At 41.8% G+C, this 57,671-nt stretch carries 70 protein-coding genes and 7 pseudogenes (2 of these 77 only partly in view); 3 read left to right on the forward strand and 74 right to left on the reverse strand.

Going from position 1 to position 57,671, the window contains the following annotated elements; genetic code table 4:
• Window positions 1-359: 359 nt before the first annotated feature.
• The 33 genes and pseudogenes from CSH31_RS00005 to CSH31_RS04505 all read right to left on the reverse strand — a co-directional run bounded on the left by CSH31_RS00005 (window position 360) and on the right by CSH31_RS04505 (window position 17,407).
• A pseudogene (locus tag CSH31_RS00005) lies at window positions 360-588 on the reverse strand (cold shock domain-containing protein).
• A 147-nt stretch (window positions 589-735) separates the two neighbouring features.
• On the reverse strand, window positions 736-888 hold the full coding sequence (locus CSH31_RS04230) for a hypothetical protein (RefSeq protein ID WP_161565582.1): 153 nt from the start codon (window positions 886-888) through the stop codon (window positions 736-738).
• Window positions 889-1,923: 1,035 nt separating this feature from the next.
• Window positions 1,924-2,175 (reverse strand): hypothetical protein, encoded by a 252-nt coding sequence (locus CSH31_RS00020; RefSeq protein WP_128008358.1) that lies wholly within the window; start codon window positions 2,173-2,175, stop codon window positions 1,924-1,926.
• A gap of 3 nt (window positions 2,176-2,178) precedes the next feature.
• Window positions 2,179-2,319 carry a hypothetical protein gene (locus CSH31_RS04235; RefSeq protein WP_161565583.1) on the reverse strand — a complete coding sequence of 47 codons (141 nt, stop codon included), beginning with the start codon at window positions 2,317-2,319 and terminating at the stop codon, window positions 2,179-2,181.
• A 100-nt stretch (window positions 2,320-2,419) separates the two neighbouring features.
• Complete coding sequence (locus CSH31_RS00025; protein ID WP_201736467.1) at window positions 2,420-2,650, reverse strand: Nif3-like dinuclear metal center hexameric protein; 231 nt, start codon at window positions 2,648-2,650, stop codon at window positions 2,420-2,422.
• A 7-nt stretch (window positions 2,651-2,657) separates the two neighbouring features.
• Window positions 2,658-3,026: pseudogene (locus CSH31_RS00030) on the reverse strand (Nif3-like dinuclear metal center hexameric protein); the annotation flags it as partial.
• A 52-nt stretch (window positions 3,027-3,078) separates the two neighbouring features.
• Entirely contained in the window at window positions 3,079-3,822 is a 744-nt protein-coding gene (locus tag CSH31_RS04490; protein WP_236630670.1) for a sigma-70 family RNA polymerase sigma factor, read from the reverse strand.
• Window positions 3,823-3,892: 70 nt separating this feature from the next.
• Window positions 3,893-4,300 carry a hypothetical protein gene (locus CSH31_RS04495; RefSeq protein WP_236630671.1) on the reverse strand — a complete coding sequence of 136 codons (408 nt, stop codon included), beginning with the start codon at window positions 4,298-4,300 and terminating at the stop codon, window positions 3,893-3,895.
• A 1-nt stretch (window position 4,301) separates the two neighbouring features.
• Window positions 4,302-4,640 carry a hypothetical protein gene (locus CSH31_RS00040; RefSeq protein WP_128008361.1) on the reverse strand — a complete coding sequence of 113 codons (339 nt, stop codon included), beginning with the start codon at window positions 4,638-4,640 and terminating at the stop codon, window positions 4,302-4,304.
• Between the two features lie 52 nt (window positions 4,641-4,692).
• The gene (locus CSH31_RS00045; RefSeq protein WP_128008362.1) at window positions 4,693-5,124 is read right to left on the reverse strand and encodes a hypothetical protein; all 432 of its coding nucleotides are present in this window, start codon (window positions 5,122-5,124) and stop codon (window positions 4,693-4,695) included.
• Window positions 5,045-5,623, reverse strand: coding sequence for a toprim domain-containing protein (locus CSH31_RS00050; RefSeq protein WP_128008363.1), 579 nt, complete (start codon window positions 5,621-5,623; stop codon window positions 5,045-5,047). The genes CSH31_RS00045 and CSH31_RS00050 overlap by 80 nt, the downstream gene beginning before the upstream one ends.
• Window positions 5,624-5,685: 62 nt before the next feature.
• Window positions 5,686-5,982 carry a CHC2 zinc finger domain-containing protein gene (locus CSH31_RS00055; RefSeq protein ID WP_128008364.1) on the reverse strand — a complete coding sequence of 99 codons (297 nt, stop codon included), beginning with the start codon at window positions 5,980-5,982 and terminating at the stop codon, window positions 5,686-5,688.
• 42 nt (window positions 5,983-6,024) lie between these two features.
• Window positions 6,025-7,368, reverse strand: a complete 1,344-nt coding sequence (locus tag CSH31_RS00060; RefSeq protein WP_161565585.1) for a lipoprotein 17-related variable surface protein — start codon at window positions 7,366-7,368, stop codon at window positions 6,025-6,027.
• On the reverse strand, window positions 7,313-8,029 hold the full coding sequence (locus CSH31_RS00065; RefSeq protein ID WP_128008366.1) for a leucine-rich repeat domain-containing protein: 717 nt from the start codon (window positions 8,027-8,029) through the stop codon (window positions 7,313-7,315). The genes CSH31_RS00060 and CSH31_RS00065 overlap by 56 nt, the downstream gene beginning before the upstream one ends.
• Window positions 8,030-8,031: 2 nt before the next feature.
• Window positions 8,032-9,393: pseudogene (locus CSH31_RS00070) on the reverse strand (glycine--tRNA ligase).
• Between the two features lie 94 nt (window positions 9,394-9,487).
• Window positions 9,488-10,279: a GTPase Era gene (gene era, locus CSH31_RS00075; RefSeq protein ID WP_161565586.1), complete on the reverse strand. Its 792-nt coding sequence runs from the start codon at window positions 10,277-10,279 to the stop codon at window positions 9,488-9,490.
• Window positions 10,280-10,390: 111 nt separating this feature from the next.
• A complete protein-coding gene (locus CSH31_RS00080; protein ID WP_127942494.1) occupies window positions 10,391-10,762 on the reverse strand; it encodes a diacylglycerol kinase in 372 nt (123 codons plus the stop codon).
• 43 nt (window positions 10,763-10,805) lie between these two features.
• Window positions 10,806-11,216, reverse strand: coding sequence for an rRNA maturation RNAse YbeY (locus tag CSH31_RS00085; protein WP_128008368.1), 411 nt, complete (start codon window positions 11,214-11,216; stop codon window positions 10,806-10,808).
• Between the two features lie 7 nt (window positions 11,217-11,223).
• Window positions 11,224-11,388: a hypothetical protein gene (locus CSH31_RS04240; RefSeq protein WP_161565587.1), complete on the reverse strand. Its 165-nt coding sequence runs from the start codon at window positions 11,386-11,388 to the stop codon at window positions 11,224-11,226.
• Window positions 11,389-11,573: 185 nt separating this feature from the next.
• Window positions 11,574-12,098: an ATP-binding cassette domain-containing protein gene (locus CSH31_RS00090; protein WP_128008369.1), complete on the reverse strand. Its 525-nt coding sequence runs from the start codon at window positions 12,096-12,098 to the stop codon at window positions 11,574-11,576.
• Between the two features lie 13 nt (window positions 12,099-12,111).
• Window positions 12,112-12,414, reverse strand: coding sequence for a hypothetical protein (locus CSH31_RS00095; RefSeq protein WP_161565588.1), 303 nt, complete (start codon window positions 12,412-12,414; stop codon window positions 12,112-12,114).
• The gene (locus CSH31_RS00100) at window positions 12,359-12,871 is read right to left on the reverse strand and encodes a hypothetical protein (RefSeq protein WP_128008371.1); all 513 of its coding nucleotides are present in this window, start codon (window positions 12,869-12,871) and stop codon (window positions 12,359-12,361) included. The genes CSH31_RS00095 and CSH31_RS00100 overlap by 56 nt, the downstream gene beginning before the upstream one ends.
• Window positions 12,859-13,326, reverse strand: a complete 468-nt coding sequence (locus CSH31_RS04795; RefSeq protein WP_128008372.1) for a hypothetical protein — start codon at window positions 13,324-13,326, stop codon at window positions 12,859-12,861. The genes CSH31_RS00100 and CSH31_RS04795 overlap by 13 nt, the downstream gene beginning before the upstream one ends.
• Entirely contained in the window at window positions 13,307-13,603 is a 297-nt protein-coding gene (locus CSH31_RS04800; RefSeq protein WP_128008373.1) for a cysteine peptidase family C39 domain-containing protein, read from the reverse strand. The genes CSH31_RS04795 and CSH31_RS04800 overlap by 20 nt, the downstream gene beginning before the upstream one ends.
• 23 nt (window positions 13,604-13,626) lie before the next feature.
• Window positions 13,627-14,028: a hypothetical protein gene (locus CSH31_RS00115; protein WP_127942502.1), complete on the reverse strand. Its 402-nt coding sequence runs from the start codon at window positions 14,026-14,028 to the stop codon at window positions 13,627-13,629.
• A gap of 29 nt (window positions 14,029-14,057) precedes the next feature.
• Entirely contained in the window at window positions 14,058-14,462 is a 405-nt protein-coding gene (locus tag CSH31_RS00120) for a hypothetical protein (RefSeq protein WP_128008374.1), read from the reverse strand.
• Window positions 14,462-14,962, reverse strand: a complete 501-nt coding sequence (locus tag CSH31_RS00125; protein ID WP_128008375.1) for a hypothetical protein — start codon at window positions 14,960-14,962, stop codon at window positions 14,462-14,464. The genes CSH31_RS00120 and CSH31_RS00125 overlap by 1 nt, the downstream gene beginning before the upstream one ends.
• A gap of 40 nt (window positions 14,963-15,002) precedes the next feature.
• Window positions 15,003-15,137, reverse strand: a complete 135-nt coding sequence (locus tag CSH31_RS04805) for a hypothetical protein (protein WP_345775146.1) — start codon at window positions 15,135-15,137, stop codon at window positions 15,003-15,005.
• Complete coding sequence (locus CSH31_RS00130) at window positions 15,094-15,573, reverse strand: SMC-Scp complex subunit ScpB (RefSeq protein WP_345775147.1); 480 nt, start codon at window positions 15,571-15,573, stop codon at window positions 15,094-15,096. Before CSH31_RS00130 ends, CSH31_RS04805 begins: the two co-directional genes overlap by 44 nt.
• Window positions 15,566-15,985, reverse strand: coding sequence for a segregation/condensation protein A (locus tag CSH31_RS00135; protein ID WP_128008376.1), 420 nt, complete (start codon window positions 15,983-15,985; stop codon window positions 15,566-15,568). The genes CSH31_RS00130 and CSH31_RS00135 overlap by 8 nt, the downstream gene beginning before the upstream one ends.
• Window positions 15,986-16,037: 52 nt before the next feature.
• Complete coding sequence (locus CSH31_RS00140; RefSeq protein ID WP_128008377.1) at window positions 16,038-16,304, reverse strand: segregation/condensation protein A; 267 nt, start codon at window positions 16,302-16,304, stop codon at window positions 16,038-16,040.
• Complete coding sequence (locus CSH31_RS00145) at window positions 16,304-17,092, reverse strand: lysophospholipid acyltransferase family protein (protein WP_128008378.1); 789 nt, start codon at window positions 17,090-17,092, stop codon at window positions 16,304-16,306. The genes CSH31_RS00140 and CSH31_RS00145 overlap by 1 nt, the downstream gene beginning before the upstream one ends.
• 171 nt (window positions 17,093-17,263) lie before the next feature.
• Window positions 17,264-17,407 (reverse strand): 4'-phosphopantetheinyl transferase superfamily protein, encoded by a 144-nt coding sequence (locus CSH31_RS04505; RefSeq protein WP_236630672.1) that lies wholly within the window; start codon window positions 17,405-17,407, stop codon window positions 17,264-17,266.
• Between the two features lie 32 nt (window positions 17,408-17,439).
• Here CSH31_RS04505 and CSH31_RS00155 point away from each other — a divergent pair, with 32 nt between their 5' ends.
• From CSH31_RS00155 to thrS, 3 genes and pseudogenes are all read left to right on the forward strand, one after another.
• Window positions 17,440-18,180 carry a ribonuclease HIII gene (locus tag CSH31_RS00155; protein WP_128008379.1) on the forward strand — a complete coding sequence of 247 codons (741 nt, stop codon included), beginning with the start codon at window positions 17,440-17,442 and terminating at the stop codon, window positions 18,178-18,180.
• The gene (locus CSH31_RS00160; protein ID WP_128008380.1) at window positions 18,170-18,685 is read left to right on the forward strand and encodes a tRNA (cytidine(34)-2'-O)-methyltransferase; all 516 of its coding nucleotides are present in this window, start codon (window positions 18,170-18,172) and stop codon (window positions 18,683-18,685) included. The genes CSH31_RS00155 and CSH31_RS00160 overlap by 11 nt, the downstream gene beginning before the upstream one ends.
• A 35-nt stretch (window positions 18,686-18,720) precedes the next feature.
• Window positions 18,721-20,449, forward strand: a pseudogene (gene thrS / locus CSH31_RS00165) (threonine--tRNA ligase).
• On the opposite strand, the gene arcC reads toward thrS, so the two are convergent.
• Window positions 20,446-21,378 (reverse strand): carbamate kinase, encoded by a 933-nt coding sequence (gene arcC, locus CSH31_RS00170; RefSeq protein WP_127942518.1) that lies wholly within the window; start codon window positions 21,376-21,378, stop codon window positions 20,446-20,448. The pseudogene thrS and the gene arcC overlap by 4 nt on opposite strands.
• The gene (locus CSH31_RS00175) at window positions 21,378-22,898 is read right to left on the reverse strand and encodes a YfcC family protein (RefSeq protein ID WP_128008381.1); all 1,521 of its coding nucleotides are present in this window, start codon (window positions 22,896-22,898) and stop codon (window positions 21,378-21,380) included. Before CSH31_RS00175 ends, arcC begins: the two co-directional genes overlap by 1 nt.
• Window positions 22,899-22,900: 2 nt before the next feature.
• Window positions 22,901-23,909 (reverse strand): annotated as a pseudogene (gene argF, locus CSH31_RS00180) (ornithine carbamoyltransferase).
• Window positions 23,902-25,179 (reverse strand): arginine deiminase, encoded by a 1,278-nt coding sequence (locus tag CSH31_RS00185; RefSeq protein WP_127942524.1) that lies wholly within the window; start codon window positions 25,177-25,179, stop codon window positions 23,902-23,904. Before CSH31_RS00185 ends, argF begins: the two are co-directional and overlap by 8 nt.
• 62 nt (window positions 25,180-25,241) lie before the next feature.
• Window positions 25,242-25,619, reverse strand: a complete 378-nt coding sequence (locus CSH31_RS00190) for a hypothetical protein (RefSeq protein WP_127942525.1) — start codon at window positions 25,617-25,619, stop codon at window positions 25,242-25,244.
• Window positions 25,612-27,840, reverse strand: coding sequence for an ATP-binding cassette domain-containing protein (locus CSH31_RS00195; RefSeq protein WP_161565589.1), 2,229 nt, complete (start codon window positions 27,838-27,840; stop codon window positions 25,612-25,614). The genes CSH31_RS00190 and CSH31_RS00195 overlap by 8 nt, the downstream gene beginning before the upstream one ends.
• A gap of 43 nt (window positions 27,841-27,883) precedes the next feature.
• A complete protein-coding gene (locus tag CSH31_RS00200) occupies window positions 27,884-28,372 on the reverse strand; it encodes an ATP-binding cassette domain-containing protein (RefSeq protein ID WP_128008383.1) in 489 nt (162 codons plus the stop codon).
• The gene (locus tag CSH31_RS00205; RefSeq protein WP_128008384.1) at window positions 28,362-29,525 is read right to left on the reverse strand and encodes an ABC transporter ATP-binding protein; all 1,164 of its coding nucleotides are present in this window, start codon (window positions 29,523-29,525) and stop codon (window positions 28,362-28,364) included. The genes CSH31_RS00200 and CSH31_RS00205 overlap by 11 nt, the downstream gene beginning before the upstream one ends.
• Window positions 29,526-29,527: 2 nt before the next feature.
• Entirely contained in the window at window positions 29,528-30,697 is a 1,170-nt protein-coding gene (locus CSH31_RS00210) for an ABC transporter permease (protein ID WP_128008385.1), read from the reverse strand.
• Window positions 30,697-31,425 carry an ABC transporter permease gene (locus CSH31_RS00215; RefSeq protein ID WP_161565590.1) on the reverse strand — a complete coding sequence of 243 codons (729 nt, stop codon included), beginning with the start codon at window positions 31,423-31,425 and terminating at the stop codon, window positions 30,697-30,699. The genes CSH31_RS00210 and CSH31_RS00215 overlap by 1 nt, the downstream gene beginning before the upstream one ends.
• Window positions 31,376-31,747 carry a hypothetical protein gene (locus CSH31_RS04245; RefSeq protein ID WP_161565591.1) on the reverse strand — a complete coding sequence of 124 codons (372 nt, stop codon included), beginning with the start codon at window positions 31,745-31,747 and terminating at the stop codon, window positions 31,376-31,378. The genes CSH31_RS00215 and CSH31_RS04245 overlap by 50 nt, the downstream gene beginning before the upstream one ends.
• The gene (locus tag CSH31_RS00220) at window positions 31,747-32,469 is read right to left on the reverse strand and encodes a hypothetical protein (protein WP_128008387.1); all 723 of its coding nucleotides are present in this window, start codon (window positions 32,467-32,469) and stop codon (window positions 31,747-31,749) included. Before CSH31_RS00220 ends, CSH31_RS04245 begins: the two co-directional genes overlap by 1 nt.
• Window positions 32,470-32,486: 17 nt before the next feature.
• Window positions 32,487-34,514 (reverse strand): OppA family ABC transporter substrate-binding lipoprotein, encoded by a 2,028-nt coding sequence (locus CSH31_RS00225; protein ID WP_128008388.1) that lies wholly within the window; start codon window positions 34,512-34,514, stop codon window positions 32,487-32,489.
• A 112-nt stretch (window positions 34,515-34,626) separates the two neighbouring features.
• Window positions 34,627-35,134: pseudogene (locus CSH31_RS00230) on the reverse strand (adenine phosphoribosyltransferase).
• Between the two features lie 77 nt (window positions 35,135-35,211).
• Window positions 35,212-35,739 carry a GTPase gene (locus CSH31_RS00235; RefSeq protein WP_128008389.1) on the reverse strand — a complete coding sequence of 176 codons (528 nt, stop codon included), beginning with the start codon at window positions 35,737-35,739 and terminating at the stop codon, window positions 35,212-35,214.
• A 10-nt stretch (window positions 35,740-35,749) separates the two neighbouring features.
• The gene (locus CSH31_RS00240) at window positions 35,750-35,944 is read right to left on the reverse strand and encodes a hypothetical protein (protein WP_128008390.1); all 195 of its coding nucleotides are present in this window, start codon (window positions 35,942-35,944) and stop codon (window positions 35,750-35,752) included.
• On the reverse strand, window positions 35,944-36,591 hold the full coding sequence (locus CSH31_RS00245; protein ID WP_236630673.1) for an energy-coupling factor transporter transmembrane component T: 648 nt from the start codon (window positions 36,589-36,591) through the stop codon (window positions 35,944-35,946). Before CSH31_RS00245 ends, CSH31_RS00240 begins: the two co-directional genes overlap by 1 nt.
• Window positions 36,573-37,640 carry an ATP-binding cassette domain-containing protein gene (locus CSH31_RS00250; RefSeq protein WP_236630674.1) on the reverse strand — a complete coding sequence of 356 codons (1,068 nt, stop codon included), beginning with the start codon at window positions 37,638-37,640 and terminating at the stop codon, window positions 36,573-36,575. The genes CSH31_RS00245 and CSH31_RS00250 overlap by 19 nt, the downstream gene beginning before the upstream one ends.
• Window positions 37,631-38,433 (reverse strand): annotated as a pseudogene (locus CSH31_RS00255) (energy-coupling factor transporter ATPase). The gene CSH31_RS00250 and the pseudogene CSH31_RS00255 overlap by 10 nt, the downstream one beginning before the upstream one ends.
• Window positions 38,434-38,646: 213 nt before the next feature.
• On the reverse strand, window positions 38,647-39,018 hold the full coding sequence (locus CSH31_RS00260) for a phosphoribosyltransferase family protein (RefSeq protein ID WP_345775148.1): 372 nt from the start codon (window positions 39,016-39,018) through the stop codon (window positions 38,647-38,649).
• Window positions 39,019-39,349: 331 nt separating this feature from the next.
• Window positions 39,350-39,559: a hypothetical protein gene (locus CSH31_RS00265; RefSeq protein ID WP_128008391.1), complete on the reverse strand. Its 210-nt coding sequence runs from the start codon at window positions 39,557-39,559 to the stop codon at window positions 39,350-39,352.
• An 85-nt stretch (window positions 39,560-39,644) separates the two neighbouring features.
• A complete protein-coding gene (locus CSH31_RS00270; protein WP_128008392.1) occupies window positions 39,645-40,181 on the reverse strand; it encodes a hypothetical protein in 537 nt (178 codons plus the stop codon).
• 45 nt (window positions 40,182-40,226) lie between these two features.
• Window positions 40,227-41,063, reverse strand: coding sequence for a hypothetical protein (locus CSH31_RS00275; RefSeq protein ID WP_128008393.1), 837 nt, complete (start codon window positions 41,061-41,063; stop codon window positions 40,227-40,229).
• Window positions 41,053-43,332, reverse strand: coding sequence for a lipoprotein 17-related variable surface protein (locus CSH31_RS00280; protein ID WP_161565592.1), 2,280 nt, complete (start codon window positions 43,330-43,332; stop codon window positions 41,053-41,055). Before CSH31_RS00280 ends, CSH31_RS00275 begins: the two co-directional genes overlap by 11 nt.
• Window positions 43,333-43,369: 37 nt before the next feature.
• Window positions 43,370-43,534 carry a hypothetical protein gene (locus CSH31_RS04250; RefSeq protein WP_161565593.1) on the reverse strand — a complete coding sequence of 55 codons (165 nt, stop codon included), beginning with the start codon at window positions 43,532-43,534 and terminating at the stop codon, window positions 43,370-43,372.
• A 185-nt stretch (window positions 43,535-43,719) separates the two neighbouring features.
• Window positions 43,720-44,403: a lipoprotein 17-related variable surface protein gene (locus CSH31_RS00285; protein ID WP_161565594.1), complete on the reverse strand. Its 684-nt coding sequence runs from the start codon at window positions 44,401-44,403 to the stop codon at window positions 43,720-43,722.
• Between the two features lie 29 nt (window positions 44,404-44,432).
• Window positions 44,433-45,770 (reverse strand): lipoprotein 17-related variable surface protein, encoded by a 1,338-nt coding sequence (locus tag CSH31_RS00290; RefSeq protein WP_128008396.1) that lies wholly within the window; start codon window positions 45,768-45,770, stop codon window positions 44,433-44,435.
• Window positions 45,692-46,300 (reverse strand): lipoprotein 17-related variable surface protein, encoded by a 609-nt coding sequence (locus tag CSH31_RS00295; protein ID WP_161565595.1) that lies wholly within the window; start codon window positions 46,298-46,300, stop codon window positions 45,692-45,694. Before CSH31_RS00295 ends, CSH31_RS00290 begins: the two co-directional genes overlap by 79 nt.
• Before the next feature lie 134 nt (window positions 46,301-46,434).
• Window positions 46,435-46,743, reverse strand: coding sequence for a hypothetical protein (locus CSH31_RS00300; RefSeq protein ID WP_161565596.1), 309 nt, complete (start codon window positions 46,741-46,743; stop codon window positions 46,435-46,437).
• A gap of 419 nt (window positions 46,744-47,162) precedes the next feature.
• Window positions 47,163-47,324 carry a hypothetical protein gene (locus CSH31_RS04255; RefSeq protein WP_161565597.1) on the reverse strand — a complete coding sequence of 54 codons (162 nt, stop codon included), beginning with the start codon at window positions 47,322-47,324 and terminating at the stop codon, window positions 47,163-47,165.
• Between the two features lie 62 nt (window positions 47,325-47,386).
• Window positions 47,387-47,722, reverse strand: a complete 336-nt coding sequence (locus CSH31_RS00305; RefSeq protein ID WP_128008399.1) for a hypothetical protein — start codon at window positions 47,720-47,722, stop codon at window positions 47,387-47,389.
• Window positions 47,723-47,898: 176 nt separating this feature from the next.
• Entirely contained in the window at window positions 47,899-49,281 is a 1,383-nt protein-coding gene (locus CSH31_RS00310; RefSeq protein WP_161565598.1) for a lipoprotein 17-related variable surface protein, read from the reverse strand.
• On the reverse strand, window positions 49,241-49,561 hold the full coding sequence (locus CSH31_RS04260; protein WP_161565599.1) for a lipoprotein 17-related variable surface protein: 321 nt from the start codon (window positions 49,559-49,561) through the stop codon (window positions 49,241-49,243). Before CSH31_RS04260 ends, CSH31_RS00310 begins: the two co-directional genes overlap by 41 nt.
• A gap of 16 nt (window positions 49,562-49,577) precedes the next feature.
• Window positions 49,578-50,225 carry a lipoprotein 17-related variable surface protein gene (locus CSH31_RS00315; RefSeq protein WP_128008401.1) on the reverse strand — a complete coding sequence of 216 codons (648 nt, stop codon included), beginning with the start codon at window positions 50,223-50,225 and terminating at the stop codon, window positions 49,578-49,580.
• Window positions 50,213-50,386 carry a hypothetical protein gene (locus tag CSH31_RS04265; RefSeq protein ID WP_161565600.1) on the reverse strand — a complete coding sequence of 58 codons (174 nt, stop codon included), beginning with the start codon at window positions 50,384-50,386 and terminating at the stop codon, window positions 50,213-50,215. Before CSH31_RS04265 ends, CSH31_RS00315 begins: the two co-directional genes overlap by 13 nt.
• 71 nt (window positions 50,387-50,457) lie before the next feature.
• The gene (locus CSH31_RS00320) at window positions 50,458-51,435 is read right to left on the reverse strand and encodes a lipoprotein 17-related variable surface protein (protein ID WP_128008402.1); all 978 of its coding nucleotides are present in this window, start codon (window positions 51,433-51,435) and stop codon (window positions 50,458-50,460) included.
• 276 nt (window positions 51,436-51,711) lie between these two features.
• Window positions 51,712-52,062, reverse strand: a complete 351-nt coding sequence (locus CSH31_RS00325; protein ID WP_128008403.1) for a hypothetical protein — start codon at window positions 52,060-52,062, stop codon at window positions 51,712-51,714.
• The gene (locus tag CSH31_RS00330; protein WP_128008404.1) at window positions 52,023-52,961 is read right to left on the reverse strand and encodes a hypothetical protein; all 939 of its coding nucleotides are present in this window, start codon (window positions 52,959-52,961) and stop codon (window positions 52,023-52,025) included. Before CSH31_RS00330 ends, CSH31_RS00325 begins: the two co-directional genes overlap by 40 nt.
• Complete coding sequence (locus tag CSH31_RS00335) at window positions 52,928-57,082, reverse strand: lipoprotein 17-related variable surface protein (protein ID WP_128008405.1); 4,155 nt, start codon at window positions 57,080-57,082, stop codon at window positions 52,928-52,930. Before CSH31_RS00335 ends, CSH31_RS00330 begins: the two co-directional genes overlap by 34 nt.
• Window positions 57,075-57,671, reverse strand: partial view of a lipoprotein 17-related variable surface protein gene (locus CSH31_RS00340; protein WP_161565601.1) — the 3' portion only. The gene runs 6 nt beyond the window's last position; the window shows 597 of its 603 coding nt (coding positions 7-603); its start codon lies off the right edge, out of view; its stop codon occupies window positions 57,075-57,077. Before CSH31_RS00340 ends, CSH31_RS00335 begins: the two co-directional genes overlap by 8 nt.
• Window positions 57,628-57,671, reverse strand: the end of a protein-coding gene (locus CSH31_RS00345) for a hypothetical protein (RefSeq protein ID WP_148668986.1). The gene runs 397 nt beyond the window's last position; 44 of the gene's 441 nt are visible here — the last part of the coding sequence; the start codon falls outside the window, past its right edge — the gene reads right to left on this strand; it ends in the stop codon at window positions 57,628-57,630. Before CSH31_RS00345 ends, CSH31_RS00340 begins: the two co-directional genes overlap by 50 nt.

Raw genomic sequence — 57,671 nt, forward strand, 5'->3', positions numbered from 1 at the left:
ACTTCCGTCGGATTTAGCAAAGACGAAAAGACCTTACTCTCCAATTGATCTGTACCTTTGAAAAAATACTTTGTTTACCCGAAAATTTGACCACGATTCAAATTGAGAAATTTGATGATAAACGCCGAACATTAGAAGGTAAAATTACCTCTAAGTTGGGCGACAAACAAATCAAATTTGGATTTAAAATGTCTCTTCACAAGAAATTGTGATTGTTGAAAGACTGGATTACATTTCCGACGACGAGATCTTTTCGGTTAAATTTTGCAGTTAGAACTCCCTAAATAGTTAGGTTTTAATCTGCTTAAGTAAAAACCTGCCAATTGCCTGGCAGGTTTTTTAGTTGTTGCTTGGACTAATTAACCAAGTACTCTAACATTTTTGGCGCGTTCTTTGCCATCAATTGTTTCAATGTCAAATTCCACACGTTGGTCTTTGGCTAGTTTACGAAATCCATCGCCATCAATCGCGCTGAAGTGACAAAACAAATCTTGTTCGCGCCCTTCAACTCCGATAAAAACCAAATCCTTTTTTGTCGTGGAAAAATTTAACAGTGCTTGCATATTCAAATTGAGTTCCTCTCTGTATACTAACTTCAGAGAAAATCAATATACAGACTAATTTATAAAGATTTTTGCCGAAAAAACGCGTTTTTTCTTGTCTAACTAGCGTTTTTAAAACGAGCGAATCGTAAAAGTTTTTTAAATTCACTCCGAATGGTGGTTAGCGCCGCTTTTAAACCTTCTGGTTGCTTTTTTGGTTCATAAAGTAGACTTTGGTGTTCATAAAACTCGGTTCACCAATCGCCTGGAAATAACTCTTGCTCTGAATCTGGTAGGAGGCTAGGTTTTTAAGCGCCGCGGCTTTGTTATAACGGTTGAGAAACACTTTGGCAATTTTTAGGCTTAACCGGGTTTGCCCGACTCGATTTACCAGCCGCTAGTCCGACTAAAGCAATTGTGTCGTTAGTTAAACCAAGTAGTTTTAAAGTTTTCTGGTCAAGAGCCGGCTGTCGAGCCAATGTAAAAAAACCCCAAACCCCGTAACCCCAATCAATTAGAACGTCGTGAATTTGACCGGCCACAATTCCCGCGTCCAGCACATTCGACTAAATTCATAAAAAACGTTCGTAAGCCGGCGTTTGACCGTGATTTGCTTGATAATTGGTTTTGCCGCGTGCATCTAACACAACTAACAAAATTAAACCGCCTGGCAAAGATGTTTTTGCCGCGTGACTTGACAAATTTTTTGAATCAGTTCCTGACCGCTCAACGATTTAGAAACACTAAAACTGTTGACTGTTAAAAGAGGTCGGTTGCGTTGTTAATCCACTCTGAGTTAGTTTTCAATTTCGCTGGCTGAAAGGTTTATAAGTCTTGGAAGTGTCGGACCGATGTGCGCTGAATTAATTAATTTTGACTAAGATTACTCACTAGTCTAGTTCCTCCTTTTAGCAAAGCTATTTCGCGCTGGTAAAGCGCGGCTTGTTATCACAAAGGGTTTCTAAAAATCATCACCGCTTTGCGAAAAGGATGCCAAACGATCGCTTGCAAAACTTTCAGACCAATTTGACCTGTGACCCAATAGGTGAGTGCCGGTCTTTCCGCGAACCGAGTCCGTTTTTAGAATCATTGATGTGAAAAACCGCGATTTTATCGATTAAATTTTCAGTTTTTGAGTCAGCCTAACCAACTGGTCCACGTTTGAATGTTAACGCCGCTGTCCCAAACGTGACAAGTGTCAAAACAAATCCCTAACCGCGGATTGTCTACTAAAGCCAAAATTTGGCCGAGCTTTTCCAAACTGGTCCCTAACTCGGTGCCTTTGCCAGCCATCGTTTCCAGCAAAATGGTTACTTTTCCGAGTTTGCCAAACTTGCCCCAGCGTTTTAACTAGTTGGGCGGTGCCACTTCGGGACCAACTTTACCGTAAGCACCCGGGTGCAAAAACTAAGTACCTGGCACCAAAAGAGTTCATTCGTTTAATTTCAGCAATTAAGGTAGTCACGAGCAAACTCCCATTTTCTGGGTTGGGCTGGGTTAAGATGTAAGGAGCGTGAATGACTAAGTTTTCGGGCGGAATTAACTTTTCTCACTGACTTTGGTAATCTTGGTTTTGGTAAAGGGTAGGGCTAACACGCCGAGCGTTTTGGGTGGTCCAAGGTGAAACATGCAAGCGTTAGCTCCCGTAACTAAGCGCCTCGCGAACTGCGCCAACTAAGTAGTGGGGCTTAGCAAAACTGACGTGGCATCCGATCGTAGGCTGAGGGATTTTTTGGACATAAGTTAATTTTTTGATAATGCTGACGTGCTCCTGCACGTTAATCTTTTGCCTCAGACAAACTAGTCTGGGAACTTTTGACTTAGTAAAGCACTAATGTGATCGCTAAAAACGTTTTCAATGCTGTGACTAAGGCTGACTAAACGGATGTTTGTGTTTCGCACACTAGTCAAGTTGATCACTTGACGTCGGAGGTCAAAATTGTTCGGGCTCCTTGTTGGTGAGCCAGCAGAATGTCGCGCACATCGCTCGCGCCTGGTAAAATCGCGATTTTGTGCTCGTCCGAACGGGTGTTTTTGGGCACGGCAAAGTTGGATCGGAAAATTTCGATTCCCAATTTACGTTTAATCAATTCGAAAATTTGGTACATCGATAAGTTAGTAGTAAAAATTGCCCCGGCGCGGTTGTTGCCAATTGCTCTCACGTTTGAAAACGAAAGCGTTTCAACCACTTGCTCGCTCATGCCGTGCCAAATTAAGTTCGTAGTTAGTGTGAGCAACTAAAAGTCCAATCCCCGTGTTAACTAGCCGTTTGTGAACAAGGTGTTTATAAGGGGCTTTTTGCCACTCTAGATCGAGCGAAACTTCGTAAAGAAACGGGTGGTGAACGATGATTAAGTCACACTGCTCACGGACGGCTTGATCCATCACTTCCGGCGTTAGATCTAGCGCAGTAATCACCTTTTCCACCGGTTTGTGGGGACTGCCGTAAATAAGCCCGACCCGATCGCCTGACAAAGCTTTGCGGTAGGGAAAAGTTGGCCGATGAACTTGACCACGTGATTAATTTTGAGCATACTTACATGTTACGGTAAAACTCGCGGAGTTTTCGGTGGTTTTGTGGCTGGCGTAAACGTCTAATCACTTTCGATTCAATTTGGCGAATGCGCTCCTTGGTAACGTCAAATTTTTCACCTAATTCTTCAAACGAGTGGGGACGGTTTTTTTGTTTGTTTTGGTCGTAGCCAATTCCGTAGCGCAGCATGATAATTTCTTTTTCTCTTTCGTCGTGAATGTAGTGGCTAATTGTTTCAAAAAGCAGTTTTTGGAGTTCCTCGCGGGAGGAGTAATCAATCGGTGAAATTGACGACTCATCTTGCACAAAGTCTGAGAAAGAAGAGTCATCCTCTTTACCAATCGGTTTGTCGAGTGAAATTGGGTCGATGTTGATTTTACGGATGTAGCGAACTTTTTCGGCATCAAAGTCACCGCCTGCTCGTGCGGCAATCTCTTCGTCTGTCGCGCTGCGACCTAGCTCTTGGTAAATGTCTCGCTCAATTTTAATAATTTTGTTAATCGTCTCCACCATGTGAACTGGCACGCGAATAATTCGTGCTTGGTCAGCGACTGCCCGGGTAATTGCTTGACGAACTCACCAAGTCGCGTAAGTGGAAAACTTGTAACCTTTGCGGTATTCAAACTTGCTAACCGCTTTAATTAACCCGGAGTTACCTTCGGAAATAAGGTCAATAAAAGACAACCCGCGGTTTTTGTACTTTTTAGCGTTATTTACCACTAGACGTAAGTTACGTTTGATTAGCATGTCGCGCGCTTTTTTACCAATTCGTCCGCCTTGCTCAATTTTTTAGTCAGTTCAATTTCCTGGTCGTGAGTTAGAGTTTTCCGTACTTACCTATCCAGCGCATGTACCACTTAACTATGTCGTCGGTTTCAGTCAGTTTATTAACCAGTTCTAAATCGCCAATTTCCTGGGTTTGTTCAATGTCATCGAGCGAAATTTCTTTCGTTTCGTCGTAGTTAACTAACCCGATTTCCTGGGTAAAATCTTGACTCTTAAAATCATCAAAGTCGTGGGGGTCAATTTCGTCAAGCAAAAGGTCAAGTTCGATTAACGTTTCAAGCAAATCGTTAGTAGCTTCATCGTTGAGAGCGATACCCTTTTTTTCCAAGTATTTGTAGACTTGGTCCTGAGTTAGGTGAACTTGTCTGGTAGTTTTTTTAACTTTAACTAGGTCTTGAACGATCGTCTTAAACTGGGGTGGTACAAAAACTTTTGCCATCTTAATTGTTCGTTCCTTTTTTGAGTTTGATCTGCTCTTTGAGCAGTTTGATTGCTACGTCAGGATCTTGGGTAATGTCAAGCGAACGTTGGATTTGCCGTTGCAAACGGCGCTGGTTAATCCATTTTACGCGGTCAATGTAGGCTTGAAACTCGTCCGGTGTTTTAGCGATTATACCACTTTTACTAATAATTTCTTGGCATTTTTGCTTGACTTTGACCGGAACTGTCGGTTTTTGGGCGAAATTGACAATGTAGCTGGCAATTAAATTAAGGTCAGGGTTACTTAGAACTAATTTGCTCTGGACAAAAGCGTCAACCAGGCGGGCGTTTTTGAGCATCGAGCGAACGATAATTTCCTCAAGTTTGGTTGAGCGATTTGGGGCTCGCTAGCTAAAACGACTGCTTGCTTTTTAGATGGCGGGTTTTGCCCGCTCATCCGAAAAGCATCATCTGGGTCAAAACCTCTAAACTAAGGTCAAATTCACGCGCCATTTTTTTGAGGTAAAACTCCCACTCAAGACGGTTAGCAAGTTTTAAAAACGGCGCCATTTGTTTGACAAAAATTTCAATTTCACGCGGAGTTTGGGCGTTTTGGGGACAAGTTTTTTGGTAAACAAATTCGAGTCAAGGAACTTTCTGGCTGACAATTTGTTTCAGACTTTCTCCTTGGTCAGTTTGAAAAATTTGGTCGGATCTTGACCTACTCCCAGCGGAACAATTTCCACGGGCAAACTTTTTTGGACTAGTTCAGCGATAACTTTTTGAATCGCGTTCAGCCCGCCGGGTCGCCGTCCAAAATCAATGTGACGCCCACTTGCCCAAGCGCACTTGCTTGGAAGCTAGAAAAATTAGTCCCCATCAAAGCTACCACGTTGTGGTAACCGATTTTTTCTAACGCGATTACGTCCAAAAAACCTTCAACGAGCACTGCTTCGCCCGACTTACGAATCGCATCTTCGGCGCGGTGAAAATTGAAGAGTAACTTGCTTTTTTCAAAAACGGGACTTTGGCTTGAGTTAAGGTACTTGGGTTCGGTGGCCTTGTCTAGCGCTCGAGCAGAAAAACCGACCACTTTACCGCCGTTGTTAGTAAGAGTAAAAGTGATTCGGTCGGCAAAAATGCATTTTTGTTCCCGGTTAAAGATACCGCACAAATTGAGTGTTTCTGGTTCATGCTGGCGAGCGATTAGGTAGGTGTAGAGTTTGTCCGAATCACTGGGAGCATATCCGATTTGGTGCTGTTCAATTTGGGCGGATTGAATTTGCCGACCGTTTAAATATTCCCGGGCTTGACGACCCTGGGCAGTTTCTAACGCGTTCATAAAAAAATCTCTCGCGTCAGACAGAGCACTAAAGATTTTTTCTTCCTCGGGTGAGTAGTTTTCTAACGCGCGAACGGTTTGTAATCGATCCAGCCTCGGCCGCTAACTTTTCAAGCGCCACGCGAAAAAGTGACTTTGTGGTAAGCGCTGTAAAAACTAATCACGTCTCCGCCTTTGCCACAACTAAAACACTTAAAGATTTGTTTTGGACTAGAAACAATCAGCGATGGTCTTGAATCATCGTGGAAAGGACAAAGAGCAACGTAGTTGTTGCCCTTTTTAACTAAATTTAACTCTTGCCCAACGATTTGGGTAATGTCAAGCTCTTGACGGATTTTATCTATAACCGAATTTGACACCCGTCTTTACCCCCGGTTAACTTGATCATTAACCTTTAAATTCTACCACCATTTATCGTAGGGGATTCCGGTTGTTTTCGCGTCGTTAGGCACCTCAGCGAAAGCGAACTTGGTGTAACTTTTGTGAGTCAGTTTGACATTTTTAATTTGACCAGCCCGATCTCCGTAATCAGCGTCGTCTTTAGTGAAGTAGTTATCAACCATCAAACGCCCTATTTTCCAAAATTCTTCACCTAGTTCCAGTAAGTCGGAGGGAGTTTTGTCAATTTGGTTAGTTAGCAGTTCTCCGCTCAACTCTTTGATGATGTCATCAACATCTTTTTCGCTGGAAATGCGTCTTCCTTCAGTGGTTTGGTAGCCAGTGATTAACACTTTGGCGCTTTGGCTGTACTCACCATAACTCACTTTTGCATTCGTCTCAATTTCACCTTTTTGGTCGTCTACCCGGATTAGTTCAAATTCAACTTTGATTTCTGAATCAAGCTCGGGAACTCGTGCGTCCAGTTCATTGCTAATTCCCAGCTGAACTTTGCTTTTGTAGTTGTTTTTAATCCCGGCAATCCCTACTTCCGAAGGCAAAGTAGTTTTTAGCGTTGTTTGGTAAGGTTTTTCGGTAATCTTTTTTAAAGTCTCGTCAACCAATTTTTTAGCGTCAACTTGCTCCTGATCACCTTCAGGATTTTCGACCTGCTTTTGGTCAGTTGTGCCTACCTCGGCGTACTGAGGTGTTTTTCTAAATCCGCTAATTGTAAATTCGCGAACTAAGTTATATCCGTTAGTTGACTTAACCACGACTACGCAATCTAAACATTCCTTTTCAAAGTCACGGTTTTTAACTAAAACTTGTGCGGTTAAACCAAGAGTTTCGATTTGTTTGCTTGGTCAAAAGTCTTTGATTCCAAGGTCTTCCGGAGTCGCTATTTTTTTGCTAGAAGCGTTTACGCCGTAAATGGTTTTATCGGTGTGAGTCGTCTGGTAAGTGTCCCGAAAACTTTCGATTAGTTTTTTAACTTGTTCACGTTCGGTCTGGGTGATCGCGGGATTCGAGTTATTAGTTAGGAAGTTTTTAACTTGAATCTCTTTGCGAACTTGCTTGCCAGCTTTTGACACTTCTGCTTTAAGCGTTAGCGTTCCCTGGGCATCGTCGTACTTGAGTATTTTAAAATTGATTTGACTTTTGCGCGAACTAATGCTCTTGGTCAAATTAAGGGTTGATAAATAAACTTCGGATCGCGTGTTTCAGTCGGGTCCAAAGACTCTTTTTAAAGCCGTTTGAATTTCTTCCGGGTTACGAGGATCGTAGCTTTGACCGTCAAAGCGAGTTTGTTCGTTATAAATCTTGACGCGGTAAATGGCATTTTTTTGTCAAAAAGCCTTTGGCTCCAATCTCTTGTAAATTAGGGTTCAAACTGACGCGCGAAATTGAGTTACCGGCAAAAGCTTCGGTTTCTAGTGTTCGCAGCTTTTTGGGCAAGTAGACATAACCACCGATTTTGTTGTTTTTAAATGCTCCTCAACCGATGTATTCTAACTTTAAAGGCGTGCTACTTTGATCGCTTGATGACCACATAGAGGTGATCTCGTTATCGTAAAACGCGTGACGTTCAATCGTTCTAAGTTGGGTATCTTTTTCAAAGTTAATTGATTTTAAACGGTTAGATGCAAAAGCATAAGCGCCAATCTTAGTAATTCGACTCGGAATGCGAGGCATTTCGGTCAAACCTCAACCGCGGAAAGTGTCGGCTGCAATTTCGGTTGTATGCGGAAAGTATTCCCAAAAGTTTTGGGGCAAAGACTCAATTCTGAGCATCGATTTACCGTCGCCGTTTTTTACTAAGTCGTAGCCTTGGTCGCGAAGTCACTCTAAAGTATCGTTGGAAATGGTTAACTTTCCACTGCTATTTGGAGTCACGTCGGTGTTTTTTAACGTGTAAACTTTAGGTTCACGCGGTCCACACGAAAGTGCCAAAGCGACTGACGGCGCCACAGCTAGACTCAAAATACTTGTTCTTAACACTCATTTTTTCAACATCATATTACCTAGCACAATTATACATGATTTTTAATATTTTTATACATAATGGTTATCTGTTTCATAGTGTCGCGTTCACGCAGCGTGACTTGACCTTCGCTCTTAGTTTGGTCAATTACCGTTAAACAAATTGGCGTTCCAATCGCATCTTGGCGTCGGTAACGTTTACCGATCGACCCGCTCTGGTCGTACGTGCACCGGTAACCCTGACTCAAGAGCTCTTGGTAAAGCTTTTGCGCGACTTGACCGTGAACTTTTTTAACTAGCGGTAAAACGGCGATTTGGTAAGGCGCTAAGTCTTTGGATAACTTTAAAATAATCCGCTCGCTTTGGTCGGCTAATTTTTCCCGCGTGAAACCGTTTTCCAGCACAGCCAAAACTAGACGGTCAACTCCGAACGAAGGCTCAATCACAAATGGGTAAATTTTTTCAGACTGACCGGGCAAAGTGGTCGCAAAATCGACCTGACTGGCTTGGGAGTGTTTTTTTAAGGTCGTAATCTCCCCGGTTAGCCAAACCAATGATTTCACCCCAACCAAAACTAAAGTTAAACTCTACGTCAACAGTCTTTTTGGCGTAGTGGCTAACTCATGGGCCGCGTGCTCACGTCAGCGTCAACGCTCGCGGTCTAGGCCGAGCGAATTTAAAAATTGCTTGATTAAAACTTGGTACTCGTGAAAAAACTGCTCAGCTTGACTCGGCTCGCAAAACCACTCTAGTTCCATTTGCTCAAATTCACGGGTGCGGAAAATGAAGTTGCGCGGCGTGATTTCGTTGCGGAAGGAACGTCCAATTTGGGCAATTCCAAAGGGCAGTTCAGCCCGCATTGATCGCGAGACGTTTTTGTAGTTAATGAAAATTCCCTGGGCTAGTTCGGGTCGCAAAAAGATGCGACTTTTTTCGTCGCTGACCACGCCTTGGTCGGTTTCAAACATTAAGTTAAACTGACGAATTTCACCTCAGAGCGCTTTTTGGCCTTCCCACTCGGTGACTTTTTCCTTGAGAAATTTTTCAATTTGAGCCTGACTTTGGCTTTGTCAGTTTTGGTTAGGATCAATTTGCTCAAGCAAAACGTCCACCCGGTAACGTTTTTGGTTCAGTTTGTTTTCCACGTACAAGTCTTGAAAATTTTCAACGTGACCGAAACTTTCCAAACTTGGGGATTCATTAAAATTTTGCTGTCCAATCCGTAAACGTTAGGTTGACGAGTGACAAAAAAGTTTCACCAAAGTTTTTTTGAGTTGGCCAATCAAACTGACACCGAGCGGACCGTAATCCCAGGCGTTAGCCAATCCGCCGTAAATTTGCGAACCGGGAAAGACAAACCCGGTTTCAATTAAATGTTGATGGATGGAGAGACTAACTGGCTTATCTTTCATAAGAGCAATTATAAACTTAGGCGGGCAAAGTTAAATTAATAGCCCAGCGCTTTAATTTGCTTTAAGTCGTTAGTTCACCGTCTAACTTTAACTTTTAAAAAAAGGTGGACGTTTTGGCAACTAATCTTTTAATCATTTGACGAGCTGCTGTGCCAATTTGTTTCACTTTGGCGCCGTTTTTACCGATCACAATCGCTTTTTGACTTTCCTTTTCCACTAAAATCACCGCTTTAATGCTAACCGCTTGACTTTCTTCGCGGTACTCTTCAATTAAAACCGCGCTAGCAAAGGGCACTTCTTGGTAAGTGTTTTGGATGATGCTTAGACGGATCAGTTCGGCTGCCAAAAAACGGAGCGATTGGTCGGTAATTTGGTCACTCGGATAAAAAGGTTTCCCGCTCGGAAGCCGGTTTTTAATCGCCTCAACTAATTCCATCATTGACGCTGTTTCAAACACGGAAACGGCAACCACCGCTTTAAAACCAAGTTCATGCCAAATCGTGCGCCAGTTTTCCCAACTGATTTTTGAGCGTTTAGACAAATCTTTTTTAGTTAAAACGACTAGCGTTTGGCCGGGGTCTAAAACTTTGACCCACTCTTTTTCTTGGTCAGTTAGCGCTTCATTAACCGGGTGAAGTCACAAAACTAAATCGCTGCCTTGCCAAGTTTTTTGGGCTTTGCGAGTTAAGACTTGTTTAAAAACGTTGGTGCTCGTGACTAGTCCGGGTGTGTCAAGAAAAACGACCTGCGAATTTTGGTCGTTGTAAATAGCCCTAATCACGTCGCGAGTGGTTTGGGGTAAAGGCGTGCTAATTGCCACTTGGTAGTTTAATAGGCGGTTAACTAGCGCCGATTTACCGCTGTTGGGCAGACCAGCCAAAGCCACCAGACCGACTTTTTTTTGGTTGGCATCTTTTAGGCCAGGGCCACTTTGGTAACTAGCGGTTTTGTCTCCCGTTTGTCGTCCTGGTTCTGCTTTTTTAATTGCTGGGACAAATTAACCAAAAACCTCCACAAAGCGCGGAATGTAAACTATTAAAATGACTGCAAAAGATGCTAGCGAAGTGAGCAAAGTGGCCGCTGAAGCAATGTCTTTAATTTTTTTAACTTTCACGTTGTACTGGAAAGAAATCGTGTCTACCGCTGCTTCAAGAGCGGTGTTAATGATTTCAATCACAATTGAAAGAAACAGCGTCAAGATGATCAGACCCCAAGCGACGGGCGAAAGACCCAGTCAAATTCCGAATCCGATCACCACGATCGCGATAATTAGCAGCGTTACAAGCGACTTTTCCTCCCGAAAAGAAACCCACAGTCCGACCAGCGAATAGAGCGTTTTACGGTGAATTTTGCGAATAAACTCGAGCATTTTTAAGACCTTGTTAATCCAATTGTACCGATAATTTTTTCGGTTAAGTTGTGCATTTGTTTTTCTTTGGCTGGGCTCTTATGATCGTAGCCGCAAAGATGAAGCAGTCCGTGGGTAAAAATGTAACCTCACTCGCGCCTAAGCGAGTGACCATACGTTCGCGCTTGTCGAGCAATTTGACGCCGGTTGAGATAAATATCGCCAAGGACCAACTGCGGAAGATTGAGGCCACTTTTTCGATTTCGCTCGGAAAAGCTAAAACATCACTAACTTGATTTTTTTGCCGGTAAGTTTGGTTAAGCGCTTGACTTTGCTTGTCGCCGATAATAATTGCGCTAACTTCCACTTGGGCGTTTTTTAAAACTTTTTGACCGACTTGCTGAGCTATCTTTTGCAGCAAGCTGCGTCTTAAGAAAGGCCGACCGCTTTGGTTAACAATGGTTAAACTAATCACCTAAGCATTATACTAACCACTCCCAAAGAAAGCCCGTTGCCCAAACTAAATTAAGATCAAGCGTTTCGTAAGGAACCTGGCTGGGCAGTCCGTCGATCTGGGCGTGATAAAGACTTAGTTTTTGGTCGTAACTAATTGGTCCGATTTGCGGATGGTAAGTTTTTTGGTCCAAAACGACTTTAAGAACTGCTCGCTTGACTGAGCAAACGAATTTGGTCGGGCCTAATTCAAATTTGTTGCTTAGGTCAATTAATTACCACCCGGACCAAGGTAGTTTTTTCAACTGGCAAAAAGAGACTTAAAACTGCGCTAGTTAACGCTAAGGTTGACAACAAGCACAAAACAGGGGTAAAAAATTTACCAGCAAGTAGCGATCTTTTCAAAGAAAACCTCCTGACCCGGCATGAGGTAGTTTTGCGAACGAGAAATTTCAATTCAACGCGCATCTTGAACTTGACTCAGTCGCTCAGCTAGTCATTTTGTTCATTTGCGGTCAATGTTTTCCAGCGCTTCGTCAAGTAAAACTAAGTCAAAGCGCCAAGCAAAGAGCGGCAAAATCGCGATAAGTTGACGTTGACCAGTTGAAAGATGGTGTCCTAGGTCGGTAATTGACTGGTTTCACGATAAACCAAAGTGCTTTAATACATGATCAAGTTGATAAGTCTGTCTGTTTTGGTTTAATCTCAAACTTGCTGGGCGCGATGAACAAGTTAGTATTTCCCAAAGCGTGGCCTCGGGAAACGTTTGACTAGGGCTGACCAAGCAAACTTTCTTGCGGTAATCTGACAGGCGGTAATTATTTAACTCTGCGCCGTTAACTCAAAGCGGTCGATCGCCTTGAGAGTGTCCGGCCAACACGCGCAGTCAAGTGCTTTTGCCCACGCCGTTTTACCAACTAGATGCAAGTTTGATCGGAGTTCAAAGTGCTCAATTTTCAAAGCGGTTTTTCGTAGCGGAAAGTTAAGTTTTGGCAAACTAGTTTGGTTATTTTGTCCAATTTAAGCGGCGTTTTAGGCTCATTTTCCCCGGGCAAAACGAAAATTGTGTTAATTAACTCGTGTCAAATTTTGTAATTAATTCGGGTTTCTAGAGCGCTTACAAGACGCTCGGTAGGACCAAACAAGTTGTTGGCAATCGCCAGACTAAAAAGAGTTGACCAAAGACTTATTTGGTTTTCAAGCGCTAAGAAAACAGCCACTAATGTCAAAGCAATTTGTCCTAGTCGCTTGGTTAGTTGGTGTCAAATTAAGAAAGTGCGTTGGTAAGACCAGGCGGCTTTTTTTGGTGTTTTGCACCGTTTGTAAAGCGTTAGCGATTCGGCGGTGAATGTAGCGTTGGTAAGGCGGAAATTTGAGTTGATCTTTACCAAGAACGGCCAAGACTAATTCGCCCAAGTACTTGTTTTCTTGTTTTAACCAGTTAGTTAAAAACGGCTTTACACTGCGCTGAGCTAAAAAACTAATTAAACCGATTAAACTAGCGATCAAAACCGCGCTAGTTAAAATTTGCCAATGGGTAAAACTGATTAGTCCGAGCGCTAAAAAAATTAAACTAGTTGAAGAGACAATGTCGCGTAACAAAGCGACCAAAGTGGGACAAATTTGACTGAGCAAAGTAATTCTTTGCAGATGTTCGCTGTTAGTTAACTGATTCAAAGCTTTTTGGGTCCGGTGAAAAAACTTTGCCAGTAAAGGTGGCAAAGACGGTATTCAGCGCGCCAAAGCAACTGCCGGGTTAAAAAGCTTTCCAGCGTCTCAAAAAAGACGCCCAAAAGCGCTAGTCAAGCAAAAAGCGCGCCGAGACTAATTAACAGACGAGTGAGTTGACTGGGAATGACTAAATCAACGACCAGTTTAACTAAAAAACTTCCTAGCAAGCTGACGATCATCTCTAAAATTCCCAAACCAAACACGAGCATTAAAGTTCGCTGCTGTCCCGCTAATACTTTGGCAAAATCAAGCGAGCCAGGTGGTTTTCAATGGATTGGTAATTTTTCCACGCTAAAAACAACTTGCTGATAAATTTGAGCAAACTCACTCAAACTGTAAAAGATTTTACCGCGCTGGGGATCGTAAACGGTTAAGCGGTTTTTACCAAAAGTGATAATCACGTAGTGGGGAGTCTTTTGTGCCGACTAGCGCCACTCACCATTTTTGACTTTGCTTGACCGCCTTTAACTCATCAAAACTAAGCCGGTAACCGGTTAAGATGATGCCGACATTTTTAGCCAAGGCAACTAAGTGAAAAGCAGTTAAACCGCGCGAACCAAGGACGGTTTGGGCGCGCAAGAAGTTTAGACCAAGTCAGCGACGGTAAAAGCGGTGGTGCAGCGCTTGAATTACGCTTAGACCACAATCTGAAGAATCAAGTTGTCGGCGAATTTGCATCCAACTCAAATTGGTTAAAAATCTTAATTGTTCAAAATTGAAGTAATGTTTTCAATTAAATCTACGTGACGACTAGCTTTGTCATAAAGGCCTGGTTTTTGAATTTCAAACCACGTCCAGTGCTTTTTGATTAGTTCAATTTTTTCGTAAGCTGTTTTGGAGCGTTTTTTGTAGTTCAAAAAACCGATCAGACCCGAAAGCGAGGCGGCTACAGCCGAAGCGCAAGCCATAGTTAAAAACAAGTAGCGAATTAGCATATCGAACTTTAGGCGCGAAACATCTAACTTCAAAGCTCACAAGTTGAGCACGGTAGTTGAAGCTAACATTAGGAAAATGGCCATGTTAATGAAAACTAAAAGGGCGTTTGAACGTCGGTACTTACGAACTAAAACCTTGTACTTTTCAAGCGGACTAGCGCTGTTCACTGTTAAGCACCTCCGTTTTAGCTGTCTCGTTACCTAAAATCGCTTCCACGGCCACGAATAAGTTTGTACTCACGGTCTTTGAGACGGTACTTAGGAACAAGTTGGGATTCGTACTTGTTAATTTCAACCCAAACGCGGTTTAAAAGCGTTTTGGTCGCGTTTGAGCGATTCGCGGATGTGGAAAAGTTAAAGAGCGATGTGACTAAAGTCGTAAAGGCGCCAATCCCAGCAGTTATGTAGGGATACCAGTCAGGCACGGTAGTCAGACCAAAAAGTTTGGAGGCAAATATAATTGAAAAAATTGAGGTAGCCAGTCCCAGGAGAAGAATGATCACGTTGATTGACACGTAAGCCCGCTCCAGACCAATGACGCGGTGCTTCAAAAAGTCAACGATCTTATGTCCGTAATCTTCAATGTTAAATGTTTCGCGCATTACTTGCCTCCGACGATCGTACCAAAGAAAGCGTTCCGGAATTTAACTTTAGTGCGTTTGTAGTTGCGAATGTTAGCCTCAATGTTTTGAACCGCTGCTTCCAACAATTGACGAGCGTCTTTACGACCGTAGTCACCTACGCGGTTTTCAAACTTAACGATCTCGATTTTGAGACTATCAATTGAAGCTTTGTAAATCGCGTCTTTCATCCGGGAGCGGTAAACGGTATTCACGATTTGCATAATGAACGTTAGCAAAATGAATGTTAAGGAGACCATCGTGAATATGAAAGGCAAAAAGTTAGCCGCGCTTTTTTGAACTTCTTTAAACTGAGTGATTAAGAAGTAAAGCGCTGTGCCGGCCGAACCGAGTGTGGCTATGTTGGCGATAAAAAGAACGCTAGTGAGAATTTGGTTTCTTAATCTGGCACGACGGGCTTCCAACTTAAGATGACCAATCCGGTCATAAACCCATTTTTTGGTGTTAAACTCCCGTTTCATAACGCAATTATACCAAAGTTAAAATTGTCAACTGTTTCCTTTACTCGCGCTGAGATGCAAATAAATCAAATTCGTTATCAACGCCCTCTGAGTAATCAAATTCGGCTAAATCAGGTAATTCTTGCAAAGAGTTAATTTGGAAATAAGTGTAAAACTTCTCGGTGATTCCGTACAAAATCGGGTTGCCGGGTTTTTTGACTAATCCCTTGTTCTTCGATTAGTCCTTTGGTCAGCAAAGTGTTGACGACTGCTTCGGATGCTATGCCGCGAATTTCGTTAATTTGACTGCGCGTGACTGGTTGACGATAGGCGACAATTCCGATTGTTTCAAGCGCTGCCTGCGAGAGTTTTTGCTTTTTTTCGTGAGTAACTAATTTGCTAATTTGCTCAAAGTGTTCGGGTCGGGTGACAAAGCGGTAAACATCGTTAAAACTTTGCACCATTATCCCAAGATTGAGCGCGTTAAACCAGTCGCTGAAAGACTGACAAATTTTCCTCGCCTCGGCAATTGGTAAATCGTAAACTTGTTTAACTTGTTCGGGTTTTACGCCTTGCTCACCGGCTAAGTAAACTAAAGCGCTCAGTAGTTGGTTACGATTGTCGTTAGTCATTTTGACCTCCTTTAGTCAAGCTGATCGGCGCGTAAGGTTTTTCTTGGCTTAGACTAATTTCCTGCTTACGAGCAAGGTCCAAAATAGTCAGAAAAGTTTGGGCGAAGTGGAGCAAAGAAGGCAAGCGAAAAATTTGGGTAAAGGTGAGACTTTTTTGCGTGCTTAGCAAATCGTAAATGCGCCTTTGCGCTTCTTGTGCCGATCAGTTAAATTTGCTAATCGTGGTTTTACGCAAGTTGTGAGCGTAAAGACGCGCGTACATTTGACGAACAGTCCGAATTAGTCAAATCACGTTGCCCTGACCATCAAGTCGGGTCGGATCGCTCGGTTTAACAAACTCGCTCATGTCGCTGGTTTTTTTGCTCAGCGTTTTAAAACCTAGTGCTTCGCGCTGTTTGAGAAGAGTCGCCAAATTTTTAAAACTTTGGTAGATGGAAAGTCGCTGCAAGAGACTTTGGGTTTGCTTAGCAACTTTTTTGTTTTCTGTCGGTTCTTTGAGTAATAGTAGCTTTTAAGTTAATTAGCGACGCGGCCATAACCAAATATTCGCTGACTAAATCAACGTTTTCATTAACAAGACTTTCAATAATTTTGACGTACTCGTTAACTACGTCAACTAAGTTGACCTCAAAAATGTCAAGTTTTTTGTCTTTGATTAAAGCGAGTAATAAGTCAAAAGGACCTTGGAAGTTGTCGATTTGAATAATGCCTTGTTGGTACTGGTTTTCCATTAAGCCAACCGCCGTTCTTGGGAATTTTTCCGCGGCACGACCACGGGCGGTTTCCAGTTGCGCTTAACGATTTTTTCAACTCTTTCGGCCAAAGTTTTGGCGTCTTGGTTAATGAAACTGACCGGTTTAATCGGTTTATCAAAAACAACCTCGACTGTTAAATCGCCTTTGCGGGTCAAATCGCCAATCCCTCAGCTGTTATTAATCGTGACGGGCACAATCGGTAAGTAGTACTTTTTGGCCAAAGTAAAAGCGCCCGAACGGAAAGTTGAAATTAAACCGTCTTTGGTCCTGGTGCCCTCGGGAAAAATCACGGCTAGTTTTTTGTGTTTTTTAGCGTAGTCAATAAATTCGCCAAACACTTTAATCGCTTCGCGCGGTTTTTCGCGGTCAATGTAAAAAGTGTGCAAAATGTCAAGGTAACCACGGAACCGGTTTTTCTTGAGTTCTTTTTTAGCGATGTAGACCGACTGAATGTTAGCTTCCTGCTTATCGTTGCCCGGGTAAGCAAGTGCGATCAGCATAATTGATGAATCCAGGAAAGAACTGTGGTTAGGTGTCAAAAGCGCCACCGTTCGTGGTAAGTTTTCGCGACCTTTGACAATCACTTTAACGTTTAAAAGTTTGGCGTACTGGCGGGCTCTTTTTAAAACAAAGTCGTTTTTTCACTGCTCGCTGTAACGCGATTCATCTTTCCACTTTTTGATTTTACGAGCAATCACTTTGGCGCGGTGGTTCCGCCAAGCGAAAATTGGAAACATGAAAAAGATTTTTAACTTAATTGGCACGCTAAAACTCCTTAATAACGATCGCCACGCACTGATCGCCTTCCCGGGAAGTGCTGACCACAAAACCAGGAACTTTGAACACCCGTCCAACGCGAGCAATTTTCACGCGGTTAAAGTGGTAATACTGGTTGTCGGCTTTGTAAAGCGCCTCTTTGATCGCCCAGCGCTGAGCTAGAAAAAGACTTTTGGCGGACTTTGCTGATAATCAGCGATTTCTTGGGGATGGAGAATTCTCCGAATCAATGCCGAAGTTGGTTTTTCAAAGCGACTAATGGTAGTTAAATCAATGCCAACCATACTAGCAATTATAGCCACTATCGCCTAGTTCTTGCGAGTATAATGTGAGCATGAACCAAACAGGGCAGGCTGAAAATATTATCGGCAGCGATGAAACTGGCGCGGGTGATTACTACACGCCGCTCGTCGTGGCTGCCGTTTTTGTCCCGCGGGCTAACTGGGATTACTTCCGATCTTTGGGTGTAAGAGATTCCAAACAAATTAGCGACAGGCAAGTTCTTAAACTTTTTGAACTAATTAAAAAGCGCATCAAGTCCAGCGTGCGTTACCTTGACCAAAATGAGTACAACCGTCTTAACAAAACTTATAACGCTAACGAACTAAAAACGCTTTTGCACTTCCAAGCGCTATTGTCTTTAGCCGAAAGACTCGAGCAAGTTGACTTAGCGATTGTTGACGATTTTGCTAAGACAAACGGCGGTGTTAACAGCACCACTCGGATGAGACGTTATGTTAAAAAACTCGCTCAGGCAGGCACTTTTGGCGTTTTTTGACCAACTTGACCACTGCGTTTTGAAACGCAGGCTGAAGGCAAATACATTTGCGTAGCGGCAGCTTCGATCGTGGCGCGAGCCAAATTAATTGAGCGGATGCAAATTCAAAACAAAAGTTATAACACCCTGTTCCCGCTGGGCTCAAGCAATCCCAAAATCGTTAGCGTCGGTCGCGAGTTAGTTTTAAAGCACGGACCAGGCGTACTTTGGAAAGTCGCCAAGCACTCTTTTAAAACTACTCTCCAAATTTTAAAACTAGTCGCTGAGCATTCGGGTCGAGTCGGTTATGAAAATTAACGTCGTTCTTTACCAACCAGAAATTCCCAATAACACCGGTAACATCGTGCGGATTTGCAAAGCGACGGGTGCTAAACTTCATTTAATTGGCCCGCTGGGTTTTGACACTCATCCGCGCCTGCTCAAACGGGCTGCCGCTGGTCGCCGGATGAGCGACATTGAGCACGAAATTCACGTTGACTACGATGCTTTCCAACGTAAATACTCGGCCGAAAAGATCGTTTACTTAACGCGTTATGGCTTGACCAACTACGCTAATTACGATTTTTCCAAGCACAAAAAAGAAGTTTGATTAATGTTTGGCCGCGAGTCAGATGGCTTACCCAAAACGATTTTACAAACCGCTCCTGAGCGCTGTTTGAGAATCCCGATGCAACCCGCCAGTCGTTCGCTTAATTTAGCCAATTCGGTGATGCTTTTAACTTACGAAGTTCACCGTCAAACTGGTTTTGAAAACTTACTTGTTTACGAAGACCAAAAAGGTGCCGATTGACTGCTCAAGTAACTTTTGGACTGCGGTCTTTCCAGTATAATAACGCTATGTTTAAGGCCGACCCTGCTCTGAACCACAGTGCCGCTCACCTTTTGGCCGCCAGCGTTTGTCAGCTTTTTCCCGACGTCAAACTCGGTTTTGGACCGGCGATCAAAGAAGGTTTTTTACTACGACTTTCTTTTTGCCCAGCCGATCACTCCGCTTGATTTAGCGCGGATTGAAAAACGAATGCACAAACTAGCTAAGCAAAACTACCGCTACGAGTTAGTTGATCCGATTGATTTGTCGGGCCAACCTTTTAAAAACGAGCAGTTAAACGAACTGATTTTAGCTAACAAAACGATTACTTACTACGGCATGGTTGACCCAAAGTAAAACGAGCGTTTTCAGCGATCTTTGCAAAGGTAACCACGTGGCTCGCTCGGGCGAAATTACCCACTTTAAATTGCTTTCCTGGCAGGCGCTTACTGACGCGGCGATTCATCAAGACCCCAACTGACGCGCATTTACGGAACGGCTTGACCAACTGAGCAAAAACTAACCGAGTATTTAAAAGTTCTTAGCGACCGGCAAGAACGCGACCACCGAAAAATCGGACGGAGTTAGAAATCTTCGCTTTTGAAGCGCAAGTTGGTCAAGGTTTACCGATTTGACTACCCCACGGAATGGCGATTAAAACCGCGCTGCAAAACTACTTGCGCCAAGTGGAAAAAAGTTTTGGTTTCCAAGAAGTCTCAACACCTAGTCTTGGTCAAGAGTCGCTTTACCAAACTTCGGGTCACTTAGCCCACTACCAGCAAGACATGTTTCCGCTGCTGGAAGTTGACCACGAAAAATTTGTTTTGCGTCCGATGGCTTGCCCCCACCACGTTTTAATTTACCAGTTAAAACTTCGTTCGTACCGCGATTTACCGCTTCGCCTGAGCGAACACGCTCAACTTTACCGCTACGAAAAATCCGGAGCTCTGAGCGGATTAGAAAGAGTTAGGTCAATGGAGTTGACAGATGCTCACATTTTTGCCCGGTCTGACCAAATTGTTTCCGAGTTTGAAAACTGCTATCGAATGATTGAGAAAGTGCTTCAGCGTCTGGACATTAAAATTGCCTACGTATCTCTTTCGCTTCACGACCCGGGTGACCAAGTTAAGTACTACCCTGACCAGGCGATGTGAAAACTCGCTGAGTCAGAGCTTGTCAAGGTGTTGGACAAGCTCCAAGTGCCTTACCAAAAAAAGGTTGGCGAGGCGGCCTTTTACGGACCTAAAGTTGATATTCAAGTTGAAAACGCCCTAGGTCACGAGATTACTCTCTCAACTTTACAACTCGATTTTCTTTTACCCGAAAAATTTGGTCTTTATTTTGTTAACTCAGCGGGTCAAAAAGAAAAACCAGTCATGATTCACCGCGGCCTCGTCGGTACTTACGAGCGCTTAATCGCAATTTTGCTCGAGCAAACCAAAGGCAACTTACCTTTCTGGTTAGCGCCGCGGCAAGTGTGCGTAATTCCGGTTGACATTCATAAACACCTTGACTACGCCCAGAAAATTACTCAACGCTTAACCGAGCGTGGTTTTCGCGCTGAGCTGGATGAGCGCGATGAACGACTAAACAAAAAAATTCGCGATGCTCAAACTGGTAAAAGTAAGTTTCAAATTATCTTGGTGACCAAGAAGTAGCCGATCAGACACTCAGTTACCGCGCTTACGGTCAAAAATAACCCAAACAAGTTCGTTTGAAAAGTTAGTTGAATACTTAGAAAATGCCCGCCAAAACTAATTGGCAACGATTTTAGTGCCCGCTTTACCAGCGATAATTTGCGCTGCATCGGTTAGGTTACCAATGTAAGCTGGTTGGCCTGTTTTTGTCACGAACTGGAGCGCCGCTTCAATTTTAGGTAGCATCGATCCGACCGCAAACTGTTTTTGACCAACGTAAGTTTTGAGCTCTTTGACGCTGACAGTTGTTAAATCTTTCTCGTTGTCTTTTTGGTAGTTAATTTTAACTGCCGAAACAGCCGTCAAAATAACTAACTTGTCGGCTTTAATGATCTGGGCCAGCAGGGCGGCTGTTAGGTCTTTATCAATCACCGCTGCTTTGCCAACTAACTGGCCCTTTTCCAACGCCACGGGAATGCCTCCGCCACCGCCTGCGATCACCACGGCTTTGTGAGCCACCAAAGTCTCTATCAACTCTTTTTCGACAATCGCCCGTGGAATGGGCGAGGCCACGACTCTTCTTCAACCGCGACCTGCGTCTTCCTTAACGTCTCAACCGTTAGCTTTAGCTAGTTTTTCTGCTTCGGATTGACTTAAAAAGGTGCCGATCGGTTTGCTCGGATTTTGGAAGGCAGGGTCTTGGGAATCAACAAAAGTTTGCGTGATGAGCGTGACGACGGGTCGACTAATTTTAGCGCGCGCGAACTGGTTGTGCAGCGCGTTTTGGATGTGATAACCAATGTATCCTTGACTCATCGCTCCGCACTCGGCAAAAGGCATCGCCTCGGGAATTTCTTGCTTTAAATAAGCGCTTTGAAACGCGTTATTAATCATGCCGACTTGAGGTCCGTTGCCGTGGCAAAGCAGAACCACGTGGCCCTGAGTTGTCAAATCGCTAATCACCTTGGCGGTTAAGGCGACTTTTTGGCGCTGCTCGCTTGGCGTGTTTCCAAGCGCATTGCCGCCCAAAGCCACCACGACTTTAGCCATTAGAAAATCACCCCTTGATTGGCCATGGCTCCAAAGGTGATAATTAAAACTAGCGCTAAAACAGCGTAGGTTAAAACTACCGGTCAAATGTTCCGAATTCACACCGGATAAGGTACGCCGCTGTAAGCGGTGTATCCCATTAATGCGGCGCTAGTTGGCGCGCACAAATTAATCACTCCAGAAGCAAAAATGAAGGCCAAAATTGTTAATGCCAAAGCCGCGTTTTGCAGTCCTTGTTCAGTCCCAAGCGCAATTGCTGTCGCAAAAATACCCATGAAAGCCGATGAAAAACCGCTCGTGGAAGGAACTAGGAAGGAAAGAATTAACGAAATTAGGAAGACGCTCACACCCCAAAGAATTAAGTTTGCTCCGGCGAGACCAGAAATTGACCGGGCAATGATCGGTCCAAAGTTAGTCTTTTCCAAAATGATTCCCAGTCCAGCAGCCACGCCAATTAGCAGACAGACGTTGACAACGTCTTTCACGCCGCTGACGTAGGTGGTTAAAAAAGTTTCTTCCTTGGTTTGGTCATTTTCAACAAAGTCGTTCCAACTGATGGCAAATATAACTACGCTAATGATTAGAAAAATGCCGGCAACTGAAACAAAGTACCAACCACCAAGCGGCTCCCAAGCCGAATTAGAATCGACCGAAGCTAGCCACCACATCCAAGTGTTTCACCAACCTTGGTCGGATTTTAAACTTGGAAAAAACGACTGCCAAGGTAAAAAACCTAAAATCATGATGACAAAACCAGTCATAAAAAGACCAAGCGCAATTTTGCGACGGACCGTGAAAACGATTTTTTCTGAACTGGCGAATTTGTGGGCAATCGCTTCGGTGTTTAGACCAACTAAGTGACCATTTTTTCGTTTGAGCAATCTGCCAAGGTAAATCACTAAAGCGATCGCGGCAACTTCGTAAATCACCCACGCTAACCAGCGGGTCCCTTGACCCACGCCTTGGGCAAAGTCCGAAAAAGGCGTCTCGCCTTCCACGTTTACTTTGACAATCGCGTCGATCGCGGTTGAAACTGCAAACGGGTTAATCGTGGAAGCTAAACATCCGGTTCCTGCTCCGACTAAAACGACTAAAACAGCCATAAAAGGACCGTAACCTAACTTGACAAAAATCGGAATTAAAACTGGGAAAAAGGCGATTGTTTCCTCCCACATTCCGTAAGTCGTTCCGCCTAGACCAAAAATTAACATTAGAACTACGATTAAAATTTTGTCTTTGCCGCGCAGCGCATTCACAAGCGCTTGAATGCCGCCATCAATCGCTTTGAGACGCGTCATCACTCCTAGCGTGCCTCCAATGGCAAAAATGAAAAGAATGATTTCTGCTTTACTGGCAAAACCGTGCCAGGCAGCGGTAAAAATATCTAATATCCCGACTCCCTGAATTTCTGAACTAAGTGGAGATCCGATCCATGAAGCGAGCACGAAAACGATCATCATCGCGAAGATGATTGTAAAGGCGCTCGGAATGTAACGTTTACGAGTTTTTTTGGTTGGCATCGCTAGGCTCCGATCGTGGCTAACATAATCGCCTTAATTGAGTGAAGACGGTTTTCGGCTTGCTCAAACACGTGCGAGTAAGACGAGTTAAAAACTTCATCGCTGACTTCGAATGCGCCGTTTTTAACCCGCGGTACTTACTGCCGTACTTTTTACCCATTTGCTGACTAACTTCGGTTTGGTCGTTGTGAAAAGCCGGCAAACAGTGGAGAAAGATCACGTCCTTTTTAGCTCGTTTAAGCATCGCCATGTCAACTTGGTAATCGTGCAGAAGTTTGAGACGACTGTCCCAGTCTGACTCACCCATTGACACTCATACATCGGTGTAAATTACGTCGGCATCGGCTGGGCCGGTTTTAAGGTTGTCTGTTAAAGTGACTGAGCCAGCAGTTTTTTGCGCGATTGCTTGACATTTTTTAACTAGCCCCGGTTCAGGAAAAAGTTTTTTAGGTGCTAGAGCGGTAAAATGCATGCCGAGTTTGACGGCGCTAACCATTAAGGAGTTAGCGACGTTATTGCGCGCATCGCCAACAAAAACGATTTTCAAACCGCGTAGATCTTGACCCTTTAGTTCTTGGATAGTCATAAAATCGGCGACCATTTGGGTGGGTGTCACTCGTCGGTCAAACCGTTTCAAACCGGCACGCCTGAATAAGCTGCCAAAGTTTCTACGTCGGCTTGAGCATAACCTCGAAACTGAATGCCGTCAAACATTCTGCCAAGCACGCGCGCCGTGTCAGCTGTGGACTCTTTTTTACCAAACTGGGAACCCGATGGCCCAAGGTAAGTCACGCCCATACCTAAATCGTGGGCGGCAACTTCAAAGGCGCAGCGAGTTCGCGTGGAGTCTTTTTGAAAAAGCAAGACGATGTTTTTACCTCTTAACACCGGGTTAAAAACCCCGCTCTTTTTTTGTTTTTTAACGGTGTGAGAAAGTTCCAATAAGTACTTGAATTCTTGGTCGCTTAAATCAATAATTTTTAGGAAACTTTTACCTCTCAAATTAGCCATTTTTACCTTCCTTTTTCGCCGCTTTTTGCTTAGGTCGCTCGATTAAGTCACGCCAAAGTGGCATAGACATGCAGCGCGGTCCGCCGCGACCACGGGAAAGCTCGCTTGATCCAACTCGGATCACTTTCACGCCAACTTTTTCCATCTCGGCGTTAGTGACTCAGTTGCGCGCGTAAGTCATCACTACGCCTGGCCGGATCGTCAAACAATTAGCTCCGTCGTTCCATTGCTCGCGTTTAGCGCGGATCGGATCACCGCCGCCGACGATAACAAATTTGATTGGGCGTTTGAGATATTTCTCCAACAAACTTTTAATTTTCATGTTGGCGATTTTGATTTTGATTAGACCGGCCTTGGCGGGCGTTAGTTCGTAAATTTGGTATTCCAACTGGGCCATGTCGGCATCAATGGAAAACTTGTCGTGATCCATTTGCGTTAAAACAGTGTCAAGGTGCATTGAAGCGCGCTCTTTAGGAATGGTAATGCCAATAATTTGCTGGGTTTTTTCAAATCGACCAAAAACTTTGCGGGCAAAACTTTCCAGTCCAGCGCCGTTTGTGCGTTGACTAACCCCAACTAAAAGAGTTTCGGGACTAATCACTAAAATATCGCCTCCCTCAATGTGACCCTCGTCAGTTTTAGAGTCAAAAAGCAGCGGAATGTCGCGTCAATCCGGGTGGTATTCCCTGAGGTAGTAGTAAAAAATTGCTTCGCGCCGCCGGGTTTTGGCTCACATCTTGTTAATGTTGACCGCCTGGTAAACGCAAGCTAAAGTATCGCGTTGAAAAAGCAAGTTGGGAATCGGGTCAACGTAAAACGGATAAGGATCATTTTTTAAAAACTGTGCTGCTAAACTCGCGGCAAAATCGGCCTGAATTTCAGTTTTTTTCACGCCGGCTATCATCGCTTTGACCAGCTCCAAGTTTGATTTGTTTTTTAGTCAAAACTGACTAATTGCTTCAATGAGACTGGGGTCACTAATTTCGGCTTGCTGCAAAAACTGACTCACTAACACTTCGCGTAAACTTGCGTCTTTGTCAAGCACTTCGGCCACGAGTTTTTCAATATAAAAAACTTCCACGCCTTCTTGACGCAGCTTCTTAGTAAAATCGTCATGCTCGGCTTGAGCGATGTTAAGGTCCATCACATCATCAAACAAAAGCGGACCGAAAACTTCGGGGTAAAGCCTTTCAACTTCTTTGCCCGGCCGGTGAACTAAAACTTTGCGAAGTCGACCGATTTCGCTAAAAACTTGGATTTGGTTAGCCATGATTTGCTCACTTTCTAATCTGTTTGAGTTAACTTAATTCTACCTAAATTAACGGACTAGCTTTAAAGACCGATTACGATAGCAATGACTAAGATTAGAAGGTAAACGCCTAGGTTAAGCAAAATTGGTCAGTAGTTAATTTGAGCGAGTTTTTCCCGGTACTGGGTCAAATTTTTGGCCACGTACTTAGACCGATTTTGGCGGTCGGTTAACTTTCGCTGGTAATAATTTCAAAGTCAAAGACTTGATCTTTCTAAAAAACCCCACCTTCAAACTAACACTAAAAGGCAAAGCGCGCTCAAAACCGCACTGGCGATAACTAGGGCATCTAATAGGCGGTGGGGACTTTTTCTAACTAGAAAAGCGATTAAAAAAATCATCAACCAAAAAAGTCAACCGATAAGCGAGTAAGTCAGTCCGCTTAGTTTTAACTTAGCCATTTTTCCGCGCTCGTTTAGCGCTGACGCTTTCCTCGCTTTTAAAAGCCGGCACTTGGTAAAGTTTTTGTTCTAAATTACCGACTTTGATCCGACGAGTTCAGAAGTTGTAAAAAGCTTGAGTCCGGGACTTAGATTGAGTCGATTTTTTTGACGTTTTTTTCGTTTCAACTTCAACGGCAAACCGGCGGGCTTTTTCGATTTGGGCGATTTGTTTTTTAAATTCAATCGGTAACACAATCGTGGTGGATTGAGAATGTTCAGGCGCTTTTTGCTGAGTGCTGATTACTTTAGTCGGCGATCTTTTAGCCCCGCGGTTCCACTTTTTAATTTGCTTTTCGCTCGCTAAGACGAGGTGGTTTTGGTCAACTTGCCAATAGTGAGGGGAATTGACTAAAGAGTATTCGTCTAAGTATTGCAAACCAAAGTTACCTTCTTTGAAAGGCGTGTTCGCGTTTTCAATCGTCGGAATGGCTTGGAAAAGATTTTTAGTGTAGGGGTGAATTGGATGGGCAAAAACTGTTGAAGAAGCTCCGCTTTCAACAACTTTACCCAGGTGAATAATTAAAAGATCATCGGCGATGTGTTCCACCATTGATAAGTCATGGGCAATGAAAATAATCGCAATGTTATTTTTGGTCGCTAAATCACGCAGTAAATTGACGATTTGAGCTTGGATTGAAATGTCAAGCGAAGCGATTGGCTCGTCGGCGATGATCACTTTTGGTCGTGTGATGAGCGCTCTAGCAATCGCGATTCTTTGAAGTTGACCGCCTGAAAATTCAAACGGGTAGCGGTAAGCGTGTTCGCGCGAAAGTCCAACTTCGCGGAGCGCTTGGTAAACCTTAGTTTTGTAAAGTAAATCTGGTAAATCAAAACTTAGTTGGGACTGACCAGTTTTTTCAAAAAGTTCAAACACAATTTTGATGTCACGTTGCTGACGAGTAAAATCCAGTTTAAGCAGTTTAGTCAAACTGTGCTTTTCTTTGATTTGAGTTTTAAAACTTTTAACTTTTTGTTTGAGCGAAAGCAGTTCCACTTTAATCGCTTTTCTGTCAAAGCGGTGTTTCAGTTGGTAATCAATTTTTTTGACTACGTTTTTGCTTAGACCTTGGTTTTTAAAATCTCAACCAGGGTTGCGCTTAAGTTCGCTAACGGTTTTTTTGTATTGACTAATGTCTTGCCGACCCATTTTTAAAATTTGTTTTCACTTGGCGATAAAAATTTGGTGGGCTTTACGACTTTGGCTGAGAAAAACTTTTTTGCGCGCGGCTAAGGAGTTTTGGACTTGTCTTTTAAGGTCGCGCAGTTCTAGCTGCAGTTTTTTCAGTTGACCTTCCACCCAATTTTGGTATGTTCACCAAGCTTGTTTGTAACGGAACTTTTCCTGTTCGTACTCTTCGCGTGTGATAGCGGGCGGGAAGGGAGTGCCTTTGAGATCGCTTTTTAACTGACTAATTTTATCTTTGGTAGTTTTTACTTCTTGCTGAGCAGATTTTCGGCGACTGGCGGCTAAATCGTAAAATTCTTTGAAAACTTTCAAAGACGCGCTAACTAGGTCATCAACGATAAATTGCAAAACTTTGGCGCTAATTGGATCGCTAGTGTAAATCAGTGCGCTGTAGTTTTGGAAAACTTGCCCGGTTTGTTTTTGTAAGTTGTTTTTTAATTCGTAAAGACGCTCTTGGGTTAAATAAACTAAGTTGGACGCAAAACGGGTTCGGAAGAAACGCAAGAAGACTACGTTAGTTCAGTAGTTAACAAGGTAAAGGTTTGCCTCTTGAACCGTTTGAGCTAGTCGTTTTTTCTGTTTGAAGTTAGCTTTAGCCAACCGGATTTCTTCGGTCAAAGAAGCGATGATTTGCTGATTGATAGTTAAGCGCTTGCGGGAGTCGCTATGTTTTTGACTAAGCCTAAGTTTTAACTCGGCAATTTCGTGGTCAATTTTGATCGCTTCGCTTGAGCGCGAAACTTGAATGCGGGCTCTTTCGTACTGTTGACGCGCCAAATTCAAGTTGGTTTCTTCGGGGTTAAGTTTGTTTTGCCGAAACTTTTTTTGGTGTTCGTAATAAAAATCAATTAGGTGATCTTTCAAGTTTTCGAGTTGATTCGTGATGTTTTGGTAAAGACTGTGTTTTTGACCGTAGTAGTGGACTAGTAACTCGCCTAGCGCTTCTTCGGCGGTAGCAAATTTGTCAATTTGTAAACGCTCAAGGTGACTCACGATTTGATCCATTTGTTTTTCAAACAGAAAAGTCGTGTTTTGGTTAAACTCAAGCGCACATTGGTATTTTTTTGAGCAAAAAAGTCCACTTGAAATAGCAACTAACTTTGTTATAGTCGATCAAAATATCGTTAATCGAATCGTTAATTGTGTTGTTAACTACCAGCGGTTCTTTCAAAATCGAGAAAATGTTGCGTGTCGGGTTGAGCGAAGAGTGGGGATTTTGAAAAATCATTTGCATGTTGCGACGCAAAAAACGTTTGGTCGCTCGGGAAACTTTACGACCCGAAACAATTTGTCCATCAAGTTGAATTGACCCAGAAAAACTCGGCAAAATTCTAATTAAAGCCCGACCAATTGTGGTTTTTCCCGAACCAGATTCGCCAATAATGCCCAGCACTTTACCGCTGTAAAGTTCAAAAGAAACGCTGTCCAAAGCTCGGTGAAACCGGCTACGGGTTTTAAAAGTTTTCGTCAGACCGTTAACTTTTAAAATTGGTGCGGTTATTTTCGCGCTCTTTTTACGAGCCATGCGAACCTCCTGATTTTTTTTGCCGACTAAAAACCCGTTTAAACTGGAGCATAATCTTTTTCACCCGGGGTGGCAAAGTGACTTTAGGAGCCTTAGGGTGGAGTAGTCAAGATGCCGCGGCGTGGGTTTTGCTAATCGGAATGAGCGGTGGCTCAACCCGAAAATCCACTTCAAGCGCGTAAGGATTGCGCGCGGCAAAGGGGTCTCCGGCGGGCAAGTGTTCAAGCGAAGGTGGCCGACCAGGAATCGAATCTAATTTATCTTCTGACTGGTCGGGCAAGGCCGATAGAAGCGCTCACGTGTAAGGGTGACGAGGATCGGTCAAAATCTCTTCTTTGGTGCCTCTTTCCACGATTTTACCGCAGTAGACAACGTAAATGTAACTAACAAATTTAGCCACAACAGCGATGTTATGGGAAATGAAAATGATGGAAATGTTGTACTCGCGGCGAATCATTTCTAGAAGTTCTAACACCGAAGCTTGAACAGTGGTGTCAAGAGCTGTGGTTGGTTCGTCGGCGATAATTAGACTTGGACGACAAGCAACCACCATCGCGATGACCACCCGCTGTTTCATGCCGCCCGAAAGAACGTGGGGATACTGAAAAATTCTCTCCCGGGCGTTACGCATTCCAAACTTGGTGAGCAGTTCAACCATGTAATTAATTCGTTCTGTTTTGGTTTTAAGGTCTTTCCGGAACAAAAGTAAAACGTCTTGGATTTGTTTTCAAATTTTGCGCGTCGGGTTGAGCGAAGACATCGGGTCTTGCGGAATGTAGCCGATTTTTGAACCTCGGACACTAGTGAAATCTTTTAGTTTGTCAAGGTCTACAAAAAAGCCGTCTTCAAGGTGTAAACGAGCCGAATCAGCGACGGTAATTGTGCCGGGGTTAATGTTAAGCAGCGCCTTAGTCATGACTGATTTACCCGAACCAGATTCACCGACAATACCAACGATTTCACCGCGCTGGATTTTTAAGTCCACTCCGCGCACCACGTTAATCACTTTGCGCTTAGATTTAAAAAACACTCGTAAATTACGTACCTCTAGCAGCGTGTTTTGATCGACAGGTAAGAAAATACTTGTTTCCGACAAAGTGGAGACGTTTTGATTAACTGGACGGTTTGGGTTTTTCAAGTTAATTTTTTCCATGCTTACCTCGTAGTCCGCGGGTCAAAAGCGTCATGGAGTCCGTTAGCAACTAACTGCATAGAGATGGTAATCGTCAAAATTACCATCGTCGGAGCGAGTAAATACCACCAGTGCTCAATGTAACCTTTGGCGTCGTTAATTAAATTGCCAAGCGTGGCGCGCTGGATTGACGGTGCAAGACCTAAAAATGCTAGGGCGGCCTCGGTAAAAATAACGGCCGGAATTCTTAAAACTACCCCGACTAGCAGTTTACCCAAAATGTTAGGTAGAGCGTGGTAAAAAATGAGTCCGCCTTGACTAACTCCGATTGATTCGGCCGCTTTAATGTATTCAGAGTCTTTGACTTTGATGATGAAAACGCGCGTTCGAGCCACGGGCGCAGTTCACCCCACGACCACAAGAGCTAAAAACATAGTTCAAAAACTCGGCGGGAAAATAAACATTAAAACGATGAACCAAATGATGGCTGGCACCGAACTAATTACTTCAATAATTCGCATCAAAAAGTTGTCAACTCGACTCCCAGCGTGAAAGCCAATGTAAGCTCCGACCACGATTCCAATTGTAGCTTCCACTAAAGCGACCATTAAACCAAGTAGCAAAGACTGACGGGTGCCGATTCAAAGTCTTGTTCAAATGTCTCGGCCAACCGCATCTGAGCCAAGAATTAAGTTGTGATTGGTGCCATCTAAGTTGTTTAGATAGCTCCAAGGGTTATAACTAACGTACATCTCTCCAGAGGGTCCGACGTGGATGTACCTTTGTAAGTCGTTAGCGTCAATAATTCCTTCGTTAATTAAATCTTGCAAAAAGGAATCGTCGCTGCCAGTGATGGTTTTGATGTTTTGACCGCCGTTTAGTCAGTTGGGCGGCAGAAATGAGATTAACCCTGACTTACCGTTTGAAATCGCTCCCATTTCGGAATATTGCGAGGTAAAAGGCACGATCAGAGCCATGAGCACAATTGCAGTTAAAACGATTAAAGCGATCGTCGCGTAGGGGTTAAAGAAAAACCGTTTTAAAACTTGCTTGACGTTAGTGGTCGGTTGACCGGGCACCTCGGCCAAAGTTTGACTAATTTGACTCGGAGGAGCAAGTTTAAGTTGTTTAGGATCAAAATCACAAGTGCTAAAGTCAAACCGGAGATTAGGATCTTTTTGCTGACGAGCCATTATTTATCTCCTTCCAGCGTTTCGTAAGCACGCGAAACACCAATTTTTTGGTTGGATTTACGTTGGCGACGAGCTCTTAAATAACGAATTATTCGCAGATCGGTGGCTGACGCGTATTTGATGCGCGGATCAAGCCACAAGTAAACCATGTCGGTAATAATGCCGAGCAGCAGACCGAGCGATACAAAGAAAAGTGTGTTAAACATGACCACGTTATATTCGGCGTCTTTAACCGCGTTGACAATGATTTGGGAACTGCCGGGAATTTGAAAAAAAGTTTCGATCACGATTGAACCGGCTAACAGAGCGGAAAACGAAGGCACGATAATTGACACAAGCGGAATCGCCACGTTACGCGCCACGTGCTTTTTAAACACTTGCCACTCATCCAGTCCCTTTGAACGAGCGATCATGACTTGGTTTGAGTTAAGCACCGAAACGATTTCGTTGCGGGTGTAGTAGGTGTAAATGGCCAGCGATGAAAGACTCATGACCGCGATTGGAATCATCAAAGAGATAATCATTTGCTTATAGCCGCCGTTTTCAGGCTTGACAAAAGCAGTCGGTCAATTGAGAGCGCCACCTAGCGCCAGCGCAAGCGCGGCCAAAATAAACGCCGGGACGCCTGAGAAGAAAATCACGAAAACGTTAATTAACGCATCAACTCAAGTTCCGCGTTTATAGCCAGCCAAAGCCCCGAGCAAAAAGCCAAAAAATATCGCCAGCAAAAACGCCGGGACGGTTATCCAAAGCGTGTAACGGAGCGGCCCGAAAAATAAAACTGGAATCGATTCAACTCCAACGTCTTTGTAAATTTTGCCAAACCCGCGCCCAGTAAAAATATCGCGAACGTAAATCAAAAAAACGCGTCCCAACCGGTTTATCCAATCCGGCACTCGCAAGCGCCGCTTCGTAATCAGCGGTTGAATCATAAGCGAGCGGATCGATTGGCGACGAGTTAGTTAAACTCATCAAAAAGTAAACGATAACAGTGATCGCCAGAAGAGCAAAGGCGGCTAACAAAAGACGTTTTAAAAAAAACTTGAGCATTAGTTAACCTCGTAATCTTGGAGATAGACAACCCCATTTTTAAGACCGGTACCAATTAGTCAAGGTTGTCAAACTTTGGCAATCGGTTTTTGTTTGTTAGGCAACCCAATCGCTTGGGTTCCAAAGTAGTTACCAACTAAACTCATGTACTCGCTGAAAATGCTGACAAAATACTGTTCTTCAACTTCTTGTTGAATTTCAAAGTCAAGTTTGGCGATCAGATTTTGAAACTTCTGACGTGCTTGGTCAACCAAAAGACGATCGCTCGCAGGCAACTTTTGGTAAGCCTGGACGTCTAAAAGCGAATCACCAATTAAACTGTGGGAGCTCAAACTAGTTTCCTTAGCGTTAGTAAAGTTGTTCGCTTGGTTTGGACTCTTGAAGACGTTAATTAATTCAGGTCGATTTTCAAACTGCTGACTAATGGTAGAAGTTATCCGGTCCGACAAGCGTTTGCCGTAGTCAACGAGCGTTGGCGTGCTTTCGGCCAGGTTTGATTTAAGACTAGCTAGGGCCAAGCCTTGGATTCCAAAACGCTCCCGGGATAGACCCGTCAGCCAAGTTCCAGCTCCGGCGTAGTCGGGTGACCAGCCGTGGAAAGAGTACCACGTTCCTTGTCCCAGCAAATAGTTGCGCAAAATATCAACGTTATTGTATATCTCTAACTTAGGTTTTAACTGCGGATTTAGCATTTTTAAAACGTCCACGAATTGTTCAAGCATTTGAGTGCCGCTCGCATCTACTTGGGGAAAGCGGTTGGTAAAAGTTCACTCAATTGACTTTGATTGATCCGGTCCAATACCGCCTGAATTGTGCGTTGAATCGCGGGCTGAATTTTTTCAAAAACCGCCGACTTGAGACTCTCTTGCAGCGAAGATGTTTGCTGGTAAACTTGCTTGTTTTGCTCCATGCTCACGGTATTTTTCTCTAACGAAAAGTTGTCAGAACCTAGTTCGTAGTAAGTTAACCGGTTAAGTTCACCGCGGTAGTCGTAAAAAGTTCGCGGTTTTTCAGAGTCAGAGTTTTGAGCGTTAATAGGTGCATCTGGCGGTAAAGGCGGATACCACGGCTCAGTTTGGTCAAGTTTGGACATGGTCCGGTTTTGAGTGTACCAGTTAATAGCTGCCATGATTTGACTTCGAAAAGCAACGGCGGTCGGTTTTAAATAATCACCTAGTTGCATTTTTCCCTGGTCAATGTTAGAAAGAGACGTGCCAAACCAAAGTTGAGCAAAGTTGTCGTTAAAGTGGTAATTGCTTAATTCAGGAAAAGGTAAAGCGATCGGAAACATGTCACCCACAAAACGGTTGTCAATTTGTGAATCAACGTAGCGAAGACCAAATTTTTCCGGTTCTTTTTTAATGTCAAAAATCTTGTTGGAAGCAAGATCATTAAGTTCTAGACTGAAAACACGCCCGTGACGGTACTGTTCAAACATTGATTGAGCAAAAATTTTGTTATCGCTCTGGGGTGAGTAATCAAAAATGATGTTTTTGACCGTTTGATCGCTTTTGACAAAGCGTTTGTCCCAGTAGTGCGGGTTGAGATCGTACTCCACTTGAAACTGGTTATTTTTTTTGACATAGTAAGGTCCAATGTAAAGAGTGTTATTCCAATCGGTTCCGTAAGTAAAAACGCCGTATTTGCGAACGTTAATCTCAGAACTGACAATCGCCGGGTCTTGTTTATCTGGCACGACAAGCGATGCGCCGTTACCACTTACATAATTAACTTTGCTGGCGTAGTCTTGGATGTAACCCGAAGGGGCCGGAATAAATTCTTGAGCGTCTAAAAACTTTTTAAAGAACTGCCCAAAATTGGGTTTCACAGTTGAATTTTTAGCTTGAATGGAAACTGTCGGTTGTCCTTCAAAATCGCCTATCAAAGCCGCGTTTCTTCGCCCAGGCAAAGGGGTAACTAGTTCAATTAGATTTTTCACGCCAAAAATATCGTAAAGATAATTGTTTGAAAAGCCGCCTGTGACTGAAGCCAAAGGACGAAAGCGACCGATGACAGAAGCTTGCCGCGACTGCTCGCTCCAACGCTGGCTTCACTTTTGCTGGTCTTGACCCGGCGGCAAAACCCCGTAGCCGCCAAAGGGGTTACTAATGTCAACCGGAGCGTGACGTCAGTTGTTGTTAGTTAAACCAGTTCGGTAAACTCCGTAAAGTCAGTCAAGAGCTTGGAGGTAGTAAATTTCGCCCGTCGGGCTAGTCGCTGCCTGACCAAGGTGATTGACCCACGGAACGTTGGTACGAACAACAAAATCAAGCGCCAAAGTATTAGGACTTTCGAGTGCCTGGCGAAAAAAATCGGAGTTGATTGAGTTTTTTAACTGCGCATCGTCAACGTCACTATCAAACACCAAGTTGGTGTTAGTTTGGCGAACCACAACTTTGGAAGCTAGTTCCAGCTTCAAAAACTGGCTAAAACGGTGCTCAGAAGGTTTGAGATTTAAATTAAAATCTTCGTCAACTGGTTGCGAAAGATCGACCACTCGGGCGTTCTCTCCTCGCGAAGAACTGCGAACAAGTTGACCAGCTACCAGCGGAGAATGGAGGTCGTTAGAACTAATCGACCCGTAGGAGAATGATTTGTCAAAGCGGTACCAAGAGTTGGCATTGACGCTGTTAATCACAGTCCGCAAGTTGTTTTTTACCACCGACTGGTCGGGCAAACCGTAAGCGATGCCGAGTCCGGCGGCACCTAGGAGCGCGGTTGTGGCAAAAAACCCGGCCCCTAGTCTTAATCATCCTTTGTAAGTCATGACACCGCCTAAAAATTAACAGTCATTACCTGTGGTAATGTTGATTTAAACACCAACCAATTAATAATCCAAGCAATTATAGCATGAACGGAATCAAATTGACAGTTAAGGACTAGTACTGGATTAACGAATGAGTACTAATTCCGTGGTACTTTTGACGACCTTTTAGGTGGACTAACTCAACCACAAAAAGAACGCCAATTACCTTCGCACCGTGTTTTTCAATCAAATCAACGATTGCCCTTGTTGTTCCGCCCGTAGCAAGCAGATCGTCAATGATGACCACCTTTTGTCCCGGTCTAATCGCATCGCGCTGAATTTCTAACGTGGTTTTGTTGTACTCAAGTTGGTAAGTTTTGCGAAAAAACTGGGCCGGGAAGTTTGCCAGCTTTACGAACCATTACAAAAGGTTTTTTTAAGATCGCAGATACTGGCGTGGCAAAAATGAAACCGCGCGCGTCAGGACCAACAATTACGTCAGCTTCGCGGGCAAAATCGGCTAACTTGTGCACCGTGTAATGAAGCGCTGGACCGTTGGCTAAAAGCGGCGAAATGTCACGGAAATCAATTCCCGGTTCCGGAAAATCTGGGAAAGTTCGGATGAATTTTTTTAAATCCACGTCAGTCATTTTATCTTAATCTAGCATTAAACCAGTTAAGTTTTGAATCCATTTGAAAAAGCTTTGGTAAGTTCGACTTAAGTCAACTTGACCTTCTTTTGGTAAAAACCCCGGTTTTTGGCGTACTGAATTAAATTCTGATTAACCTCGTTTTCTGTTTGAGCCGGAGTTAAATCCAAAGATTTGATTTTGTCGGGGTAAAGTTTTGAAATTAACTGGTAAGCATTGAAAAAAGCACTTTTTTGGTCAACGGCTTTGGTGCCAACTAAACCCAAGACTGCTAGTTTGGTTGCTGTTAAGTAGTCGGAAGTTTCAGGCCACAAAACGCCGGGGTTATCAAATATTCAAGCCCACTTAGTTTTGAGCACTTGACGTCCGCGCGTCTTACCTGCTAAACGTGCCACTGGCGCGCTCGCTCGGCCCACTAGGGTGTTAATTAAACGGGACTTGCCCACGTTTGGTAAACCGACCACAAAAATTTTGGGTAGGCCTATTGATTTAACTTTCAAGACTCGCTGGATCTGACGACTAATTTGCTTTGCTGCTTGAGGATCGTCTAAATCAACTGCTAACCAAGGCGCTATTTGGTTAAGTTCATTTTCCATTTTTGCAAGCTTAACAAGGTCGCTCTGGTGTTTCCGAGTTAAAACTAAAAGTTGAGGTTTTTTTGCCAATTAAATCAACTAAATGATGGTTAAAACTAGTGCGCGGAATTCGGGAGTCTAGGACATTAATAAAAAGGTCAACGTCTTTTTTGACCTCATCAATTTGGCGTTTAGTCTTAGCCATGTGGCCAGGGTACCACTGCATTAGCTCATCCAAGTCGGAATCGGAATTTGACCGTTTAAAAACATCACAACCAAAGCAATCATACCTGCGTAAAAAATTACCACTAAGTAATCGGTCCAGCGAGGCACGTACACCCGGTAACGAGAGCGTTTTTCGTAAGGATCGTAACCGCGGGTTTCCATCGCATAAGCTAAGTCATCGGCCTTAGTAAAGGCAGAAACAAAGAGCGGGATAATTAGCGTAATGAGCGACTTGGCCTTGGTTTTTAAGTTACCGTTTTTAAAGTCCACACCGCGCGAGGCTTGGGCTTTCATAATCCGCTGGGCTTCTTCTAACAGAGTGGGAATAAACCGGAGCGCAATGGCAATTATTAAAGCGATAATGTGAACTTTAATTCGGACAAGACGGAGCGGGAAAAGCACGTCCTCAATCGCGCGCGTCAGCGCCATCGGCGAAGTTGTGGCAGTTAAAAGAGTTGTGGTCAAAATCATGATGTAAATTCTGATCATGATTAGAAGCGACAACTGAATTGCCCGGTCTGATAAAGTAAACTTTCACCAGGAGCCATAAGTTTGACCAACATGTCCGGTTTTACCTAGAATGAAAAGATTAATCACGAAAATAAACAGACCAATCGCGAAAACTGGTTTTAAAGAACTGAGCAACAAACTTTTGCGCAAATGCGAAAAAGAAACGCGACAAAAATTGGCACTAAGAAAATCGTTTGCATAATCAAACTACTAGTTAAAAACACCAAAACGATTAGCAAAATGTTAATTAGGAGTTTGACGCGCGGGTCAAGCCGGTGAACAAAGGAATTGCCAGGGATGTATTTACCAATTGTGACGCTATTCATGCTTTTTCCCCGGGCGAGTTTAATTCTTCGAACCAGTTGACTTAAATCGCTGACGCGACCAATTTTTAAACCACAACTTTCTAACTGACCAACTAGCGAAACCAGTTTAGGCGGTTCTAATTCGTTTTCAATTAAAAAAGCGTGGTCATAAAGTACGTCCAACGTATTACCGTCGCGAGCAACTTGGCCGTGGCGTAACACTATTGTCCGTTTGACGTAGGACAAAACTTTGTCTAGATCGTGAGTTACGACTACGATAGTTTTTCCTTTGGCATTGAGTTGCTTAAAAATGCCGTACATTTCCCGACTACCCTCTGGATCAAGACCAGCAGTTGGTTCATCAAAAATCAAAATGTCAGGTTCCATCGCTAAAATACCTGCTAGCGCTACTCGGCGCTTTTGACCTCCGGAAAGAGCAAAGGGACTGCGCTGCAAATATTCCTCGGGCAGACCAACTAGTTTAATGTACTCCTTGGCCAGCGCTTGTGCTCGGGGTAAAGGAACGCCCATGTTGCGCGGACCGAAAATAATGTCCTTTTCAATCGTTTCCTCAAAAAAGTTGGTACTCAGCAAACTGAAAAACAACTCCGACACGTTTACGGATCGAATTGATATTTTGATTTTAGCCGGTCGTCGTCGACCACCTTCAATCACTATTTCTCCAATCGCGACTCGACCGCGAGTTGGCCGGAGAAGTCCGTTTAAATGTTCGATCAAAGTGGTTTTACCCGAACCAGTGTGACCGATGATAGCGATAAACTCGCCCAAACTAAACGTAACTGAAACGTTTTTAAGGGCGGTGAACTCGCTAATTGTACCTAACGCGTAAGTGTGGGAGAGATCGGTCGTTTTTATTTGCATAAATTCTCCAGCAGTTGGTTTTTTGAAAAAGTCGGTGGAGTGATGTCTGGTCCAAGCGCGCTAGCTACGCGGTAGATAAAAGGGCTCTCAATTTTAGCTTGCTCAATAATTTTCTGGTTGGACAAAATTGCGTGGGGATCGCCTTTGGCAATCACCTTTCCGCCGGCTAAAACGATAATTTCGTCGGCTAAAACTGCTTCATCATGTCGTGAGTAACCACGATTAAAGTTTTGCCATCGTCTTTTTTCAACTCTTCCATAATTTCCAAAACTTCGCGTTTTCCCTTCGGGTCAAGCATGGAGGTGACTTCGTCAAAAACGACGATTTTTGGATCAATTGCCAAAGTAGCCGCGATAGCGACGCGCTGTTTCTGCCCGCCGGACAAGTTTTGCGGTTCTTTGCTTAAGTGGTCAATCATGTTAACTTTTTTAGCGTACTTATGAACCTTTTCGTGCATTACTTGACGCGGTAAAAGTTTGTTTTCCAAACCAAAAGCGATGTCATCTTCAACTGTAGCGCCGATGAATTGGTTTTCCGGATTTTGGAAAACCATTCCGATTCGAGACCGGATTTTCTTAAGGTTTTTGCGCGAGAGCAAAATGTCATCAACTCAAACTTCGCCGCTGGTAGGCGGAGCAAGCCCGACAAGAATTTTAGATAAGGTTGACTTGCCTGAACCATTGTGTCCAACAATAGCGGTGTACTTGCCAGATTTAATGTGTAAAGTTACTCCATCAAGGGCGTAACCACCGGCTTGTGCGTACTTAAAACGCAAGTTTTGAACCTTGATCATAGCAGTGATAATTATACAATAAAAATGACTTAAAATTTCTATAAGGAGTCGAATTTAGACTGGTCAAAAACACCGATGTAAGGTAATTACGCAGCTTTTCCTTGACGTCTAAACCAAACCCAGCGTAAAAAAGATTTGGAGCATCAAACCCGAAAACATCTGCTTCAATGGGCGCGGTTCGTTTGCTTTTTTTATCTAGCAAAGTCATAATTTTTAACGTTTTGGTTGGCGGGTTTTCAGTAACTCTACGATTTTAAACAGCGTTTGGCCAGAGTCAATAATTTCTTCAATGATTAAAACATCTTTGCCGTGAATATCGCTGTGTAAATCCATCACTACCTTAACTTGACCAGTGCTAGACATGCCACCGGCAAAAGAGCTGACTGTCATGAAATCCATCACGTGGTCAACGCGGATGTGCTTAATTAATTCGGCTAAAAATGGAATTGAACCTTTGAGTAGTCCCACTAAAACTAAATTAGAACTTTCGCGGTAATTTTGATCGATCCACAACGCCAACTCCTGACACTTTTTCACGATTTGTCTATTCGTATAAATGACTTGGGAAGATGCGGGGTCAACCATTAATTGCTTTTGTTTAGTCACTTTTTTTCCTTGGCAAACTAATTTTTAACTGCAACAATTTTTACTTGGTACTTTTGTCGACCATCGACTTCCACTACGTCTCCCTTGTGTTTACTAAAACCGCCTGAGCTAGCGGCGATTCATAAGAGACTTTGACAAGCGGCTGACTAAATGGGTCGGCTTCCAAAGTACCACGATCTTATACGACTGGCGCGATCCGTTTTTTAAATGTTCCAAAACCAATTCGCAACCGATTCTAACTTCTTCATTTTTTGATTTAGTAGAGTGTGAAGCACCAGTTGTTAGAATTTGTGAATTGTCTAAAATGGCGTTAATTTCCGAATGCGATCTTCAATTTTGCCTTGCCTCTCGCGGCAACGCTGTACTCAGCGTTTTCCGACAAGTCGCCTAAACCACGAGCATCACGAATTTCCACTATTACGCGCGGTCTTTCTACTTCCACTAAGTGTTTGAGTTCCTCTTCAAGTCGTTTTTTACCTTCGCGGGTAATGAGGTTTTTTTGTTTAGGTGGTTCAATCATTTTGGCTCCATGGCAAATGTTTAAACTACATTCTAACTCAACTTCTCTAAACCAAGGCAAAAATTATTTTATCGGGCGATTAAGACTACGCCGTGGCCAACTTTTTCGTAACTAATTCGTAAATTTTGGTTTTTACAAAAATTGATCAAGAGCTTGTTTTTTGGATTTTGTCGTTTTTGCCATGGGCGATAAAAATCATTCCTTCCGCGCTAAGCTTGGGCAGCATCTGCTCCAGTTTAGCCACCACCTCAGAGTTGCTTTTGAGAAGCAAAAAAGCGAAGTTATCGGCTACGATTTTTTGCCGGGCAATTTTTTCCAGCGAAGTTTGTTCGTAAGTTCCTTCAAAACCAGCCACGCAAGATGTGCGGTAGCTATTGCGCATAATTGTGGCCACTGCGAAAACTAGTTGCTCATCTTGCAGCGGATCAGAGGCATCTTTTTTAAGTTGGCTAATAATTTGACCGTGGCTCGGGTCTTCAAAGGCTCTCTGGTAAGTGAGTAGGTTTTCTTGACTAGCGTATTTCCTTCGCAAAAATTTAATTCTTAAAATCGTAAAAAGCGCGCTAGCAAAAGCGACTAAAAAAGCAATTCCTAACGAAACAATTAAAAATACTCTCAGCACTAAACGCCACCTTTATTTTTCAAATTATAGATGAACTGAGCGGATTTAAAAAACCAGCGGTTGCGGTTGCAAGGCATTAAATCCATCTTTGTTTTGGAAACATTTTTTTAAACTCCAGTCACGATTAGACAACGCGGTAATAAATTTCCAAACTTTTTCACCTTTGTGAACTATTGGAGCTTCTGTTATGTTTATTACGCTAGGTTTTTTTCAATTATGTGTTCTAATTGGAACATTGTAAAACAGCACAGGACGGAATTTTCCAACTGCGTAGTATCCGTCTTTTTTTTGCGCTCTTGGGTATTCTTCCCAACTAACTCTTTCAAAAAGAACCGTGATACCTAGTCCAGCTAAGTGGGCGATGAGTTCAATTCACTCGTCACCAAACTTATGGCTTTGACCTTTTTGGTCGAAGCGATTGCCAATCAAAATATTGTTGAGAGTGTTAGCACGTAAGATGCGTTCTTTCCGGTCCATGGTGAAGCGGAAATCTGTAAGTTCTAGGACTTGTCGGTAAAAGTATCTTAGAATGGATGGGTTAAAAAACCCATCTGTCTCCTTACCTTTAGTTAGATTCGGGTCCATGGCCTTTTCTTTAGGGCTGCGGTGTACAACGACTTCAATGCGGTGGCAATTACCGCTGCATTCTAACATTTGGGCTCCAAGTTTGTCTTTGACAATGCCGGTAAAAAGTCGAAATTTTAGAAAGTCTCGCTCTAAAACTTGTTGCATGTAGTCCGATAAATCGTATGGAAGTTTGACTCCAAACTCTAGATTTTGGTCAATTAAGTAAAGATCTGACTCGTCTTTGCCTTTTTCGGGAATTCCTCTTTTGTAAGGAAAAACAACCGGAATGTTGTCACTCGGTGAACTAGCGATCATTTCCAATCCGACCGTGAAAAAACATGGTGTTGTGGGAAGGTAGGTAGCGCAGAAATTTAAAGTACAATCGAGCGCTAGCAAATAGGTCTCTGGTGCTTGGATCAGAGTTTTTTCACAAATGTTCGTAGTCAATCGGAACTTTGTTTCACGGTGAGAAATGGTTAAACTTACCAATTTTTTTAAGTCAACCGGCAACATTGCCTCTCGTTTCGTACCTAAATCAGAGTGTGTTTTCACCCTCGTTTTTTCCTCATTCGCCTTGTCGAGCGAATTTGTCAAGTAAATCACGCTTTTTATTTTCTCGCAAATATTCGGGGTGAAATTCGGGTAATGATTCGTGCCCGTACATCTCTGAAAGGACTCCGCGTAGATGGCCAAAATCTTTCGGACCTCGCAGTCCCGAGTAATCAACATCTTTAGCATGGGGAATTTGTTCAGGAAAATCTCACTTCAAAAACTCGTGTTTTTGTAGTTCCTTGGTAACGACCTTAATTACATCGTCTTTAGTTTTGAATCCCGTAACTAACTTGAAAAAACTCCTGTGTTGAGCTATAACTTCGCGTGGTTGAAGATTTTCATCGTCCAACTTACGTTTGTTAAAATAGTCGCTTTCAGGACCTTGAAGACCAGTTAAAAATTGAAAATGAAGGGCAGGCGAGTGGTAACTTTTAGGATCTTGGTTGCTCTTTCAATCCACGTCTAAAATGATCATTTTGTGGGATCCTATTCGCGGACCATCTTTCAGAACATCACCTAAACCAGTCAATTTTTTAAATTCCGAAACGCGCGTCAAACCAGGTTTAGTTTTTTCCAGTGCTTTGATTAGTGAGAGAGCAATTCCCTTGGAACTAGTTTTTAGTGCGTAGTTTATTTGTCCGCTTCAATATTCGACCATTTTCTGGAAGTTTTGTTCAAAAGTTTGAAAACCACCAATCACGATCGTGTTTGGCAAAGAAATTTTTTGGTCAACGAAACTGATTAAAGGTTGAACTCGAATGCTTCCGTTAAAGTAGACATGGTCTGGTCTTTCAACCACTTTGAAAATTAACTTGTAGTCTTTGTCAACGTCAGCAAGTCATTGCCTAATAAGCGACGCTTTTTTAACTAAATTCAAATCTTCCCAAGCAATTTCCTGACCATTTTGGTAACCAGCATGGTTACCAATAAAATTTATGTTGTTAGAGGTATTGTCAAAAGCGGGCAACTGCTTAGTTTTTTGCTCAGAGAGTTTGCTAATTTGAGTGTCAAAGTAAAAGTCGCGGAAAAAGTTATGCATCTGACCCGGTATTAACCGGCGAGCTGCTTCGCGTTCAGAATCATTTCAAAACCCATCTACCTCAATTTTCTTACTTTGCATTTCTCCGCCGCTTGAAACAAGTGCGTTTAGATGGACTATACCCAACCTATTGTCCACTCCCCGAACCATCAAATCGACTCCAAAAATATCTAGTCTTAAATCAAAAGGTGCTATCCCCAGATCGCGATAGTCGTAAATTCGTCCTTCCTCAAAATCGGTCGCTAATTTTCGCTTGAGTTGAGTTGTTAACTGAGCTGGAATCGACTCAATAACATCGCGGATCATTTTGCCAGCCATTGTCAAAAAACCAGTAACTTCAAAAGTCAGTTTTTGGCTGGCCTGTCCGAAACTAATTTGCAAATCAACTAGTAGCAAATTGTTTGTCACCAACGGCTTGACCGAAATTCACTCTAACTTTACCCCATCCAAATCATCGGGCAATCGAATTGAAAATTCATCCAAATTGTTCTTAACGTCTTCGACTGAAATTTTTGCAATGTCATACTCGTAAAAAGCGGATTTGTTAGTGATTTTAACCGCTATTTTTCCTTCATCATTTTGAGCGTTGTTAAGTTTGCGGATTGAATTTACCTTTTCAACTAATACTTTTTCTTCGTACTGGCTAAGAGTCATCAAATTTTCCAAAGTGTACTTTTTAACCACATGAGAACCGTCTTTGTCCAATTCTAAAATGAGCGTTAACAAACCTCTATGATCGTCAACTTCATTAACGATCATTTTGTAACCAACTCCTTTTCTTGATTGGTAATCAAGTTCAGGTAAATTCAAATCGGCAAAAGTTACCAACTGCTTGACTGATCCGACTTGACTAGGCAATCGATCTGCTAGTTTAGCTCTTGATAAGTGCTTGACGAAAATTTCAAAAACTTTTTCCAGCAGTTCTTCTAAAGTTCCGTATCCCTTGACAACTATCTCGCGCGATCGCTGGGCGTGGTCGCTTTTAACAGTCACTAAAATAATCGCTTGACCCAGGTTATCGTCTAGTGATTTAAGAGTAACTTTTACTTCTACGTCTTCCCTGGTTTGTGTTTGGTAGTGGATCTAAACCTAAATCTTGCCAATTAACTGAGTTGCCTGGATAAACGCCCAGGGCGCTAGGTAGTCGATCTTTTAAACTAGTTTTGGTACGATTTTCTTCGATTCAAGTCAACAACTGATCAAGTTGAGGCTCTCGTTTGACACTAACTTTACGAAAAACCGCGAAGAGTGATCTGCAACTCTTTCGGCTTCTGAGTGATTTTGCCTCAAACCAAGACTTTGAGTTTTACTTGACCAAGGTAATCATCAATTGACAAGACCTCTAGCGAGATTTAGTAAATCATTCGCTTAACTCCTCACTTAAATTGGGTAGACCGAGTTTCTTGCCAAAGTCACCTCAAGTATTTGACCAACCTTAACCACTTTGCTTATTCTTTGGTCAGACAGATAAGTGTCAGACCAATTTTCTAAGACCCAAGTTTTAAGAAGTTCAAAAAATTCAGTTTCTTTTTCAATTTGTTCACGTATAACTTGCTGGCTAGTTTTAAAACCGCTTACAATAAATTGCTCATCGCGGGTTTTTTGATCCATTTTGAGCTCAACTTTAATTTTAATTTCACCGCGTTCATCATCAACCGAGATAATTGTGATTTGAGTTTCAACTTTTTTCCACAACTTGGACGGAAGTTGCTTTAAACCAAGATCAGAGGTTTTGACTCTATCACCCTTTTGCCCGACAGAGCTAGGTAATTTTTGCATTAGAGTTGTCTCCAAATTATGCTTTCTGAAATAGTCTAAGAGGCTTTTCAAGAAGTTATCTGTCGTTAAAAATCCGCTAACTGTGATAACTTTCTCGACTTTTTTACCGTCTTTTTTCGCTTGGATCGAAACTTTTACGTTTCCAGTTAAGTCGCTAATCTCAGTAATTTCAAAAACTAACTGAACTCCTTTAGTCAGTTGGTTAGGAGGGCTAGTTAGACCTAACTTTTCCAAGGAAGTCTCTTCTGCGACTTTAAAGATGTATCCCGCTAATTCATTTGTCAAACTTGTGCGGGAATTGGTTTCAAATCAATTTAATAACCTGTCAAGCTCCGAGGCCACCGGTCTTCTGTTTTGTAGCCATTAATGGTCACGTCTTGGCTGACCTTGGATTTGCCTCTCTCAAAATGGAATCTAACTTTAATGGTGCCTAACGCATCGTCAAAATCAAGAACCACCAATTTTACTTTGGCGTTTTGGAGTTTGTCTTCGGGAATAGTTTGCTTAATGCCCAACTCTTCCAAAGTAACTTCTTTACCAATTCCTTTGATGGAAGAGGCGATTTGATCACCTAGTGCAGTGCTAGTCTCGTTGATTTCCATCATGATCCAGTTTTGAAGTTCTTTTAAATGCCTATCGTTACTTTTATAACCAGTCACCCAAACATATCCAATTTGGGTGTCGCCTGACAAAGAAACCTTAACTTCAACACCGATCTGACCTCGGTCATCGTCAACCTTGTCCAACTTAAGTTCTATTTGAGCGTTGTTTTTTTTGTGGTTTGGAACACTTTCAAGACCTAATTTTTCAAAAGAGACTTTTTGGTTAACTGAACCAATTTGCGAAGGTAGGGATTCGCTGAACCTTGAAACAGCACGATGTTGCTTGATTCAGGAAAGCAAATCTTTCAGGAAATCGTTCTTTGCTAAAAAACCAGTCACTTTGAGAGTTCCAGATAGATTTTGATCGCCCCGGGTAAGTTTAACTTTCAGTTCCATCTGCCCTAGTTCATCGTTAATTTGGGAAATTGTCAGCTCTATTTTTGCTCCGCGCTTAATTTTGTCGGGAATTTCTTCCAGACCTAATTTTTCAAAAGTGGTCTTGTCATTAACTGATCCAATTTGTGAAGGCAATTGGTGACTTAACTTTGAACGGTTGTCACGGTCTTTAAGATAAGCGAGCACGCCGGGCAAATGATTTTGGTTGGACAAAAAGCCAGAGACGATTACTTCTTTAGTTTGTTTTTGACCTCTCCGCGAAACTGTGATTTGTAATTTGATCGCGCCTTTTTCATCGTCAGTCTCAATTATTTCTAACTCCCATTTAATGTCCTTGCTCTTTGGAACAAAAGTAATTCCTAACTTCTCAAAAGTTAGGTTGTTTTGACCTGCAAGTTCAGAAGGCAATTTTGAGCTTAGTTTGCTAGTCAGACCTTGGCTAATGATTCGCTGCAAAGTTTCTTCAAGATCTAACTTATTTTTGGTCTGTTCTTCTTCTAAAACTTGCTGATTAGTTTTAAACCCTTTGATTAACAGCGTGGTTTTTAAACTTACTTTTCCAACTCTAATGTCAACTAAAAGTTCCAAAGTTCCTTGCTCATCATCAAATGCGGAAACACTAAATTTAATTCTGGTGTCCCGCTCGTTAACCATTTTGGCAATTTTTCAAGACCTAGAGCGTTTAAGTCACTACTTCTACTAGAAACAAAATTCAACTTGGCTTCCGAGGCCAATTGACCAGTTAAACGCGTTTTGTGGCTAAATGTTTTTTCAAAGTAGTCTTTAGCCATTTGAGCTTCAAGACGGTCTTGTTCTTCCTTAGTTTTAGTTGACTTCAAAAACCCGCTGATTAAAATAGTTTTGCTTCTTTGAAGAGACTTGCCGTTAAATTCAAACAGCAAGTTGATCTTTAATTCAAGTTGCCCGGATTGGTCACTGGTACGATCGCCTTTGGAAAAACGAACTCTCAAATTCTGTACGGTATTGTCTAGATCTGCAAGTTCGGGAAAATTCCCAATTCCCAGCCTTTCAAAAAAATCAGCTTGGTCAATATCTTTCAAAAAACTAGAAGCAAGTCTATTGTTGTGGGTAGTTTGTGGCGCTTGGTTAATTTGGTCAAATATTTTCTCAACTTTTCGGAAAACAATGCTGAATTCTGGGTCTTCCACTAAGAAACCGCCCACCTTAAGTCTTAAAATGGTTGTAGAACCGCCTAAACTAACTTGAATTAGAACTTTGATTTCACCAATTCGATCGTTGGCATCGGTAATTTTAACCGAGTGTTTAGCTTGTCTAAAGTTAAAATGGGATTCAATTCCTAAATCAGCAACTTTGGGAGTCTTGATGTCCGCAAGAAACTCGCTTTAACTTCTGGAAAACTAGTTTGTAAGTAGTCTGGGCAGTTAGCTTTGATTTCAGAAAGAAAATCTTCTGCGTTTACTTTTAGAAAACCACTGATTTTAACCCCGGTTTTTTTTAAAATACTGTCAACAGAGTTAGCTTGTTGATAACGGATGTCAACTACGATTTCACCCTTTAAATCATCACAAGATTGCACTTCAAAGTAATAACGCTCATCAAAAACTTTTTCAACTCCAAGCTGAGCTGATGAGTAAGACTCTCCCACTACAAAGTCAAGTGTCTGAGTCTGATTACGCGTTGTAAGGTAAGAGTTTTTAAGGCCAACAACTTTGTCATCGTCTATTTGGTTTTTTTCTTGTCTTGTTCGTCAATGCAAGACAACAACGAAATAACGGCGAAGTGAGAAGTCCTATGCAAGCGCTGGTTAAAAAAAGTTTTTTCATTTTCATTCCTTGTGAATGAAACAATTGTACTACATTTTCTTTAATTTTGAAAAAAGCACAGTCACATAACTACACGTTAGGGACAATAAATATTTATCGGACTTTTTCTATTTTGCTTAAATTACACTTACGAACTTAAAAAGGTGTCCAAATTATGGTTTTATTTTTGATTGTAGTAACGGATCCAGAATTTACGGACTCAGTAAACCGACGGCTCGGTCTGTACTCATAGAAAAAGTTACTATTTGATTTTTAACTTGATTACCGTGTCTATCAGTTTTAAATCATTAGCATCGTGCCATTCTTTGTTTTGTTCGTATTTGGGTCATTTGTTCGGCTGTCGAAGAGCCGTCTCATCAATAATGTTAATTCGTCCAATCCGAAATCCAACTTTAAAATTCATTATTGAATCATCGTTGCGATCAACAGATAAAAATCTTAGATAAGGTCTGAGTGAAGCTACTGTTATGTATTGGTCACCAAATAAAATCTCTTTAACGTAAAAATGATAGTAAAGTTTTGATCAGTTAACTTCAGGAATTTTTGACCAAACAAGATAACGCTCCTGACTAATATTTTTTGTCATTCACTGACCTGAGTCTCTTTTCTATAATCAATTTGATCGTCTAGAGAATCTTTCCCGTACATTTCGCTCAGCACTTCTTTGACATTCAACTTGATCTTTGTTTCCAATAAAACTCCATCTTTAATAAATTCTTTATTTTTCATAGCTGTTTTGTACATTTTTTCAACAGTATCTACCATTTTGTCGTGGGTAGCAAACCCGGAAAGAATCTTCACAAAACTTCTTTTACCTCGCGAAAATGCGTCGTAACGATGTTTTCGTGTAATTTCTTCTTCGCCTGGATTCCAAAATTTATTGTTAAATTCAATGTCTTTTGGACTGTTACTTGCTAATCCTCATACAAACTCAAACTCGTACTCATCGGAGTTAAAAATGTGGTGCTGTCCGTTGGCTATTGCTTAGCTAGAATATCCATAAGTCATAATTGGTACTTACCAAACTTTTTGTATGTCTCTCTAAAAACTTTGGTCTCTCTAAAAGTAATTGTTTTTTCGTTTATTTTAGCAAGTTCTTGGAAAGCATTAATATGACCTATTCTAGGTGTTGAGGCATATTCGTCAACCGGGTAATTATCAAAACCAGGGAGAGCTTCTCGACTATATCCTCGATTAGATATCATTGGAACATGATCCAAGAATTGAACCAACGAACCTTCGTAACCTAACTCAATTTTATTGGGAATCTCCTGGCTTATTTTTGCAACCAAAGAGTGAAAATAAAGTTCAAAACTTTGAAAACCCGAAATGACAACTGGGTCTTCGCTTTTAATCACAAGATCAATGTAACGTAAAACTGGTTTAACCGTGATGGCTCCGTGAAAATTCATGCTACTTGGTCTTTCAACAATTTCAAATGTTAATTCGGCATTTTCGTCAAGTTCTCTCACTCAGTTGCGAAGAGCCAAAGTTTTGTTTACTAATTTTAAATCTTCCAAACTAACTTCAGGTCCCGGCGACCACGCCCAATCATCACCAATAAAGTGATTGATTTGGGTTTGATCAAACGCGGTCAGTTTTTGGGTATCTTCCTCTGAAATTTGGCTCAATTTTTCTTTGAAGTAAAAATTTCCAAAGATTTTTTCAATCTCTTGTAAGATCTCTTGACGAGCATTTTTTCTCTTAGCTTCGCTTCAAAAACCTTCAATAGTTATTCTTTTGTCTCTTACGTAACCTTCGCTGGAAACGATCAACATTACTGTGACTGTGCCCTCAGTATCATTAGTTTTTTCAACAACAAATTTAAGGTCAAAAGATTCAAGTTTCTCTAGACCCTCTGTTATGCCCAAGTGCTCAATACCTAGTTGACTAAGATCGTAAGTCTTTCCTGTCTCAAAATTATCGACTTTTTGTTTGGAAGACTTGGTGGTTAAAGATTTCAGTTTCTCGTCATCAATGAATTTGTCAATCACTCTTTGGGATAATTTTTTAAAACCGGTGATTTTAAAACTTAAGGTTTCGCTGGCTTTCCCTCGTCGTATCTCCAATAAAACTCCTAACTGTTCGATGGTGGTTTCTTCTCAGTTGAGACGCCACTTTAATTCCACATCGGAATCAAGTTTTAAAGGCAATTTAACGTTGAATTCGCCGGGATTATTTTCAAACTGCTCAATAGAAATGTCACTCGGGTCTTTGTCTCGCCAAATGGAATACTTGTCAATTGAAACTTCAATATCACTGATGTTTGAACCAACATTATTTTCTTTACGAATTTGATTGGCTGTTTTTTCAACGATTTTATGCGTGGTCATTAAACCGTCCAAAGTAATTTCTCTCACTAACGTTGACTCTTGTTTTTTCAAGTTCAAACTTAATGGTAAGTTGACCTTGGTCGTCGTCAAGATTTGTGATCAACATCTTGATAGAAGTATTTTCTGAATTAGCACGGTTAAGTATCATTTTGATTTTTTTGCCGAATTTATCATTAGTAGCTTGGTTAACTTGACCAAAATGGCTCGGCAAATATTTATCTCAGTCATTGTGAGTTTTCAGATGCCTTTCAATAAAATGCATCAGTTCAGCAATCTCTTGGTCCTGTTTTGTTTTAAAACCTCTCACTCACACTTCCCGATGATTAGTTTCATCACCCAGAGAAACCGTAACCCTTATTTGCAGCCTTCCTTGTTCATCATCAGCCAAGATGACCTGAATCTTGACAACTGCGCCTTGTTTTTTTCTCTTCGGGAATTTCATCTAAACCAAGATCTTCTCACGTGATGTTTTGATTTTCAAATTTTTGGAAAATGTCTTTGGCTCATTTTTTTCCAAGTTTTGATTTTGCTAATAAGTGCTGGTTTTCGATGTAGTTCAGCAGTCCATCTAAATGCTTCAAACTAGACTTGAATCCGTGGATAACTATCTCTTGCTCTTTGGTTAACCCTCGCAACTTAACTTCTACCTTGACAGTGATCTGACCTTGCTTGTCGTCCACCTCAATCAGTGTTAAAGTCACTTGAGCGTCTCGCTGTTTTTGCTTAGACAAAGTTGAAAGTCCTAGTTTTTCAAAAGTAAGTTCGCTCTCAAGGCCAGCAATTCGAGAAGGAAGTTCATTTTCAAAACGAGTTTTGGTGTGATTTTTTTGGATGTGAGCTAAAAGCTCTGTTAAGAATTTATCTGCTTGATCTTTTTCCTGCTTATCTTGAAGAGATGTTTTAAACCCTTGAATCTTAATTTCAGTCTCTAACTCAGCTCGTCCAACTTTGATCGAAACTAGGATGAGCAAAGTGCCTGGTCGTTGTCAGCGCTTTTAACTTCAAAGGTAATTCTAGCGTCATCAACTAACTGACTTGGCAAACTTTGTAATCCTAGATCTTGCAAACTACCACGAAAGTCTTGTTTAACTTCCGAAGGCAACTTGTCTTTCAACTCGCTCGTTTTATCCAACTCATTATCCAGGTAATCCTTAATTTTTTGGACTTTTATTTGATCTTGTTTTTGCTTTTCTGGATCAAGTTTTAGAAAACCGGTAATGAAAACGAGTTTAGAGTCGGCGTAACCTTTGTACTCTTCTTCTGGTAATAAATCAAGAGCAATATTAAGTCGAATTGAACCGCTATATCGTTATGCCTTACATTTTTGAAAGAAAGTTTCACCTCATGTTTTGCCAAGTCGTTATATTCAGGAAATTCACCAATTCCGAGTTGGTCCCAAAAATCAGCATCTGCCTTCCTTTGGACAATTTCGGAGGGGAATTTGCCAGAGTGTTCAGTTTGGTAAGAGTCGCTAATTTTCTTAAGCACCTGCTGCATAAACTTGACACGTTGACTTAGTTCTGGATCGTCAGCCAAAAAACCTTCAATTACGAAGGTAGTAGCAACTTTTTTGTTGCTAAGAGCAATGGTGATCAAAACATTCAGTCGACCAAGTTTATCATCAGATTTTTTAATTTGAATTTGATGCTCGGCTTGACGGAAATTAAAATGGTGGTCAATGCCTAAATCCGCAGCTTTGTAAATGGTTTTTGTGTCTAACTCACTCGGTTTTTGATCGCTAATTAGGGCGGTTTCAAACATTCCTTGCTTGGTGATTTGGGTGCGGATTTGGTTAATAAAATTAACCGCATTAATCTTTTTAAAACCGATAATCTTTACGCCGCGCTTAATAATTGAACTGCTGCCATCAACTGATATGCGGTGTATGTCAACTACGATTTCACCAGCCAAATCATCATATTGTTGCACCTCAAACTCGTGCTGGTCACTAAAAATTTTTTCAAGCCCTATTTCGTTGGCTGAATAACGTGTTGCTAATTCAAATTCAAGTGTTTCGGTCTGGTTGAGCGTAGTTCGGTAAGAACCTTTAGGATTAATCTGGTCATCATCTTTTTCTCTCTGCTCTTGGCCAGTATTACCGATGCAATTTACCAACGAAGCAACTGGTAAAGTAACCACGCCTAACAAGGCGGCGGTTAAAAGAAAAGTTTTTTTTCTCATTTTTTATCCCCTAATTTAGTTTTAATTGTCTAAATTTTAGCAGATTAAACCTGAAAAACTGACTTGTAAAACAATTTTCAATCAATTTGACGGATTGGACTCATGTTTTGTCATAAATAAAGAATATTCTCGCTAAATCTGTCTGCGCGACCCACTTGTTAAGTTCAAAACCGAAAAACAAAGAAACATTCTAGAGTCAATTGTTTAAAAAGCGAGGCGAAGTTTTAGTCTACAGGAACTTCACCAAAGTAAAAATGGTAGTCAATTTTCCAAATTTTAACGTCATCTTCGTCTTCTATTAGCATGGAATCCACTCCATAATTCGCAAAAAGAGCGACCCGGCATTTTATTTTCTTCCATGATGTAGGCTTCAGAGTTGTATAACAGGCGTGGTCGGAAACTAACTGTGACATTTGGTTTCTCGTTCTTTGTGAATTTTGATTCTGCAATGTGATTTAGAAAATCGGTTGATTCTACTTTTTCAAAAATAAATGTGACGCCCAAATTCCCAAGTAGTTTTTCGAAGGAAACATCGTATTCTAACTTTTTACCTCAATTCCAACGCGTTGAAGCCAAGATGTCACGAATTAGATAACCTTTTGCTGCATCTTTAGGTTGACCTGGCAATCTTTTTCCGTCTCGTATATTTTTCCAGTTAAATGTGCCAGCGAGCGATTTATTTGATCATTCCAGTACAGTCTTTTCGCTCTTAATTCAGCATAATTTGAACCATGACGTTTATTATAATCTTTTGAGCCCATGGGAATTCTGACTACAATTTTGTGATGGTCTCTAGGTTTTGCACTTTTTAGCAGTGATGCGCCTAGTTTTTCGTTCACATGTTGGTTGAAAAGATGATTTCCTAAGTTATCTTGCTTCATCATTTCTTCCAAGTACTCTTTAAGATCGTGCTGCATTTCTAATTTAACAGTCAAGTTTTGCACTTCCAATTTGTCTACCGTTAGTCATTTTTCGTGGGTGGGTTGATTGTAAGATTCCTCGGACCCGTCGTAGCTTTGAAAGCGGAAAGCAACCTCAAAATTCATGGTAGGTTTTTTAGTTTTTAAACCTTCTACCGACACAAAACGGAAGTAAGGCTCGGCAGAATAAAAACGTCTCTTTTCTAACTGAGTTTTAAGGTTTGTGTTGGCTGATTTGAAAAACTTGACTCAGTCCACCGGCATTGTTTTCCAGTGATAGTAATGCTGGTCCATCTTAATTGCTTTAAGTCACTTGTTAATATCGTTTGGTTTACCGTAATCAACTCATACTCCTGGAACTTTGTGACGTTTAACGTCGTCAAATATTAATTGATCAAAAAGTTCTTTTTTTGCTTTATACTTAGGCGATCAGTTAAAATCCCAAGTAAATTCGGGTAGAGAATCTTCTCCGTACCACGATTGAAGAATCCCCCGAAAATGGGTCAAGTGGATGTTTGGCGCTTTTAATGTTAGCGAGTTATTCGGTTCTTTGTAAACTTGCTCGGCCGTTTTTACCACATCATCGCGAGTAGAAAAACCGGTCAACCTAATGGTAAAACTTCTTTTTTGACGGTAGAGTTTGTCATAATCGCCTTGATAAACTTTTTGGTTGAAATTATCATATTTATTTTGCCCATCAACCCGAATAAAAATTCAAACTCGTAGGTGTCCAAATCATAATTACGTGGGTCGTCTTTTTCAAGTTCCTTACCTAGGATGGCCATGACAAATAAGTCGTACTTGCCGTCAATTTTGTAAGTGAACTTGTCGGCAAGTTGAGTTAACTCAAAAAACTTAGCGATCAAATTTTGAGAGTTTGGAAGCGGGTAGTTGCTAAATTGTTCTCCGCTAGGCAGGTACTCTTTAAATAGCGACACCAGCAAGCCGGAGTAACTTTGTCTTATTTCGTCGCCCAAGTTATTTTTTAGTTTGCGAACGTGAGAGTGAAGATATTTTTCAAAACTTTGAAACCCCTTAATCAAAACAGGGTGTTCGCTACTCACTTGGACATCAATGTAACTTAAGGTGGGTTTGAAAGAGATTAATCCATTAAAATCTGTGCCAAGTAATCTGTCAACCAACTCAAATGTGAGACGCGCGGTTTGGCCAAACTTATGAATCGTTTTTTTGAGATTGTCAGTTGTGGATAACAAACTTAGCTGCTCTCAAGTGATATTTGATCCGATTTTATATTTGTCGTCGTCGTCAATCCACTGATCGGTCAAATCAGTGGAGGCTCACGTAGTAACATTTTCTGACTCATAACTAGTAAGGTCGGCTAGCTTACCATCAAAGTAAGCTTTCTCGAACACTTGGGCCAGCTCATTAGTTAATCTATCTTCAGCAGTTTTGCGTTTTTCATCGTTTCAGTAGCCAACAATCGTGATAGCTTTTTTGTTTTTGTAACCGGTAACTGAACTTGAAATGACCAGAGTCGCAACAACTTCTCCCAAGTGAGTATCATGCTTTATGATTTCTGCCGAAAACTCTAACGCATCATTTTCAAAATCGGAGATTTCAACGCCCAGATCCGCAAATTTGTAAACTTTCTTCTCAGTGAATTGGCTAACAAGCTTTTCTGATCACTTGCTTCTAAGCTTGTCGGGAAATTTTTTCAAAGCGGCGTCTACTAACTTATCTGAGTAAGGTTTAAAACCTGTGATGTTAAAAATTAACTCCGCCTGGGCTTTTCCGCGGGAGATTTTTAGTACCAAAACCACCGTGTTGGATTTTTCTAACTTATCTTTAATGACTCATTCAAAAGTTAAATTTTTCAAGTTAGGCGGCAGCATGATCCCGAAAGTTCGCAAATTATCTTTAATCATGTTAACGTCAACTTCAGAAATTGCCATTTCGTAAAAACGTGAATCTTTGTTGACTTTAACATCTATGCGCTTGCTATTATTATCAACTTCGTATAGACCTTGAATTTGCCTGACCATATCGTCAATCTCTTTTTGGTCAACCTTAAACCTAGTTAAAAACCCTTCAAGAGTCAACTTAGCATTCTTTGTTTGTTGGTTTTTACTAATTCTTAAATCAATCAATAATTCACCAGTCGCGTCATTAGTTATGTATATAGTGATTTTCACCACAATTGATGCTCATTTAGCAAAATCAAAATCCTCCAACCCTAATTTAGAAAGGCTGATTACGTGGCCAGGTTTCCCTAACTGACTAGGTAGAGTGTTTGAAAAGTTGACTTTTGACAGACGTTCTTTAATGTAGTTAAATACTTCATCCAACTCTTGAGAGACTTTTTTGAATCCGCTAATCGTAAGAGTTTTGTCAATTTCAACCCCATCTTTACTTAAAGACACTTTGACTTTGACTTGACCTTCAACATCATCAGCGCGCTCAAAAAGTAGTTTTACAGATATTCCCTCGCGAGCAAATTCGTCTGTTAAGTCGGTGAGTCCTAACTCTTTGAAACTGGTTTGCCCTAAGATTCCTAAGTCGCTTGGCAAAGTTTGTTCCAGGTTAGTTTTACTTCGGTTTTTAATTCGGTCAAAGTAGGCCTCTAACTCCTGTTTGACTTGGCTTTCTTTCTTGAAGCCTTTGATTACCAACTCAACACTAAATTCTTGGTAGGGATTAAGAAGTTGAATGTTAACCGTTATTTGCCCCAGCAAGTTATCCACCCTATGAATATTGATATTTAACTTGAAGATCTTGCGATACTCTTCGGGAATTTGACGCAGTCCTAAATCATTGAAATCTTTGGTTTGTCTTTCCTGGGCAACTTGACTTGGCAACTTGTCTTTCAAAGAGGTTTTGGACCAATTGTTTTCAAATCAGTTGTTCAACTTTTCTTTTCAGTCAGTGATTTCTCGAATGTGGTCGGCTTCTTTTTTGAAACCTTTTATCTCTAGAATACCATCAACGCTGACTGAGTTTTTTGTAAGTATCACTTGGACCTTAACTGTTCCCAATTTATCACTAACAATCAAAATGGATAACTTGACTTGAATGTTTTCAGCTTTGCCAAAGTTGGCTAATTTTCCCAGTCCAAGGTCTTCAAACGAAACCTCTTGATCTACGTTTCCGACTTGACTCGGTAGTTTGCTTTGATGGGAAGTTGTTAAGTCTCTGCTTCGAATTTGCTCCAACAAACTGTTGAGTTCATCTTTTGTGGTTCTAAATCCTTTAATCGTGATTTGTTCTTTGTGTTCAACGCCTAGATAAGATAGCTCAACAAAAACTCTCACTTCGCCTTTGACATCATCTAAACTTATAAAAATCAGTTTTCAAGCGACGTTTTTCCGATCAAGTTCAGTTAATTTGTTTAAGCCGAGCGTTTCAAGCGAAACTGATTGATTTTCTTTAAAACCAATCAGACTTGGCAACTTATCTCGGTGGGTAGTTCACTCGATTTGACGCTTAACCCGGTTCATTATTTCAACAAGTTCGTTAAGTACTTTGTTAGTAGTTTTGTAACCAAAAACATCGTACTGTATGTTCTCTGTGATTTGACCTTTTTTAATCGTTAGTTTGACTTCAATCGAACCATTTTCGTCACTAAAACTCGTGATTTCAATTTTGACATCGTAATCTTTGAAAAGTTCCGGCGGAAGTTTTTCAAGACCTAGATCTTCAAAACTAACGCTAGTTTTTTCCGTCAATGACTTTGCTGGGCAGTTCAACCAAACTAGTTTTATTTCGTTTTTGTTTAATCCAAGCGAGTAGTTCAATCATGGTGTCACGGTGTTTTTATAACCAGAAATTGAATAAGTTTTTGTCGCGGTTTGACCTGATTTAGAAACCGTTACTTTAACTTCAATGGTTCCTTCAAAATCATCAGTTTTGACAATTTTAAACTCGGCCAAGGCCCCAGCCATTTCTTGATCTGGTATGTTTCCCAGACCAAGTTCTTTTAGCGAAACAATCGCTTGATTTTTTCCGACTTGACTCGGTCGCTTGGTCTTGTTAGAAGTTAAATTAAGATTTTCAGAAATTCACTCCGCAAGGAACTCAAGTTCTTGGGCGATTTTCTCTTGCTTTTCCTTAATGACCTCAGAGTTTTTCTTGTACCCTTGCACAACGACTTGCCCCTGGATTGACACGCCGTTTTTGCTTAAACTGACTTCTAACCCAATTTTTCCGTTTTGATCGTCAATATGGGTCACCAAGATTTGCACTTGCGCGCCCAGTAACTCGTTTGAATCTAAATCTTCCATACCTAACTTGGCAAAGCTAACTTTCTCTTGTTCGCTGGCAATTTGACTCGGCAGTTTTTCCCCCAAGGTAGTTAATTTGCGATTTTGCTTGATGTAGTTTAGAAGGTCTTGCAACTCTTGGTTTGTTTGACGACGTAATTCGTCGCTAATTTGTTTGTTTGTCGCGTAGCCTTTGATAACTAAACGCAACTCTTGACTAACGTGGTTTACCTGGATGCTCACGAATAATTCCAAAGTGCCTAAATCATCATCGGCTGTCCCGAGTGTTAAATCCAGTTTGAGATTTTCTGTTAGCGCAGAGGGGAGTTCCTGTAAGCCTAGTACCGTTAAATTTTGCTGGGAGTTTTCAAGAGACAAAAATTCCCGTTTAATTTCCGAGGGCAGAGAATTTTTTAGGGCAGTGTGCTTGCTGAACGTTTGCTCAAATCAATTTTTGATTACTTGAACTTTAATGTGGTCTTTGTCCTCTTTAGCTTCGTCGCTAGTCAAAAAAACCGCTAATCAAAATTGTTTTGCTTCGTACGACGGATTTTCCCTGGTTGCTAGCTGTAAGTGTGATAACCAACTCTAACTGACCTTTGGCGTCGCTGGTATTTTCTCCCTTTTTAAAACTGACGTTAATTGTTTGCTCGTCAAAATTAGGAAAGGCTCCAATGCCGAGTTGATTCCAAAAATCAGCATCTCCCGTTCTCTGGACAATTTGGGAAGGCAATTGACTGCTGTTATTAGTTGTGTAGTTCTCACTCAATTTTTCAATTATTTGACGAATTTTTTCTAAGCGAGCTTCTAACACCTCGTCTTCCATCGCAAGATCGCTTACCGTCAAAGTGATAGTTTCATCTTGACCAGCAATGGCAATTTTGAGTTCAATGGTAACTTCACCAAGCAAATCATCGTGATCAACTACACTAACAAAGTGTTCGGCTTTGCGAAACTTAAAATAATGCGCAATGCCTAGATCATCAACGTTTAAAAGTCTTTGACCTTCTAAATCGCTTGGTTTAGGTTTGTCAAGTAAGTTGCTAACTAAGGTTTTATTGTCGGGTAAGTCTTTGGTAATTTTTTGAAAAAAACTCTT

This window comes from Mycoplasma sp. ATU-Cv-508, assembly GCF_004011945.1.
GTDB lineage: Bacteria > Bacillota_I > Bacilli_A > Mycoplasmatales > Metamycoplasmataceae > RYZV01.